The sequence below is a fragment of the Actinoplanes sp. CA-142083 genome (assembly GCF_050942195.1).
Lineage (GTDB): Bacteria > Actinomycetota > Actinomycetes > Mycobacteriales > Micromonosporaceae > Actinoplanes.
Genome location: NZ_CP192076.1, coordinates 9,021,736 through 9,076,113, shown reverse-complemented (window position 1 = coordinate 9,076,113; position 54,378 = coordinate 9,021,736). Strand labels below are relative to the sequence as shown.

Genomic DNA, 54,378 nt, shown 5'->3' with positions numbered 1-54,378 from the left:
CGCGCTGGGTGCGCCCGGTGCCGATCGAGCTGATCGGCCTGGCCGGCCAGCACCGCATGGTCGTCACCCTGGAGGACGGCATCCGGGCCGGCGGCGTCGGCGACGCGGTGGCCAGCGCGCTGCGCGACTCGGCGGTCGACGTGCCGCTGCGCGACTTCGGCGTGCCCACCGGCTTCCACCCGCACGGCAGTCGCGCCGAGATCCTCACCGCGCTGGGCCTGACCGCGCAGGACATCGCCCGCGACGTCACCGAGTGGGTCTCGCGGCTCGAGGACGCGACCGAGCCGCAGCGCGCGCTGTAGAACTCGGATTCCGGTCCAAACCGGCTGGAACGGGACCGTCCCACGGCGGTTCCGTTATCTAGTCGTTATTTTTGGGCCATGAGCGACACCAGCGGCACGGTCTTCATCGATCTTGGTTACGAGCGTGGCGAGCCACCCACGTACGACCGCCCGGGCCGACCGACCACGCCGCTCTGGTTCCCGGCGGCGATGCTGGCGGCGCTCGTGCTGCTGCTGACCGCGGGCTCGATCGCGCCCGCGAAGTCGCCGCTCTCCACGGTCTTCCGGCTGCAGGTCGGCCCGGCCGACACGTACGCGATGACCGACGACGGCCAGTTGCTGGCGCAGACCTTCGGGCTGCTCACGTCGTACAACCTCAGCGACGGGCGGCTGCGCTGGCAGGCCGGGCAGTCGACGCCCGCCTACCGGCTGCGGCTCACCGACGACATCGTGCTGATGCGGCCGTGGACCACCGGCGCCACCGAGCCCGGCACCACGGCCGTCTCCACGTTCACCGGTGGCACCATGTGGGAGCGGCCCGGCAACGTCGTCAACATCGCCGGTTCGTCGATGCTGCTTGCCGTCTCGTCGGTGCGCAGCCTCAGCGGGTCCGGCCGCCGGGTGCAGGGCCCCATCGACGCGGTCGACCCGGCCACCGGGCGCACCCTGTGGACCGTGCACGTGCCCTCGACCGCGGTGCTGCTCGGCGTGCCCGGCGTCGGCGACGACGAATCGCGGATGCTGCTCGTCCACGACGACCGCACGCTCGCGATCCACGACCTCTCCACCGGCAAGGTCCTGGTCAGCCGCAAGGTGCCGGCCGCCGACTACAACCCGTCCAACCCGGTCGTGGCCGGCGGGCGGATCCTGCTGCGGCACCCCGGCATCGTCGGCCCCGAGATCTCCGCGTTCGACCCGGTCACCCTCAAGCAGCTCTGGACCGAGCCGGCCGGCGACTCGTACCAGATCCAGCCCTGCGGCATCAACGCCTGCCTGAGCGGTGCGGACGGCGTGCGTGCGATCGACCCGTTCAACGGCGACACGCTCTGGAAGCAGCCCGGCTGGCACAGCGTCACCCAGTACGGCGAGATGTTCATCGCCTACGGCGACCCGGACAACGCCTTGCCGATCGGCGTGATCGACCCGGAAAACGGCGCCCTGCAGGTCAGGCTGGACGGCTGGCGTCCGGTCGGCGGCGCCGGCGACGATGGCGGGCTGCTGCTGACCCGGTCCACCGACGGCGGAAGTCGTACCATGGTCGCCGTCGCCCGGCCGGGCGACACCAGTCCGCACGTGCTGGACGCGCTGCCGCAGGGCACCGGCGAGTGCCAGGCGGCGCCCGCCCGGCTCGTCTGCCGGACGATGTACGGCGAGCTGGTCGTCTGGGCGTACCGGGAGGGGTAGGAGCGTTGGCGCTGATCGAGCTGGACCTGGCCGCCCAGCCCGACCCGACGCTCGGATCGCTGCCACCCGCCCACCGCTACCGGATCTCCGGCCTGCTCCTCGCGGCCGTGCTGCTGCTGGCCCTCGGCGGCGCCTCGACCGGCGCGCCCACCCTCTGGCGGCACCTCGGCGCGATGCCACCACCCGTCGGCGCCGAAACCCAGTCCCGGCTGCTCGGCGACCGTGTCTACACGATCGCCTCGGCCGGCGGCGAGATGGCCACGACGGCCTGGCAGCTCGACTCGCCGCCGCGGCGGTTGTGGACCGTGCGCTTCCCGGCCCGGGTGACCGGCCCCGACGACGTCGGCTTCCGCGGCGTGGAGGCCCGGCAGGCCGGCGACGTGGTGCTGCTCACCGACGGGCCGGCCGTCACCGTCGTCGACGCCGCCACCGGCACGGTCCGCTGGCGCTCCCCGGTCGGCGTCACCCCGCTGGCCGGCGGCCGGATCGGCATCACGCAGACCCAGGTGTTCCGCCCCGGCACCGTCTACGACCAGGCCTCGGGCGACCCCGGCCTGCTCTACTTCTCGTCCACCGGCGAGCCGCACATCGAGCCGCCGGTGCGCACCGAGATCCGCGGCGTCGACCTGCGCACCGGCGCCACGGTCTGGACCGACGCGGCCGGCGGCGCGGTCAACGTCTTCAAAGCGCCCGGCGATGCCGCGGCCGTGCTCGTGCTCGCCTCCGACCGGCTCGAGCGCATCGACGGCGACACCGGCGCGGTCGCCACCAGCCGCCGGCTTCCCAAGATCGGCGACAGCGGCCCGGCCGGCGGCTCGATCGCCGACGGCCTGCTGCTGGTCCGCTACGGCGACTACGCCTTCGACGGGCAGGAGGTCGCCTACGACCCCGGCACGCTCGCCAAGCGCTGGCAGCGGTCCGTCCCCGAGGTGCTGCTCGACCCGCCCAACTGCGACTACCTGCTCTGCGCCGGGCCGCGCACCGCGCTCGACGTGCTCGACCCCGCCACCGGCCGGGCCGCCTGGCGGGCGCCGGCCGAGGCCGACCTCGGCGAGCACGGCGGGTACGTGCTGGAGACGGACCCCGACGTCGGCGCGCCGCGGCGCCTGGTCGACCGGGCCACCGGCGCGACCCGGGTCGACCTGGCCGGCTGGGACGGCGCCCTGACCACCGACCCGGACCTGCCTCTGGTGCTGCGCCGCAGCCTCGGCGCCGGGAAGAGCGCCTTCGGTGTCGTGCTCGCCGGCAAGGACAGGGTGCAGATGCTCGGCGCGAGCACCGGCCCGGTCAGCGCCTGCACCTCCGACCGGCACTACGTGATGTGCCGGGGCAACGAGGGCCTCGAGGTCTGGGCCTACAGCAGCTGATCCCGGCACAATGGGTGCACCGTGAGTCACACCATGATCGATCTTGGCGAGGTGCCGGAACACCTCGCGACGCCGGTCGGCCGCCCGCCGGTGCCCTACCGCGCGCTGCTCGGCGCCCTCTCGATCGTGATGCTCGCGCTGCTCGCCGCCGCGGCCCACCCGGCGGCGCGGCAGGAGCCCACGGTGATCCCGGCGCGGCTCGGCGACACCTTCACCCTCGACGGCGACCTGATGTACGTGATCGGCACCGGCGGGGTCGACAGCTTCGACGAGGTGCGCGACCGGGTCATCACCACCTACCGGCTGCCGTCGGTGCGAGTGGTCAGCCGCACGACCGTCCCGGTTCCCGGCACGGTCGTGAACGTCAAGCAGGCCGGCGGCGTCGTGATCGTGGGCTACCAGCTCGACGCCAGCGGCGGCCAGGCGACGGTGGCCTACCCGGCCGGCGGCGGACCGCTGCTCTGGAAGCAGACCGCCCGCTTCGTCGCCGTCTCCCCGGCCGACGGCATCGCCCTGCTCAGCGGCGACAACGGCGACTTCGCGGTCGACCTGGCCACCGGGCGGGAGCGCTGGCGGGTCGGCCGTCCCACCCAGGGCTTCCTCGCCGAGTCGGGCGCCGGAGACGGCTACCCCGACTGGCTGGTGTCGTTCTCCGACGCCCGCCTGCAGACGTGGGACGCGCACACCGGCCGGCAGATCGCCGCGACCACCGTGCCCAGCGACCACCTCGACGGGATGATCTGGCCGGTCAGCTCGCTGCTGCTGATCAACGCGGGCGCCCGCGGCTTCGACGGATACCGCCTGCCCGAGCTGCGGCGGCTCTGGCACACGCCGGTCGACCTCACGCAGAGCTGGATGCAGACCGACTGCGGCACGGTGATCTGCACATTCCGCCAGCAGCGCGGCATGAGCGTGCTCGACCCGGCCGACGGCCACCTGCTCTGGGACTCCGGCCAATGGGCGTACGCGGAGCCACTCGGCCCCTACCTCCTCGCGACCGCCGACTCGGCGCTGTCGGTGCTCGACCCGCAAAGCGGGCGGGTACTAGGGGATTTCGGCGCCTGGCAGGGCCTCGGCCTGGCCGGCGACACCGGCCTGATCTGGGGCCAGCGCGCCGTCCCCGGCACCTATCAGGTCTTCTACGGCCTGCTCGACCCGGCCGACCGGTCGATCGAGGTGCTCGGCCGCGCCGACCGCGTCTCCGGCGGCTGCGCGACCAGCGACGGCGTGATGGTCTGCCGGCTGGTCGACGCTTCCGTCGCGGTGTGGCGCCTTCGGTAGCCTTCTCTTACGGCCTCTTCACATCAGGTCGGGGAGGCTGATGCCCTGCGGTGGCGATGGAGGCTGTGCGGTGCGCGTGCTGGTGGTGGAAGACGAGCGAAACCTGTGCGACGCGATCGCCCGAGGGCTGCGTCGCAAGGGCATGGCGGTCGACGTGGCGTACGACGGACTCCAGGGCCACGAGATGGCGTACGTGACCCGCTACGACGTTGTTGTCCTCGACCGTGACCTGCCCGGCAAGCACGGCGACGAGATCTGCGCCGACCTGGTCGCCTCCGGCGCGCTGACCCGGGTGCTGATGCTCACCGCGAGCGGCACGGTCGCCGACCGGGTCGAGGGACTGCAGCTCGGCGCCGACGACTACCTGGCCAAGCCGTTCGCCTTCGAGGAGCTGGTGGCCCGGGTGCAGGCGCTCGGCCGGCGCGCCACGCCCGCCGCCCCGCCGGTGCTGACGGTCGGCAACCTCATCCTCGACCAGACCCGCCGGGTGGTCACCCGCGGCGGGGCGCCCATCGAGCTCACCAACAAGGAGTTCGGAGTGCTCGAAGAGCTGCTCAAGGCCCGCGGCGGCGTGGTGTCCAGCGAGGAGCTGCTGGAACGCGTCTGGGACGCGAACACCGACCCGTTCACCACCACGGTGCGGGTCACCGTGATGACCTTGCGCAAGAAGGTCGGCGACCCGCCGCTGATCGAGACCGTGGTCGGCGCCGGATACCGCGTGCCCGAACCGGTCGGCCTCTCATGACCGTCTACCTCGGGCGCAGCACGCGAAAGCTGGAGCTCAGCCTCCGGCCCACGCTGCGGCTTCGGCTCACCCTGCTCAACGGGATCCTGCTGGTCGGCGCGGGCGCGATCCTGGTGCTGCTCGCCTGGCTGCTGGTCGGCGACGCCATGCACCCGGTGGACGCCCTCAAGCAGGGCTCGACGGTCACGCTCGCCGACGGCACGACCCGCGACGCGATCGCCTGGCAGACCACCGTGGTCGACAGGGCCTCCCGCGAGGTGCTGGTCAAGGGCCTGGTGGCGCTGCTCGCCATCGGCATCATCGGCATCGCCGGGGCGTACGCGGTGGCCGGGCGCGCGCTGCGGCCGCTGCACGCGGTCACCCAGACCGCCCAGCGCCTCGGCGAGGAGACCCTCGACCAGCGCATCCGCTACTCGGGCGCGGACGACGAGGTGGCCGAGCTGGCCCGCACCTTCGACGCGATGCTGGACCGGCTGGCTGGGGCGTTCGAGTCGCAGAAGAGATTCGTGGCGAACGCGTCGCACGAACTACGCACCCCGCTCGCCGTCATGCGCACCGAGATCGACGTGACCCTCAGCGACGACGAGGCCGACGTGGCCGAGTACCGCAGGATGGCCAAGGTGGTGCGCAACGCCTCCGAGCGGGCCAACGGTCTGGTGGACGCGCTGCTGGTGCTCGCCCGGTCGGAGGCGCAGTCCGGCCGCCGCCTGGTCCGCAAGGTGCCGGCCGACCTGGCCACGAGTGTGTACAACGCGCTGTCGGCGGTGAAGGCCGAGGCCGAGCGGCTCAAGCTGGACGTCACGACGGATCTGCAGCCCGCGCCGGTGGTGGGCGACCCGAGCCTGCTCGACCGGCTCGCCGGCAACCTGATCGAGAACGCGATCCGCTACAACCACCTGCTCGGCAAGCTGTGGCTGCGCACCGAGATGGTCAATGGGCAGGCCCGCCTGATCGTCGGCAACACGGGGTACGAGGTCGAGCCGGCCGACGTGCCCGGATTGTTCGAGCCTTTCCGCCGAGGTGGCTGGGAGCGCACCGGCTCGCGCGGCTCCGGTCTGGGGCTGTCGATCGTGCGGGCGGTCTGCGACGCCCACGGCGGGACGGTGTCGGCGGTCGCCCAGCAGGGTGGCGGGCTCGAGGTGACGGTGTCGCTGCCGACGGCGGACGCCACACCGGTGGTCGCGGCCACCGCCTCGGTGCCGCGCGGCAAGAACGTCGGCCTCGCGACCTGACCGGTCTCAGGCCGCCAGCGTGTCGGCCTCGCGGCGGACCGTGCGCCAGCGGGAGGCGCTGATGCCCAGCTCGGCGGCGATCTCGGCCTCGGTGAGGGACGGGCGCTCGGCCTTGATGCGGTTGGCCAGAGCGACCGTCTCGGCGGGGGAGCGGCGTTCCTTCTTGGCGGCGGGGACCGCTCGGCTCGTGGCTGCCCGGGAGGCGGCGGTGCTGCGCTGGGCGGGGACGGCCCGGCCGGCGGTGGCGGGCTGGCGCGGCTGACGTGCCGGGGGCGGGGTGAAGGCGGGCATCTCGCCGGTGCTGTGGGAGAGGGCGGCGGCGATCTCGGTGCGGGCGCGGGGATCCATCGCGGCGCGGCTCCGCTGGCCCGCGCCCACCGGAATCGGCGTGGCCATGGGCGGGGCGGGGATCAGGCTCGGGATGGGCTCGGCGATGGCGTCAGGCCCCGCCTCAGGCCCGGCGGCGACCGAGGCCACGGGCCAAGCTACGGCTGAGGGCCGCGCCGAGGCCGTGGCGGGCTGAGGTGCGAGCGTGGCGCCCTGAGCCGCACTGGAGGCGGCCGGCTGCCCCGCGACTGCCGGTGAGGTGGTCTCGCTTTCCAGGGTCGAGATGCGGCCGCCCAGCTCGACCAGGCAGATGCTGGCCACGACGATCAGGCCGTCCACCGACAAGGGCAGCAAGTAGGGCGAGGCGCCGGTCTCGCCGTAGCGGGCGGCCACCCCGGCCATGTGCCAGTAGGAGACCCAGGCGGCGATGCCCGCGATCGTGGCGGTGGCCAGCAGGCGGGTCGCGGCGAGCCAGCGGCGGTGGACCGGGACCCGGGAGATCAGCTCGACGGTCAGGAGCAGGGCCAGCGGCGGCCAGGCGGCGATGGCCTGGCTGATCGGGTTGTCCAGCGCGTGCAGGACGTTGGCGACCACCGAGGCGGCCACCCCGAGGAACAGGGTGGCGCGTACCGCCCACCGGACGCGACGCAGGTGCTGCAGGACCACCACCGGAACAACTCCCGTCGAAAAAGTCAGTCGAAAAGACCGACCCATCCTGACCGGTGCTGGTTACACGAACGCTCCCGGCGCGGAACCGTGTCCGGTCCGTGCCGGGAGCGTTGCGATCATGTGATCGTGTCCCGCGGCGTGTCGGCTTGACTGCCTCAGCTCTTCTTTTCGATCTGGGCCCGGAGCTTGGGGAACTCGGCCTTGGCCTTGGCGACCGACTTGTCGTACCAGATCAGCATGCCGACGCTGCCGTCGTCGGCCCAGCTGCAGATCGCCATGTCGGAGCCGCCGGCCTCGGAGGAGCCGCACTTCGCGGCGCCGCCCAGCGTGCCGGTGGACGCCGACGAGATGCTGTTGACCTTGAGGCCGCCGATGCCGAGGCTCGAGATCATCTGGTCGAGGGTCTCGCCCGGGTTGTCGACCGGGGCCTGGGCCGCGGCGACGATCACGATGTCCGACTTGGCCGGCGTGCCGTAGAGCGCGCCGATCGAGCCGGTCGCGCCGGGGAACTGGCCCAGCGCCGACTCGAGCGAGTTGGCCATGCCGGCGAACTGCTCGTCGTCGAGCTTGGGGCGGCCGCCCAGCGTCTTCGGGGCCGCGATCGTGGTCTTCGTGGCCTTCTGCGGCGCCTCGGTGGTCGGCTCGTTCGTGGGATCGGCCGTGTCGGTCGTCGGCGCGGTCGTGGTGACCCCGCCGGCGTTGTCCTTGTCGTTGTTGTTCTTCGCGATCAGCGCGATCGCCGTGCCACCGCCGACGCAGAGGACCAGCACGATGCCGACGATCGTGAGGATGATCGGCAGCGTCTTCGACTTCTTCGGCGGGGTCGGCGGCGGGAAGCCCGGCTGGCCGAAGCCCTGCTGCGCGTAGTCGGTCTGCCCGTACGGCGGCGGCTGCTGCCCGTACTCGGGCTGGCCGTATTGAGGCTGCTGCTGGCCGTACTCGGGCTGGCCGTACTGGGGCTGCCCGTACTCCGGCTGGCCGTACTGCGGCTGCTGGCCGTAGGCGGGCTGGCCGGACGACGGGTACGCCTGCGTGGGCGGCACATCCGGGTTGGGCTGGGCGGGATACTGCTGGCCCTGATACGGCTGGCCCCCGTAGGGCTGGCCGGAGGAAGGCTGACCGTTGTAAGGCGGGCCGGAGTACGGCGGCTGCGACATCAGGGCTCCATCGATCGGCTATACCACCTCAGGAGCCTATCTGTCCCCGCCAAACGGGTTCGCCCCCCTCTCCGGGTGGCGCCGCATGGGCCGACCGGACAAACCCCCCTGGAGTGCGACAACGCCCCGCACCGGGCGGGCGCGGGGCGTCGTCGATCCGACTACGTTGCGAAGATCACTCCGGCAGGCTGCCGACGCCCTTCGGAAGGAACCGCTTGCCGGTCACCTTCTCGGCGATGCCGCTGCGGTCGAGGTACGGCGTCACGCCGCCCAGATGCATCGGCCAGCCGGCGCCGAGCACCATGCACAGGTCGATGTCCTGCGCCTCGGCGACCACGCCCTCGTCCAGCATGATCCGGATCTCTTCGGCGAGGGCGGCCAGCGCGCGCTCGCGTACGTCATCGGCGGTCAACGGCGCGGAACCGCCCGACGCGAGCTTGACCACCTCGGGGTTGATCTCGTCGTCGTCCATCAGCGGCAGCCCGGCGTCGACGATCCGCTTGAGGGTGGGGCTGTCGGCGAAGCGTGACGGGAACGCCTCGTGCAGCGTCTCGCCCACGTGGTAGGCGACCGCCGGGCCGACCAGCTGGAGCAGCGCGATCGGGCGCATCGGCAGGCCCAGCGGGTCGAACGCGGTGTCGACCACCTCCAGCGGGGTGCCGGCGTCGACGGCCTTGAAGACCTCGCTGGTGAAGCGGGTGAGCACCCGGTTGACCACGAACGCCGGGGCGTCCTTGACCAGCACCGACGACTTCTTCAGCTCCTTGCCGACCGCGAACGCCGTGGCCAGCGTGGCGTCGTCGGTCTTCTCGCCCTTGATGATCTCGAGGAGCGGAAGGACGGCGACCGGGTTGAAGAAGTGGAATCCGACCACGCGCGACGGGTGCTCGAGGTCGGCGGCCATCTCGGTCACCGACAGCGAGCTGGTGTTGGTCGCCAGGATCGCCTCGGGGGAGACGATCTTCTCCAGCTCGGCCCAGATCTGCTTCTTGAGGTCGAGGTTCTCGAAGACGGCCTCGATCACGAAGTCGGCGTCGGCGAAGACGGACTTGTCGACCGAGCCGCTGACCAGGCCGCGGAGCTTGGCCGCGGTGCCCTCGTCCATCCGGCCCTTGCTGACGGTCTTGTCGATCTGATCGCGCACGTAGGCGACGCCCTTGTCGACCCGGGTCTGGTCGAGGTCGGTCATCACGACCGGCACCTGCAGGCGGCGGGCGAACAGCAGCGCGAGCTGGGACGCCATCAGGCCGGCGCCGACGATGCCGACCTTGGTGACCTTGCGGGCGAGCGACTGGTCGGGCACGCCGACCGGCCGCTTGGCCCGGCGCTGCACCAGATCGAACGCGTACAGCGAGGCGCGCGACTCGTCGCCCATGATCAGGTCGGCGAGCGCCTGGGTCTCGGCCGCGGTGCCGTCCTCGAAGGACGCCTCCTTGGCGAGGGCGAGCAGCTCGAGGGCCTTGTTGGCGGACGGGACGGCGCCGTGCAGCTTGGCGTCGAGCTGCTGCTTGGCGAAGAACAGCACCCCGTCCCACATGTCCTTGTCGACCTCGGGCCGCTCGACGGTCACGTCACCGCTCACCACGCCCGCGGCCCACTCCAGCGACCGCTCGAGGAAGTCGGCCGGCTCGAACAGCACGTCGGCGACGCCCATCTCCGCGGCCTGCTTGGGACGCAGAACCTTCTGGGTGAGCGGGTTCTGCAGGATGACCTGGGCCGCGCCGGGCACGCCGATCAGGTTGGGCAGCAGCTGCGAGCCGCCCCAGCCCGGGACCAGGCCGATCGCGACCTCGGGCAGGCCGAGGGCCGCCGCGCCGCCGGAGACCGTGCGGTAGTGGCAGTGCAGCGCCACCTCGAGCCCACCACCGAGGGCCGCGCCGTTGATAAAGGCGAAGGTCGGAATTGTCGAGTTCTTCAGGCGCGCGAAGACGCGGTGCCCGAGCTCGCCCAGCTCGAGAGCCTGCGCCTTATCCGTAATATACGGAATGCCGGTGATGTCGGCGCCGACGCAGAAGATGTACGGCTTGCCGGTCAGCGCGATGAAGGCCGGGTCCTCGGCGGTGGCCGCGGTGATCGCCGCGTCCAGCGAGGCGAGCCCGCCCGGCCCGAAGCTGTTCGGCTTCTTGTAGTCCAGCCCGTTGTCCAGCGTGATCAGCGCGGCCTGCTTCGCCAGCCCCGGGACGCGGACGAACCGGACGAGAGCCTCGGTTACTACCTCATTCGGGTGCTGGATCACTTCGACTCCCAGTTCGGGTTCTCCCAGATCACGGTGCCGCCCATGCCGATGCCGATGCACATGGCGGTGAGGCCGTAGCGGACCTCGGGGTGCTCGGCGAAGTGCCGGGCCAGCTGGGTCATCAGCCGCACACCCGAGGAGGCGAGCGGGTGACCGATGGCGATCGCGCCGCCCCACGGGTTGACCCGCGGGTCGTCCTCGGCGATGCCGTAGTGATCGAGGAAGGCGAGCACCTGCACGGCGAACGCCTCGTTCAGCTCGAAGAGCCCGATGTCGTCGATCGTGAGGCCGGCCTTCTTCAGCGCCTTCTCCGTCGACGGGATAGGCCCGTATCCCATAATTTCCGGCTCGACACCGACAAATCCGTAGGAAACCAGCCGCATCGCGACCGGCAGCCCCAGCGCGCGGGCCGAGGCCTCGTCGGCCAGCAGCGCGGCGGTAGCGCCGTCGTTGAGGCCCGCGGCGTTACCGGCGGTGACCCGGCCATGCGGGCGGAACGGCGTCTTCAGCGTCGCGAGCTTCTCCATGGAGGTCTCGCGCGGCGCCTCGTCCACCGTCGCCAGGCCCCAGCCTTCTGCGGCGCTGCGGATCGCGACCGGGACCAGATCGGGCTGGAGCTTGCCATCGGCGTACGCCTTGGCGGTCTTGATCTGGGAATTGAGGCCGTAGCGGTCGACGCGCTCCTTGGTGATCTCCGGCAGGCGGTCGTGCAGGTTCTCCGCCGTCGAGCCCATCACCAGCGCCGACGGGTCGACCAGCTTCTCGGCCAGGATGCGCGGGTTGGGGTCGACGCCCTCGCCCATCGGGTGGCGGCCCATGTGCTCGACGCCGCCCGCGATCGCGAAGTCGTAGGCGCCCATCGCGATGCCGCCGGCCACGTTGGTCACGGCCGTCATCGCGCCCGCGCACATGCGGTCGATCGCGTAGCCCGGCACCGTCTTGGGCAGGCCCGACAGCAGCGCCGCCGTGCGCCCGATGGTGAGGCCCTGGTCGCCGATCTGGGTGGTGGCCGCGATCGCGACCTCGTCCACCCGCTCCGGCGGGAGCTGAGGATTGCGCCGCATCAGCTCGCGAATGCAGCGGATGACCAGATCGTCGGCGCGGGTCTCGGCATACATACCGCCCGCCTTGCCGAACGGTGTGCGGACGCCGTCGACGAAGACGACCTCACGTACTTCACGGGGCACAAGAGCCTCCTCGAGCGCGGTTTCGGAGAATGCTACTCGTCAGTAACTAATGTGTGCCAGCGGGTCGCCAGAAATGTCACAGAGGCACGAAACCAAGATCAAGAGCAGGATGTCGTGCCTGGGTGGTGGGTACGGACCGTCGCTCACGCCGAGGCCGGGCGGGGCCCAGCTGCGCCGGCCCTGCCCTTCGTTCTGCGTGAGCGGTCACCCTCAAACCTCAAACCCCTGGATCGGGCAGAACCTCCGCAAGCTGAACCGCGAGAAGTGACACCTGCCAGTTGCGAGCGCCGAAGCCGCGCAGAGTGTCGGAAACCGTCTGCGCCGACACCTCATCGGGCGGCGACCACGCCAGGCGGCGAATGTAATCCGGACTTATCAGGTTTTCCGGGGGCAGCCGGTTGGCTTCGGCCGTAGCGACCACGACCCCGCGGCAGCGGGCCAGGCGCGCGGCCGCGATCGGGTCGCGCTCGGCCCAGCGGTGCGGTGGCGGCGGGCCGTCCATCGGCTGGTTGACCGGCAGCGCGTCGTCGGGCAGCGCGCGAGCCTCGTCGAGGGCGTCCAGCCAGACCCGGGCCAGGCGGCGGACCGAACGGCCGCCGAAGCCGGGGATGCCGAGCAGCGTGCGCTCGTCCTTGGGATCCGACTCGGCGGCCGCGATGATCGCCGAATCGGGCAGCACGCGTCCCGGCGCCGAGTCGCGCCGGGCCGCCACGCCGTCACGGGCGTGCCAGAGTGCTCGCACCCGGGACTGAGCGCGCGCGCCACGTACGCGATGAATGCCGGACGTGCGACGCCAGGGATCGGGCCGCACCCGGGGCGGCCGGTCGGCCGAAGCCACCAGCGCCGCGAACTCCTCCGCGGCCCAGGCCGACTTCCCTTGCCGGTCCAGCTCGGCGGCCAGGTGATCGCGCAGATCGGTCAGCAGCTCCACATCGAGCGCCGCATAGGTCAGCCACGACTCCGGCAGCGGCCTGGTCGACCAGTCGGCGGCGGAGTGGTGCTTCTCCAGCGAAAAGCCCAGCAGTTGCTCGGTGAGCGCGGCGAGCCCGACCCGCTCGAACCCGGCCAGGCGCGCGGCCAGCTCGGTGTCGAACAGGCGACGCGGCTTCATGCCCAGCTCGGCCAGACAGGCGAGATCCTGGCTGGCCGCGTGCAGCACCCACTCGCTCTCGGCCAGGGCCGCGTCCAGCGTGCGCAGATCGTCGAGGGGGAGCGGGTCGATCAGAACCGTTCCGGCGCCGGCGCGGCGCAGCTGTACAAGGTAAGCCCGCTGGGTGTATCGGTAGCCGGAGGCGCGTTCCGCGTCCACGGCGACGGGGCCGGTGCCGGTGGCCATCTTGGCCACGATCTCGGCCAGCTCGGTCGCGGACTCGACCGGGCGGGGGGTGCCCTCTCGGGGGGCGGTCAGCGGGACGGCGGCGGGCAGGGGGTCGGGACCGCCAGACGTCGGGTCGGGCGGCTCGGGGAGCGGTCGTCCGTCCCCTGCCGGCTCTGGCTCGTCCCGACGGCGCAGGGGTGCTTCGTCGGTCACTCCGTAACCGTACGGGTGCACCACCCCCGCATGATGCAGCCGGGTACCGGCGCGTCGGTACTCGAAGAGAAAGCCGACTCATCCGAAACGCCTTCCAGTCCGTATAACCACTCGCAGCGCCGAGACCCGGGAGGCCGTGCCGGATGACCACCACGTACGACCCGTTCATCCCTGCCGACGGCACCGACCAGCGCCGATACGACGGTCGGCGGCGCGCCGAGGAGCGGGCGTGGGAGCCGCAGTACGCCGATCCCGCTCCGCAATACGCGGAGCCGGCCCCCCAATGGCAATCGGATCAGCGACAATCCGAGCACTGGCAGTCGGATCAGCGCTGGGAGCCGGAGCCTCCGCAACATCCGCGCGCCTGGCAGAGCAGCGGGCTGACCGGCACGTTCCCGGTGGCAGAGCCCGAGCCCGAGCCGGTCCGCGTCGGCCGGGGCCGGGTGAAGCCCGTGCTGGCCGGGCTGGTGGCGGTGCTGGTCGCGGTGGCGGGCTGGCAGGCGTACCGGATCGAGAGCATGCACAGCGACAACGCCACGCTGCACTCGACCCTCGCGGCGGAGAAGAACCGCACCGACCGGCTGGAGAAGCAGCTGGCCGGGGTCTTCGACCCCGAGGCGGTGTCGTCCAAGGTGCTGCCGAGCGTGTTCCGGGTACGCGCCGGCGAGTTCACCGGCACCGCGTGGTCGGTCGGCACGAAGGCGGCGGACGGCCAGTCGAACCTGTTGACGAACTACCACGTCGTCGCCGACGTGTGGACCGACGGCGGCAAGTCGGTGACCCTCGAGCGCGGCAGCACGAAGATCAACGCCACCATCGTGAAGGTCAGCAAGGGCAAGGACCTGGCGCTGCTGCGCGCCAACCAGGAGATCGCCGGCCTGGCCACCGCGACCGGGCAGGTCAAGCCCGGCCAGCAGGTGGTCGTGGTGGGCGCGCCGCTCGGCCTCGACGACACGGTCACCACCGGCGTGATCAGCGCCTACCGCCCCGACGACCCCGACGGGCCGACGATCCAGTTCGACGCGCCGATCAACCCGGGCAACTCCGGCGGCCCGGTGGTCAACGCGAACAACCAGGTGGTGGGGGTCGCGACCGCGAAGGCGAAGGACGCCGAGGGCATCGGCCTGGCGATCCCGGTGAAGACGGCCTGCCAGACCTTCGCCGTCTGCTGAGTCGCGGCCGGCGTCACGTGGCTGACCCGATTCTTGGCCGGCGCGGTTAGCCGACGCGGTGGCGGTCGTTGAGGGCCGTCACCCCGGGTGGCGGCAGGCCGGCCGTCGAGGCGAGCATCGCGCACCAGCCCAGCAGGTGGGCGGCGGTGTCGGTGGAGGTCGGCGTCCAGGAGGCACGGACCTCCAGATCGGCCGTGGGCGCCGGACCGGCCAGCTCCCCGAAACGGGTCGAAGCGGTCTGCGTGATGGTGCCGCCGATCGCCGTGTACTCCGCCGTGTGCTGCTCGAGCGCGTCGGTCAGCCAGGTCCACGCCACCGCGGGCAGCAGCGGGTCGCCGGCCATGTCCGGCTCCAGCTCGGCGGTGACCAGCGTGACCAGCCGCAGGTCGCCGTGCCAGGCCTCGTGACCCGCCGGGTCGTGCAGCAGGATCAGCCGGCCGCTGGCCACTTCGTCGCCGGCGCGCAGCACGGTGGCGCTCAGCGCGAACGAGAACGGCGCGAGCCGCTGCGGCGCCGGAATCTCCTCGAGCAGGATCTCGGGTCTCGGCGCGGCCGCCCGCAGCCCGTCCACCGCGCGAGCGAACGCGTCAGGGGCAGCGGAGGGGGTCGCCATGTTCGAGAGCCTATGCCGCCCGCCGTGCCACGCAGTCGATCGCCGCGCCGTGTTTGCTGGCTTCGCTTCGCCCCACCGGCGGCGATCGCGAAAGTATGGGCGTGGGACGATCTGACCGTGACTCTCGACGATTCGCCCTTTGTGCGGGCGTGCCGCGGCCAGGACGTGCCGTACACCCCGGTCTGGTTCATGCGGCAGGCCGGGCGCTCGCTGCCCGAGTACCGCAAGATCCGCGAGGGCATCGCCATGCTGGATTCCTGCCGGCGACCGGATCTGGTCACCGAGATCACGCTGCAGCCGGTCCGCCGGCACAACGTGGACGCCGCGGTCCTGTACAGCGACATCGTGGTGCCGATCGCCGCGGCCGGCGTCGACCTCGACATCGTGCCCGGCACCGGCCCGGTGGTCGCCGACCCGATCCGCACCTCGGACGACCTGCGCCGGCTGCGGCCGATCACCACGGACGACGTCTCCTACGTGGCCGAGTCGGTGCGGCTGCTCGTCGGCGAGCTCGGCAAGACGCCCCTCATCGGGTTCGCGGGAGCGCCGTTCACGCTGGCCAGCTACCTGATCGAGGGCGGTCCGTCGAGGACATACACCAGGACCAAGGCCATGATGTACGGCGATCCGGGCCTCTGGCACGCCCTGATGACCCGCCTCTCCGGCATCACGCTGGCGTTCCTCCGCACGCAGATCGAGGCCGGGGTCAGCGCGGTCCAGCTGTTCGACTCGTGGGCCGGCGCGCTCTCCGAGGCCGACTACCGCGAGTTCGTGATGCCGCATTCGCGCGAGGTGCTGGCCGGCCTTGCGAACGAGGGTGTGCCACGGATCCACTTCGGCGTGGGCACCGCGGTGCTGCTGCGCGCGATGGGCGAGGCCGGCGCCGACGTGGTCGGTGTCGACTGGCGTACGCCGCTGGACAGCGCCACCAAGATCATCGGGCCGGATCGCGCGGTGCAGGGCAACCTCGACCCCGCGGTGCTGTTCGCGCCCTGGGAGATCGTCGAGCGGGAGGCCCGCCGGGTGCTCGACGAGGGCCGCGCCGCCCCCGGTCACGTCTTCAACCTGGGCCACGGCGTGCTGCCGGAGACCGAGCCCGAAGTGCTGACCCGCTTGGTCGAGCTGGTGCACACAGCCTCGTCCCGCTGACTGACCGACCCCGGTGGTGGCTCGGGGTGGTGGCCTGGAATGGTGGATGACGTGCGGAAGCGGGTTGCGGTCATCGGCGGCGGCATCGCCGGCCTCGCCGCCGCGGTGCGGCTGAGAGATCTCACGCCCCCGGGGACCGACATCATCGTGTACGAGCAGGGCGGCGTTCTCGGCGGAAAGCTGCGCACCGGCGAGCTGGGCGGCCTGCCGGTCGAGCGCGGGGCCGAGTCGTTCCTGACCTCCGCGCCGGACGGCGGCGAGTCGGCGGCCGTCGCGCTCGCGAAACGCCTCGACCTCGGGTCGTCCCTGGTGCATCCGGCCAAGGTCCCGGCCGCGCTGTCGATCGGCGGCCATCTCACGCCGATCCCGGCCGGCACGCTGATGGGCGTCCCGGCCGATCCGTCGTCGCTGGGTGGCGTCGCGCACGCGTCCGGCCACGACGTCGACGACGGCCATCCGCTGCTGGCCGAGGGCGCCGACATCGCGGTGGGCGCCCTGGTCCGCTCGCGCTACGGCGCCGAGATCGTGGACCGCCTCGTCGATCCCCTGCTCGGCGGCGTCTACGCGGGCCGGGCCGACGGCCTGTCGCTGGAGGTGACCGCGCCGCAGCTGGCCGACGCCGCCCGGGTCGAGCACACCTTGGGCGCGGCGGTGCGGGCCGCTCAGCGGGCGCGGGCGGCGACCGCGGTACGACCGGTCTTCACCGCGGTCGAGGGCGGCATGACCCGGCTGGTGGCCGCGGCGGCCACGGCGAGCGGGGCGCGAATCAGCCTCGGTCTCCCGGTGCGCGACATCTCGCGCACGGCGCACGGCTGGCGGCTGCTGCTCGGCCCGGTTTCGACGCCGCCCGGTCCCGGCTTCTCCGCGTCGTCCACGGCCGGCAGCCGGGTGCCCACGCCGCAGACCGACGACGTCGACGCGGTGGTGCTCGCGGTGCCGGCCCGGCCCGCCTCGCGGCTGCTCAGCGGGGTCTCCGCCGAGGTCGCCGAGGCGATCGCCGTGCTCGACTACGCGAGCGTGGCGCTGGTCGGCCTGGCGCTGCCCCCGGGGACGCCGTTGCCCGATCTGTCCGGCTTCCTGGTGCCGCCGAGCGAGGGGACGCTGGTCAAGGCGGCGACGTTCTTCACCCGCAAGTGGCCTCACCTCACCGCCGCCCGCCCGGCCGCAGGGCGAGACGCCGCCGCGGCCGGCGGCTGGGGTGCCGCCTCGGCCGGTGGCCGGGATGCCGCCTCGGCCGGTGGCCGGGATGCCGCCTCGGCCCGGGGCTGGGATGCGGGCAACGGCCCGGTGATCGTGCGGGCCTCGCTGGGGCGGGCCGGCGAGCAGGAGAGGCTGCAGTTCGGCGACGACGTGCTGCTCGAGCGGGCCCGGCGCGAGCTGGGTGAGCTGATCGGCGGCGAGTTGCCGCCGCCGGCCGCGTCCTGGATCCAGCGGTGGGGCGGCGGCCTGCCGCAGTACTCGCCGGGGCACCGGGCCCGGGTGGCGTTCGCGCGGCGGGAGCTCCCGCCGGGGCTGGCGCTGGCCGGTGCGGCCTTCGACGGCGTGGGCATCCCGGCGTGCATCGCGAGCGGCGAGCGCGCGGCCGAAGACGTGAGCAAGGCGTTGGCCGCATGACCGGCTCAGCGCGGACCTTGGAGGGTTGATGAGCGAGCAGACGAACGCGGCCAGGATCAACGAGCTGAACGCGAGCATCCGGTACACGATGTGGTCGGTCTTCCGGGCCGAGACGCCGCTGCCGCCGCTGCGCGACGAGCTGGCCGGCGAGGTCGACGGCCTGTTCGAGCAGCTGTCCGGCAAGGACGTGACGATCCGCGGGACGTACGACGTGGCCGGGCTGCGTGCCGACGCCGACGTGATGATCTGGTGGCACTCCGGGTCGTCGGACGCGCTGCAGGACGCGTACGGGCTGTTCCGGCGCACCGCGCTCGGCCGGCACCTCGCGCCGGTCTGGTCGCAGATGGCGCTGCACCGGCCGGCCGAGTTCAACAAGAGCCATCTCCCGGCGTTCCTGGCCGGCGAGGAGCCGCGGTCCTACCTGTGCGTCTACCCGTTCGTCCGCTCCTACGAGTGGTACCTGCTGCCCGACGAGGACCGCCGGTTCATGCTGGCCGAGCACGGCAAGATGGCCCGCGGCTATCCGGATGTCCGGGCGAACACGGTGGCGTCGTTCGCGCTCGGCGACTACGAGTGGATGCTCGCCTTCGAGGCCGACGAGCTGCACCGGATCGTCGACCTGATGCGTGACCTGCGGGCGGCCACGGCGCGGCGGCACGTACGCGAGGAGGTCCCGTTCTACACGGGACGCCGGCGCTCGGTCAGCGAACTGGTGGCGGCGCTTCCCTGAGCATCGGAATGTGCGGAATGCCGTCCTCGATGTATTCCGGGCCGGTCTGTTCGTAGCCGAACTTGGCGTAAAAATTCTTGAGGTGCGCCTGGGCGTGCAGCACGCTCGGGCGATCACCGATGACCTTCAGCGCCTCGGTCACCAGCGTGCCGGCCAGCCCGCCGCCGCGGGCGTCCGGCGCGGTGACCACGCGGCCGATCCGGGGCACGTCGCCGTCGTCCAGAATGCGAAGGTACGCCCGGATCGCCCCGGCCCGTTCGATCCAGAGATGCCGGGTTCCTGGCTCGGCGTCCCGTCCGTCCGGATCGAGGTAGACGCAGTCCTGCTCGACCACGAAGACCTCGCTGCGCAGCCGGAGAATCGCGTACAGCGTGGCGGCGTCGAGATCGGCGAAGGACGCGAGGCACAGGTCGTATCGGGCTTCCGCAGACATGTGGCAGATCGTATTGCGGCGCGGCGTCACCCGTATCGGGGCCGCCCGTTGTACGGATGGAAGCCCGAGCTGTGGAGGTCTTCATGATCAAGAAGAGCCGGCTGTTCGGCAACAAGACCCGGGTGACCTTCTGCCTGCCCGCCGACGTCCCGCCGGGACAGGTCAGCGTGGTGGGCACGTTCAACGGCTGGAAGCCCGGCCAGCACGAGCTCAAGCTGCGCCGCGACGGGACGCGGACGGTCAGCGTGCCGCTGCCGCCCGGCCACCACGCGTTCCGGTACCTGGCCAGCGACGGCGTGTGGCTCGACGACGAGCACGCCGACGTTGTGGGGCCGCACGGGAGCGAGCTTCGGCTGTAGCCCCTCTCTCGGGCTTATCAGTGAAAAGCTCTCATTTATGGTTAATCATGGTGACATGACCATGTACGAGACCTCGGACCTGCACAAACGTGTCGCGCGGTACGAGGCGGCCGTGGATGAGCTGCGGGCGGCGCACCAGGACATCAGGACCGTTCTGCTCGACCAGGTGCTCTACGAGCGGTGGCAGCAGATCGGAGCCGAGCTCGGCTTCGTCGTGGCCGGGGGATCCGCTCAGGCCGGCGCGCAGCAGCAGGATCTCGGGGCGATGAATCAGCAGATTCCGCAGATGTCGGAAGCCTGGGCCGGATAAAGACCCTCCGTCGTGCGTCACCTCCGCTGCCACCGGGGTGACGCCGGCGGAGCCGCGGCGGCTAGGTTTGCTCGCATGGCTGTCGACACCCAGTACGAGGACCTGCTGCGACGGGTCCTTACCACCGGAGCTCCGAAGACCGACCGCACCGGCACCGGCACGGTGAGCCTGTTCGGCGAGCGGCTTCGCTACGACCTTTCCGAGACGTTTCCGCTGGTCACGACCAAGCGAGTGCACTTCAAGTCGATCGCGGTGGAGCTGCTGTGGTTCCTGCGCGGCGACAGCAACGTGAGCTGGCTGCGCGATCAGGGCGTCACCATCTGGGATGAGTGGGCCGACTCCGCCGGCGAGCTCGGGCCGGTCTACGGGGTGCAGTGGCGGTCGTGGCCCACCCCCGACGGCGGGCATGTCGATCAGATCACCGGGGTGCTCGAGACCCTGCGGAAGGATCCGGACTCGCGGCGGATGATCGTCTCCGCGTGGAACGTCGCGGAGCTGCCGTCGATGGCGCTGGCGCCGTGCCACGCGATGTTCCAGTTCTACGTGGCCGACGGGAAGCTGTCCTGCCAGCTCTACCAGCGCTCGGCCGACCTCTTCCTGGGAGTGCCGTTCAACATCGCCTCCTACGCGCTGCTGACCCGCATGGTGGCGCAGCAGGTGGGGCTGGCGCCGGGCGACTTCATCTGGGTGGGCGGCGACTGCCACATCTACAACAACCACGTCGCGCAGGTGACGGAGCAGCTGACCCGCCCGGCGTTCGAGTTTCCGAAATTGGAGATCGCGCCGGCTTCGTCGCTCTTCGACTACTCGTACGAGGACTTCACGCTGGTCGACTACCAGCACCACCCGGCTCTGAAGGCGCCGGTGGCGGTGTGACCGTGCACATGATCTGGGCCGAGGCCCGCGATCGGGTGATCGGCGCCGAGGGTTACATCCCGTGGAAGGTGCCGGGCGAGCAGGCCATGTTCAAGGAACTGACCATGGGCGCGACCGTGGTCATGGGCCGGGCCACCTGGGATTCGCTGCCGGCCGCCGTGCGCCCTCTGCCGGGGCGGCGCAACGTGGTGCTGACCCGCGATCCCGCGTTCGAGGCGCCGGGTGCGGTCGTCGTGCACGCGCTCGACGAGGTTCCGCTCTCCGGCGAGATCTGGGTGATGGGCGGGGCGGCGATCTACGAGGCGCTTTTGCCGAAAGCGCAGCACATTGTCCGTACGCGAATAGATCTTGAAGTTGCCGGTGACACGCATGCGCCGGTGCTGGACGACTCGTGGGTCGTTACGGCCTCTTCGGGGTGGCAGACGGCGCCGAACGGGCTGAAGTACGTCACGGAGGACTTGGCTCGAGCCTGAGATGCTGTCGGCGCCGTCATTGCCGCATGGCGCCTTTACTGGGCCTTCGGCTCCAGGCGGATCGAGAGGCTGTTCACGCAGTGGCGGGTGTTCTTGTCGGTGAAGTGCTCGCCGCGGAACACGTGACCCAGGTGCGAGTCGCACCGTGCGCAGCGGATCTCGACCCGGACCATGCCGAGCGTGCGGTCCTCGATCTCCTTGACCGCCCCGGGGATGGCGTCGTCGAAGGACGGCCAGCCGCAGTGCGAGTCGAACTTGTAGTCACTGGGGTAGAGCGCGGCGCCACAGGCGCGACACTCGTACATCCCCTCGGTCTTGGTGTCGACGTACTCGCCGGACCAGGGTGCCTCGGTCCCGGCCTGGCGCAGAACCCGGAACTCGTCCGGGCTGAGGCGGACCCGCCACTCGTCCTCGGTGGTGGGCAGGGTGGTGTCGTTTGTTGCCATGCTCCAAAGGTACGTCGATGGGTGCCGACGCACGCCGAGTGCGGCCGTTGCCGTCGCCACACCCGTTGGCCTGGGCATGGAAGATGCATCGCCCGCGACTTTCCACCCCACCTGCCGGCAGGCCCTCGGCCGCGGCCTCTACCTCGGCGCGGTGGTCGCCGTGGTCGCCGTGGCCGCAGCCGCGGTCGTGGCGCCGCCGGGCTGGGTCTGGCCGATGCTGGCCTTCGGGCCACCGGCGGCCGGGGCGCTGCTGGGCCTGGTGATCGGGCGGCGCACCGGCACCGAGATCAGCGCGGGCGGCATCCGTACGCTGTCGATCTTCGCCGACGACGTGGCGCCGTGGCATCGGGTGGTGGACCTGCGGGCCGAGCGGCGGGGCGGCCGGACGGTGGTGTCGGTCTATCTCGACTCCGGCGCGAGCGTCCAGCTCCAGGCCCCGTACGACGGTGGTTTGTTCGCCGCCGACCCCCGCTTCGAGCTAAAGATGTTCGCTTTGTCCCATATATGGCGAAGTAACCGTTTCGGTGGTCTTCCGGGATGATGACCCGCCGAGGGGCGTTAGCGGGTAAATCGGGCAATTGCCGCTAAGCTCCCGTTCGGACCTGGAAATACCGCAACAGAACGGGATAACTCCTCATGAGTGCAACTCGCCGAATTCTGGCCGCCGGACTGCCCGCGGCCGCTGCCCTCGTCTTCGCCGCATCGCCGGCGTTGGCGATGGGTGACCACGCTGCCCGCCCGGCCGCCACCGCCTCGGCGTGCCCCGCAGGCGGACGCGACAACTGTGACTACGGCGCCACCGGGGCCGGCGGGTACGGCAACGCCGGCGCGGAAACCCCGGGCAGCGAGACGCCGGGTGGCGCGGCTCCCGCGGCGTCGCCGACCCACACCCGTGGCCAGAGCGGCTACAACACACCGACGACGCCGGCCACGGTCGTGCCGACCAGCCCGTCCGCGCACGTCGACACGGTGCCGCCGACCACCGGCCCGAGCACGACGGTCCAGGCCGCCACGCCGACCCCGACCCAGAGCACGGGCGGCGGGGTCAGCGCGGGACACGCCCTGCCGGTGACCGGCGCGCCGATGGGCGCGATCATCTCGCTGGGCGGACTGATGGTGGCCGCCGGCGTGGCCTCGGTCTGGTATACGCGACGCCGTCGCGACGCCTGATCTTCTTTTCTTACAGGCCGTCCGGCAGGTTGCCGGACGGCCTGTTCTGTCGAACGACCTTGGCGGCATAGGGTCGGGTGCATGCCGAAAGCCGCAGCGGAAGAGCACGAGATCGCCGGCCACACCGTCCGGCTGAGCAGTCCCGACAAGGTCGTCTTTCCCGGCCGGGGCTTCACCAAGCGCGACGTCTTCGAGTACTACCTGGCCGTCGGCGACGGCATCCTGCGGGCCCTGCGGGACCGGCCCACCACGCTTCAGCGCTTCCCCGACGGCATCGAGGGCGAGGCGTTCTACCAGAAGCGCATCCCGACCCGCGGCGTGCCGCCCTGGATCCAGACCGCCAAGATCACCTTCCCGAGCGGCCGGGGCGCCGACGAGCTCTGCCCGGCCGACCTCGCGCACGTCGCCTGGGCCGCGCAGATGGGCACGATCGTCTTCCACCCGTGGCCGGTGCGGGCCGCCGCCCCCGACAACCCCGACGAGCTGCGCATCGACCTCGACCCGCACGAGGGGACGGGCTTCGCCGAGGTGGTCGCGACCGCCGGGGTGATCCGCGAGGTGCTCGCCGACCTGGGCTGGGTCGGCTATCCCAAGACCTCCGGCGGCCGGGGCGTGCACGTCTACATCCGGATCGCGCCGCAGTGGTCGTTCGTGCAGGTGCGGCGGGCGGCGATCGCGCTGGCCCGGGAGGTCGAGCGGCGTGCCCCCGACCGGATCACCACCGCTTGGTGGAAGGAGGAACGCGGCGAGAAGGTCTTCCTCGACTTCAACCAGATGGCCCGCGACCGCACGATCACCTGCGCGTACTCGCTGCGGGCCAACGGCCGGGCCACCGCGTCGGCCCCGGTTACCTGGGACGAGCTGCCCTCCGTCGAGCCGGACGACTTCGATCTCCGGACCCTCCCGGCGCGGTTCGCCAAGATCGGCGACCCGCACGCGGCGATCGACGACGTCGCGCACGACATCACGCCGCTGCTGGAATGGTCGGCCCGCGACGAGAGCAACGGGCTGGGCGACATGCCCTACCCGCCCGACCACCCGAAGATGCCGGGCGAGCCGCCGCGCGTGCAGCCGAGCAAGATGAACAAGGCGAACTGGGGAAACGTTAGTTGACCTTGCGAAGGTACGCGAAACTTCTCTTGGCACAGAGTTAGCTCGCCCGATACCCTGCCGAAATGGCGGACGTCCCGATCTCAGACCTGGCAGCATCGTTCCGGCGTGACCTCCGGGCCGCGCGCAAGGCCCCGCGAACCCAGATCCTCTACGGACAGTCCATCCGTTTCTTCTGTGACTGGCTCACCGAGCAGAACAGGCCCGCGACGCTCGATCAGCTCACCCGGCACGCCCTCTCCGCCTGGCTGGCCGAGCTGGGCGACCGTGTCGAGGCCGAGACGGTGCGCACCCGGTTTCGTGGCATGCGGCGGTTCTGCCGGTGGCTCGTCGCCGAAGGGGAGATCGACCGGGCACCGACGGACGGCTTGGAGATCCCGGCGCCGGCTACCAAGGATGTCCGCGTCTTCAACGACGACGAGATCAAGAAGCTGCTCAAAACGTGCGCTGTGACGCGTGGACGGCAGGGGTCCTTCGACAGGCGAGTGTTCGACGGACGCCGCGACGAAGTGATCCTGCGCATGCTGCTTGACTGCGGATTACGCGTCGCCGAGCTTGCCGGTGCCGAACTCGAGCACCTTGACCTCGACCAGGAGGTCGTCTACGTCATGGGCAAGGGCAGCAGGCCCCGGGCCGTACCGTTCGGCGCCCGCACGGCTCAGGCCGTGGATCGCTACCTCCGGATCCGCAGCGGCCACCCGAAGGCGCGTCTGACGCCGAGCCTGCTGCTCAGCGAGCGTGGGAAAATGTCCACCGACGGCATCCGCTGGCGCCTCGAATTGATCGGAGAGGAATCAGGTGTGGCGGACGTGCACCCGCACGCCTTCCGGCACACCTTCGCGCACCGCTGGCTCGCGGCCGGCGGGCAGGAGCGGGACCTCATGCGTCTGGCCGGCTGGCGGTCGGAATCCATGCTCGCCGTCTACGCGCGGACCACCGCCGACGCCCGGGCACATGCAGCACACCGCCGGATGAGCCTGGGCGACTTGGTCTAGGAACGGGATCGGTCCCGCTTCGGCTGCGAGATCGCCGAATCGCCTACCTGCTCGCGCTCCGCCTCGGCCTGCTCCCGCAGTTGCAGAACCTTGCGGATGGCATCGAGTTTTTGAGTGGCCGTCATCGTGGATCGATAGATCAGGTCGATCTCGTCGGCCACGACAACGCTAGGAGAGAATGCCTTCCCCGTGCCCTCGGCGACACCCGCGTGAACCCGAACCACAGCTCCCGGCTTCTGTGCCTGAGCGAGCATCTCGAGCCCCTCGGCGGCGTCGTCACGCCCGGCATCCCGCAGCTGCTGCGGCGTGACGCCGACGACAAGCGCCATGCGAGCCAATGTCGGCGCCGGCGCCACCACCGGTGTGGACACACCGCTGACGTGCATGAGCCCCTTGACGACCTGGCGCCACCGCGCGTCACTCATCCCGGCCTCGGTGGCCACCTGCCGGATCGAGCGGCCCGAACGCTGCTGAGCTTCATGGATCAATGCGCCCTCCGGGCGTTGCGGCGGCAGGTCAACCGTCATACCGGGCATCCTCCCACGCGAAATATCGCGAAGTCTACGTCATGATCGCGAACACTTGCGAAGGATCGCGAGACTTCGCGTAGTTCCTTCGCGTATTGAAGCACATCGACACGTCGATCAAGCGCCCGTTCGGCGCGAAGTTTCTCACCGAACGGGCTTGCTATTTCGCGAAACTTCGCAGTAGCGTGAGCCCATGCCAGACACCCGACAGCCGAGGCGCAAGACCCCGGTTGACCACGATCCCCGAGCCCTCCGGGAGGCGCGGATCCGTGCGGGACTGCGGCAGGGAGACCTCGCTCGCGAGCTGAACATCTCACAGAGCCTGCTCAGTGAAGCGGAGACCGGAACGCGAGGCATCAACCCCGCGTTGCGCGTCCGGCTCGCGAAGTTTCTCGGCTGCGACCCGATCAGCTTCGCACCTCTGCAGGTGCGGGCATGAAATCCGAGTCTCCCACCGAGCGTTCCCTGCGAGCCCGCGCTGCCGCGTTCACGCGATGGGCGAAAATCGACGACCGCCCGGCCGCAACGGCCGCCGCCAGGACGGCCGCCCGGAATCGGTTCGAAAAGCAAGTGGACCCCGATGGCGTCCTCACCGAGGGCGAACGCACCCGGCGCGCCGAGATGGCCCGGCGGGCGTTCTACGCCGACATGGCTCGCAAGTCAGTCGCCGCGCGGCGGCGCCGGAAGAAAGCGGCCTAGACCTCGCCCCCGGGTCAGCCGGCCACAGCGTCCGGCGAGTCCCTAGCTCCCCGGCAAGACCCGGCAGGCCCGGGGGCGACGCCCAATCACAGAACGGCCCTCAGCACGACGACCAAGCCAGCGCTGAGGGCACGAACCGATCGGAGTATCCCATGACCAACCGCGACCCGGACCTGCGAGACCGCGAGGCGTACACCCGCGCCCAGGTGTTGCAGTTCGTCGCCGACCAGGTCGCCGGCGGCCTTCCCGCCCCGTCCAGCATCAGCTTCGGAAACGGCGAGGTCAGCATCGACCTCGACAGCATCCCCGATCGGCTCGCCTGGCAGTCGGCGTTCGGCATGACGGACACGGCTGAGCAGGGCCAACCGCACCCGATCGACGTGCCGCCCGCCCAATTCAGGACCTGGCTCACCCACGTATCGAAGTACTGGCACGACCGGCCGGACTGGTTCGTGAGCCTCGGCGCCGACGTGCCGATCACCGACGAGCACCGTCGCCAATGGATCGAATCGGGCGCTGCCGCACGGCGCGCCGAGTACGTGGCGGAGCGGGACGCCCTGGGTGAAGACCGTGGCTGAGCCCCGCTTCCAGATCCGGCCGCTCGGCCTGTGGGACCGCCCGGTTACCGATCCGCGCGCCAGCTCGGCTCGCTTCCGGGCACCCTGGTCCGAAACGATCAAGCTGCTGCTCGGTGAGGTTGAACTGCTCGACGGCGGCCTGGTCGTCATCCAGGTCGACGCCGACCCGGGCGACATCCGCCAGGACGGCATGCTGCGTGCGCGAGCCCAAGTCGGCTTCCCCGGCGTGAAAATCTCCTTCGAGTCCAAGCACGGGCCGCTCACGTACGCCACCGACGCGTACGAGCAACAGTGGCAGGGCAGCCTGCCCAGCTGGCAAGCCAACGTCCGTGCCATCGCCCTCGGCCTGGGCGCGTTGCGAGCCGTCGACCGGTACGGCATCACCCGGACCGGCGAGCAGTACCGCGGCTGGTCGGCGCTCACCGCAGCGCCGGCCGAGAAGACCCTGTCCGTCGAGGAAGCCAAGCGGGTGCTGCGCGACGCGGGTCGCGTTCCGGACGACATGCCGCTGCGCACGGTCATCGCCGTCACCGCGGCGTTCCGCCGGGCCGCGCGGACCGCGCACCCGGACGCCGGCGGCAACCCGGACGCGTTCCGGCTGATCACCGCCGCCCGTGACGTGCTGCTGCGCGAGTTCGGGGGTGCGCGATGACCGCGCCGGCCTGGCTCTCGCCGCTCACTGACCGCGAGATGCAGATCCTGCGCATGCTCGCCGATGGGTACGAGCGGACCGAGATCGCCCGTCGGCTCGGCACCGTACGCGGCACGTCTCTCGGCACCGTCAAGGCCGACATGGTCAAGCTGTACGGCCGGCTGGGCGCCCGCAACGCGGCCCACGCCGTCGCCCTCGGCCACCAGTACGGGCTGCTCGGCGCCGACGCACTCGCTGGCGGTGCGCGATGACTGCCGTCGACTACGGGCAGCCCCGCACCTGGCGGCGCCGGCTCAACGCCCTCTGGCGCCAGCGCCTCACCGAGCCCGCCGCGCCGGTCCAGGCCGCGGCCGCCGCCCCGCCCCCGGGAGCCGACGTGGAACAACACATCTACACCTCCCAGCAGACCGAACACGGCCAGACCACCACGGCCCTCGGCAGGCACACCGCCGAACAGGCCCTCGTCGCGCCCACCGACATCCCCGGCGACCGCACGCAGGTCATCCGGGTACCGAAGCCGCCCGGGCCGGACCTCGCGCACATCGCCGAGGCGGTGGCCCGGGCGCGCAACGAGCTCGGCCAGCTGCCGGACATGCCGATCGCCGCCGACGACGGCGAGCCGCCGATCTACCTCGCAACCCAGGCCGCGATCGAGCGCCTCAACGCGCTCCCGCCGACGCCGTGCGCGAGCTGCGGGCTGAAGAGGTGGGACGCCCAGGATCTGCAGCCGGGTGACGAGGTGTGCACCTGCGACAAGCCGTTCGACGACGAGCCCGCGAAGGAGGGCGAAGACCAATGACACCCCGCCAGGCCGCGGCCCACCGCCGCACCATCGACGCCGCCCGGGCCGTCGAGCGCGCCAGCCAGTACGGCATCGACGCCCGGTCGGCCGTGCACGACTTCGAGGAAGCCCGCGCCCGCCTGCGCACCGAGCAGCGGAGGGCCGTGTCGTGACCCCGCAGCTGTGGTTCCTCACCATCGTCGGCTCGATCGTGATCGGGCTGACCGTGCTGGTCATCACCCTGGTGCTGGCGCTGGACCAGCGGGACGCCCGGATCAGCCTGCTGCGCCGCGAGGTGGTCCTCGCCGAGGACGAGACCCGGCGGGCCCGCGCCGATTTGGTCGCCGCGTACGGGCAGCTGCAGGCGGTCAGCGACGAGCGCACACTCCTCGCCCAAGTCATCGACAAGGGCCTCGACGACCTGCTCGAGGAGCCATCATGACGCGCGGCGGCCCGATGCATCTGCATGGCCGGCGCCTGCTCGGCGTCGAAGCGCTGCAGCCATATGTGCCGATGGACCGGCCAGAGTTCTACACCGACAGCCGACGGCCGTGCGCGCCCGTCAACGGCAAGAGCGCGCTGTGGACGTCCAGCGAGACCACCGACCTGAACGTCGCCGCGGAGCTGTGCCGGCGCCGCTGCCCGTTCGTCCGGGAGTGCCTTGTGTGGGCGCTCGAGCAGGGCGAGCGGCATCACGTCTGGGGCGGGCTGATCCTCTCGCGATCAGCTGACCGGACGAAGGCGGAACGGCTGGTCGAGGCACGACAGCAGGTCGCGGCATGAAGATCGTCGACCTGTGCCCGGGATGCCTGACCGAGCTGCCCGAGGACTACCCGTATGACCACGTCGAGATCGATCGTGCCCTGGCTGATCGGCCGGGCCTGTTCACCGCGATGGATCGCGGACAGCGCGCCGAGACCGTGCTTGCGGGTCTGGCGCGTGGAATGAGCATCAGCCGGATCGCCGTGCACGTGCGGTGGAACTACGCCGAGATTCAGGCGCTCCTGCCCGAAGGTCACCCGCTGTCGGCGAGCCAGGCGCGCCGGCGGTCGGAGCAGCAGATCCGCGAGTTGTGGGCGCAGGACCTGTCCGACTCGGCGATCGGCCTCCGGATCGGGCAGCTCCCCGGCACCGTCGGGAAGGTGCGCAAGCGGATCGGCCTGCCGTCGAAGTTCGGGCCGGGCGGACGCCGCCGTAAGCAGGTGCCGGCATGAGCGCTGTAGACCTGACACTGTCCGACCTGGTCGGCACCGCAATGTCCAGCGAGACATCGCCGGCCGATCCCCGTTCGGCCGACATGACATTCGCGCCCCAGCAGCAGGAAGCCATCAACAAGATCGTCGACTGGTACACGGACGACGACCGGCAGGTGTTCCGCCTTTTCGGGTACGCCGGCACCGGCAAAACCACCCTCGCCCGGCACATCGTCGACCAGCTCGGTGTGCGGGCCCTGTTCGCCGCGTTCACCGGCAAGGCCGCCTACGTACTGCGGACGAAGGGCTGCGAGGGCGCCCGCACCATCCACTCTCTGATCTATCAGCCGGTGGAGAAGGTCCGGGCGAAGCTCAACGCGCTCGAGCGGAAACTCGACACCGAAACCGACCCGGTCGAGCGGAGCCTGCTTGAGCGCGCGATCGCGGTCGAGGTGGAGAAGTTGCACACGCCGGACTTCATCCTGCGCGAGGACTCCGAGCTCGACGGGGCGCCGCTGCTGGTCCTCGACGAGGTGTCGATGGTGGGGGAGCGGATCGCCGCCGACCTGCTCTCCTTCGGCGTCAAGATCCTCTGCCTCGGGGATCCGGCGCAGCTGCCCCCGGTCGAGGGCGGCGGCTACTTCATCAACGCCCAGCCCGACCACCTGCTCACCGAGATCCACCGGTCCGCGCTCGACTCCCCGGTCACCCGGCTGGCCACCTCGGTGCGGCAGTCGATGCCCGGCGACCGAACTTTGGGCATGGGCGGCATGGACGGGCACTCCGGGCGCAAGCTCGCCGTCAGCCGCGCTGAGGTCGCCGGCTTCGACCAGGTCCTGGTGGGCACGAACAAGGTTCGCTGGCAGGCGATCCACCTGCTGCGCGGCCTGCGCGGGCTCACCGGCGACGTGCCGCAGCCCGGCGACCGGGTCATCGGCCTCGCCAATTCGGCGGAGGCGGACATCTTCAACGGTCAGCAGTTCACCGTGGTCGCGGTCGCAGGGGCGACCTCCGACCGGGTGTCCATGACCGTGGTCGACGACGCCGGCAACGAACGGCAGATCACCGCCTGGCTGGCCGGGTTCACCGGGCAGGAAGGCGAGAAGCTCGCCAAGCGGGAAGGCCGCGGGTCGGTCGCGGCGATGACGTTCGCGCAGGCCATCACCTGCCACAAGTCGCAGGGCTCGCAGTGGGATCGAGTGCTCGTCGTCGACGAGTCGTGGATCTTCGCGCGGGCAGCCGCCTCCGACGCCATGCGCGCCGGATCGCCTGCAGAAGCCGCGGCCGCGGCCGGTCACCTCAACGGTCAGCGCTGGCTCTACACGGCGATCACCCGGGCGGCTCAGCAAGTCGTTGTCATCGCCTCACCGCGAGGACTTCCATCATGAGCATGACTAGTAGGCATAGGACTAGCATGTCGGGCAGCCTGGAAGGACTTCCCTCATGACCGCCGACCTGAAGCGTGACGAGCGGGTCTTCCTGTACCCGAAGACCAAGACCGCGCCGACGATCTGCTACCTGCAGCCGCAGGCCACCGTGCTCGCCAAACCCGATCTCGCATCGCACGTCCAGGTACTCGTCGACGGCGAGGACGCCCCGCGCCGGATCCACGCCGACAACGTCGTACGCACGCTGCCCAACCATGACTCGGCCAAGGCGCAGACGCCGCGGCGGCGGCCGGCATTGCCTGACGGAATGCAGGAGGCACAGCTGTGGTGACCTACGCAGAGTTCCTCACACATCGCACCCAGCTCGACGGCGACCACGGATTCGCGCCGCGGTGGATGCCCGACTTCCTCTTCAGTTTCCAGACCCACCTGGTCACCTGGGCGCTGAGGAAGGGGCGGCCTGCGATCTTTGCCGACTGTGGTCTCGGCAAGACCGCGATGCAGCTGGTCTGGGCCTGGAACGTGTACCTGCACACCGGCCGGCCGGTCCTCATCGTGACTCCGCTCGCCGTGGCCACGCAGACGGAGATCGAGGCCCGCAAGTTCGGCATCGAGGCCGCTGTGTCCCGCAACGGCAAGGCCGCCGGACCGATCACGGTGACGAACTACGACCGGCTGCACCTGTTCACCAGCGAGGATTACGCCGGCGTCGTCTGCGACGAGTCGTCAGCCATCAAGGCATTCGACGGTGCCCGGCGCGCCCTGGTCACCGAGTTCCTCCGGAAGCTTCCCTACCGGCTGCTGTGCACCGCCACCGCGGCACCGAACGACTACATCGAGCTGGGAACCTCCAGCGAAGCACTCGGCGAGCTGGGCTATATGGACATGCTCAATCGGTTCTTCACCAACGACCGCAACTCGAGCGCCACCGGTCGCGGCTACCTCGGCGAAGCCGCGAACTGGCGATTCAAGGGCCACGCCGAACAAGCATTCTGGCGGTGGGTGTCGTCGTGGGCACGGGCCATCCGCCGGCCCTCCGATCTCGGCTACAGCGACGACGGCTTCGCACTCCCCGAACTGATCCACCGGCAGCATGTCGTAAAGACCGAGCACGTCGCGGAAGGTGTGCTGTTCAACCTGCCCGCGACCGGACTCCGCGAAGAGCGTGAGGAAGCGCGGCGCACCATCGGCGAGCGCTGCGCGGCCGCCGCGGAGCGGCTAACGGACGCCCGACACGGAATCGCCTGGTGCCAGCTCAACCCTGAGGGTGACCTACTGACCCGGGAGATCGATGGCGCCGCACAGGTCAAAGGATCGGACCACGTCGACGCCAAGGAAGAGATCCTCACGGCGTTCAGCCGCGGCGAGATCCGCGTGCTGGTCACCAAGCCGTCCATCGCCGGGTGGGGCCTGAACTGGCAACACTGCAATCGGATGACGTTCTTCCCGTCGCACTCCTACGAGCAGTACTACCAGGCAGTTCGCCGATGCTGGCGGTTCGGTCAGCAGCACCCGGTCACGGTCGACATCGTCACCACCGAGGGCGCCGCCCGCGCGCTGGCCAGCCTCGAACGCAAAGCCAAACAAGCCGACCGGATGTTCGACAGCCTCGTCGCGCACATGCGCGGAGCCGTCTCGATCCGCCGGTCCCTCAGCTACGACACCCCCGTGGAGGTGCCCTCGTGGGCGTCCTAGAGCAAAGGATCACTGACCGGTACGCCGCTTACCTCGGCGACTGCATGGACGTCATGCCGGCCCTCCCGACCGAATCGGTACACCTGTCCATCTACTCGCCGCCGTTCGCCGGCCTCTACACCTACTCGTCGAGCGAGCGAGACCTGTCCAACTGCCGCGACTACGACGAGTTTCTCGAGCACTACGAGTTCGTCGTCCGGGAGATCCACCGGTTGACTATGCCGGGCCGGATGTCCGCGGTGCATTGCATGGACGTACCTCGATCAAACAGTGGCCGCGGCGATGCGCTGATGGACTTTCCTGGCGACATTATCCGGCTGCACGAGCGGGTCGGCTTCCGCTACGCGGCCCGCTATCACGTGTGGAAAGAGCCCCTCACCGTCCGGAACCGGACCATGACTAAGGCGCTCGCGCACAAGACGATCGTCGACGACTCCGCCCGCTGCGGCGTCGCCTCCGCCGACTACCTTCTGCTCTTCCGCCGCGAGGGCGACAACCCGGTCCCGATCGCTCACCCGACCGGCCTGCTCGAGTACGCCGGCGAGCGGCTGCCCCCGGCCGACGTCCTCAAATACCGCGGATGGACCGGCAACCAGATCGAGAACCGTTACTCGCACTGGATCTGGCGGCAGTACGCGTCGTCGTTCTGGGACGACATCCGCCTCGACCGGGTGCTTCCTCACCGCGAAGCCCGCGACGGCAACGACGAGAAGCATGTTCACCCGCTCCAGCTGGACGTCATCGACCGCTGTCTCACTCTTTGGAGCAATCCGGGCGAGCGTGTGCTTACCCCGTTCATGGGCGTCGGCTCTGAGGTCTACAGCGCCGTCCGTGCCGGTCGCATCGGCATTGGCGCTGAGCTGAAGCCCAGCTATTACCGGCAAGCGATCAAAAACCTTGCGGCGGCCGAAACTGAACCAGACGACCAGCCCTCCCTGTTTGACATAACCGGCCAGGTGGCCTGATGACCACCCAGGGCATCTCCGACGCCGAGCTTGCGCTGCTCATCGCCGGCCTGCAGCCCGAACCAGTCGCTGCAACGCCGGCACCGCGGTGCGAGCTCACCGACCTGCTCACGGACCAGTGCGCGCACTGCCAAGGCGTTCCAGACGCCGAGCCGGTCGCCGAGTCGCAGCTCGGCCCGTGGTTCGCCTGCCAGCAACCCGGCCGTTGCTCCGGATGCAGCTCCAGGTTCGCCGAATTCGACTTCATCCGCGCCGACGGCGAAGGCGGCTGGCTCGCCCAATGCTGTAGCGAGATGCGCCAGGATGCCGGCGGGGGCATCGTCGCCGCGCCGAAGCCGGCCGGGCCGCCGCCGTCCACCGTGCGTGAGCTCCGCCAGGTCCTCATTGACTTCGAAGCCAACCGGCCCCGGTCGATGCAGACCGCGCTCGGCCCGTCCGAGCTCGGCACCGCCTGCCAGCAGCAGATCGGCCGGAAACTCGCCGGGGCGCCCCGCCGCCCGATCACCGAGCCGACGTGGGCACCATTCCAGGGGACCGCCGTGCACGCCTCCATGGCCGACGAGGTCGTGCCGTTCTGGAACAAGCAGCTGGGCCGCGAACGCTGGCTCGCCGAGGACCGGCTCGCCGCCATGGAAGCCCTGCCCGGTGTCGACGGCGGCCCGGCCGAATACCCGGCCGTCGAGGGCAACGGCGACGCCTACGACCAAGACCACGACATGGTCGTCGACTGGAAACACGTGGGCACCACCGCCCTCGACAAACTGCGCGCCGGCAAGCGCCGCGGCATGCACCCGGCCGAGCAGGTCAGCCCCGAATACCGGGTCCAGGGCCACATCTACGGCCTCGGCCACGCCGCCAAGGGCCGCAAGGTCCGCTGGGTGCGGCTCGTGCTGCTCGCCCGCTCGTGGAAGTACGACGATTCGGAGGAGTGGACCGAGGAGTACCGCGAGGACATCGCCATGAAAGCGATCACCCGGTACTGGGACATCGTCGACCTCGTCCACGCCCTCGGCGGGGCCGAGGCCGGCGATCTCATCACCACCGTCCCCGCCGCCCCCGGCAAGGACACCTGCAAATGGTGCCCGTTCTACCGCCCCGGCGTGACCTCCGACTGGAACGGCTGCGCCGGCGACCGGCCACCCGCCGCCCACGTCGCTCGGGCCACCGCCGGGCTCATCGAAGACTCCGGCCCGCAGCCCGCGGCGCCGGCCATCGGGGCCTAACCCCTTCACACCCAGCACAAGGAGAACTCCCGTGACCCAGCCCCAGGACGCCAACGACATCTTGATGGGATCCGGCGCGCCCGGCCTCAAATTCGAGACCGTCGGCACCAGCTACACCGGAACCGTCGCCGCCGAGCCCACCGCCAGCCAGCAGACCGACTTCCGCACCAAGGTCCCGGAGACCTGGCCGGACGGCTCCCCGAAGATGCAGGTTCTCGTGCAGGTGTCCACCAGCCTGCGCGACCCGCAAAAGCCCGAGGACGACGGCACCCGCACCCTCTACATCAAAGGCAAGGAGCTGACCAACGCGATCCGGGCCGCCGTGCGCGCCTCCGGAGCGAACGGCATCCACACCGGCGGCATCCTCACCGTCGCTTACGTCGGTGACGGCCAGGCTCAGCCGGGCATGAACGCGCCGAAGCTGTACGCCGCCCAATACCAGGCGCCGGCCGTCTCCTTCGCCGGCGTCACCGCCCCCACAGCGCCCGCGCAGAACGCGCCGATCCAGTCGCAGCAGCCGATCACCGCGGCGACCATCGCCGCGCCTATCGCCGCGCAGCCCTGCCCGCCGGGCGTCGAACCGGCCATGTGGGTGCGACTCACGCCCGCACAGCAGCAGGCCGTTGCGTCCGCCCAGGCCGCGCAAGCCCAGCCACAGCCCGCCTTCTAAGCCTTCCTCCCCGCCCCAGCCGCGGCCCCCGCTCGACCTCGCCCCGGTCAGCGGGGGCCGCGGCCCGCTTCACCCAAGACATCGACATAGATCACGATCTTCGAGGAGTCCGCCTTGACCGGCACCGGGTTCGACGCCACCACCGCCCGCCGGTGGCTCGGCGTCCTGCACGGGGACTCCCCCGGGCACATCCTCATCTGCTCCACCGGCGACTGGGCTGGACGCGCCTTCACCGCCGGCCAGCTCGACCCGGCCGTCGCGTACGCCGCGAGCCTCGACGCGGCCGGACGCGAAGGCATCTACGTACAGGTCACCAGCGCCCGCACCGTCCCCGAACGCGGCAAACGGGGCACAGCTGCCGACGTGGCCGCCCTGCCCGCGCTATGGGCCGACCTCGACCTCGCCGGGCCTGGCCACGCCGAAAAGGACCTACCGCCCGACGAAGCCGCCGGCCGGGCCGTCATCGCCGCCACCGGCCTGCCCGAACCAACCATCTGGGTGCACTCGGGTGGCGGCCTCTACCCGATCTGGCTGCTCACCGAGCCCCACCAGATTACCGCGGAGAACCTCGACGACGCGAAACGGCTCGCGAAGGACTGGCAGCGGGTCATCGAGCACGCGGCCGCGTCGCTCGGCTGGCGCTACGGCCGCGGCGTCGGCGACCTCGCCCGCGTCCTGCGCATCCCCGGCACCATCAACCGCAAGGAAGGCGGCGCCCGCCCATGCCGCTTCCTCAGCGCCTCCGGACACCGCTACACCTACCGTCACCTCGTCGACGCCCTCGACACCGCGATCGGCGGCATCGCACCGCCGCCGAGCACGTCAGCCCCCACGCTGCCCGCCCCGCAACTGCCCGGCGTCGACCGGCCGGTCAACACAATCAGCCCGCTCGACGATTACGCGGCCCGCACCGACTGGGCGGACATCCTTATCCCCGCCGGCTGGCGCGAGCACTACCGGCAGGACGACGTCTCTTACTGGACCCGGCCCGGCAAGCCCACCGGTACCAGCGCCTCCACCAACGCGCTCGGCACCGACCGCCTCCACGTCTTCACCACCGCGGCGCCGCCGCTCGAAGGCGGCGACTCTTACAGCAAGGGCGGCGCATATGCGGCCCTCTACCACGGCGGCGACCACTCGGCGGCCGCCAGAGAGCTCGCAGCAGCCGGATACGGCACACCCCTACCCGAACCCAGCACCGCCCATCGCGAGGCGCTCACCGACATCCTCGGCGCCCCGCCACCCGCCCCGGCCGGGCCGACCCGCGTGTGGCGCGCCGAAATCGACGCGACCAACCCGGCCATCGCCGCCGACTGGCTCCGCGACGAAGCCGGCCGGGGCAAGCTCGCCGGACTGTTCCGGCGCGCCGGCACCGTCGTGCACACGCCCCGCGAAGGCGAAGGCGGCTACCTGGCGCTGACCGACAACGAGGACGACGAGGACGGACCGGCCCAGGTCCACCCCGTCAACGACTCCACCCTCGCCTCCCGCATCACCTACACCTACGGCGTCTACCGCATGGTCAAAAAGGGCGAGGACTACGAGCCGGCCCCAGCCCTGTTCCCCCGGTCGGCAGCCCGGACCGCGCTCGACGTCCCCGACATGCTGCCCAACCTGCGCGTGCTCCGCGGCGTCATCCACTCCCCCGTGCTCCGCCCGGACGGCACGCTCATACGCGACCCCGGCTACGACCCGGCCACCGGGCTGCTCCACCTCCCCGAGCCCGGCCTCGTCGTGCCACGGGTGCCCGACGAGCCCACCGCCAGCGACGTCACCGAGGCGGTCAAGCTGCTCCTCGAGATGGTCGACGGATTCCCGTTCAAGACCGAGCACTACCGCGCCAACTTCCTCGGCATGCTGCTCACCCCGCTGCTGCGCGCCATGACGCCCCCGCCCTACAAGCTGCACGCCATCGAGGCCCACCAGCCCGGCTCCGGGAAAACGCTGCTCGCCAACGTGTCCCGCCACATCCACGGCGGCGTCTTCCGCGCCGAGATGCCCGGCGACGACACTGAACTTCGCAAGCAGGTCACCACGATCCTGTCCGTGACCACTGGGCCCGTGGTCGTCATCGACAACGTCTCCGGCGCCCTCAAATCGCCCGCCCTGGCCGGCCTGCTCACGTCCGACCAATGGGACGACCGGCTCCTCGGCGGCAACGAATGGGTCAACGCCCGCAACGACCGGCTCTGGACCATCACCGGCAACAACCTCAGCATCGGTGGCGACCTGCCACGCCGCACCATCCGCACCGTCATCGACCCCGGCGTCCCCAACCCCGAACTGCGCACCGGCTTCGCCATCACCGACCTCGAGCGCTGGGTCAAAGACCACCGCGGCGAGCTCCTGCACGCACTGCTGGTCATCGTCCGCGCCTGGGTCGCCGCCGGCCGCCCCCTGTCCGCCGAGCGGGCCAGCGACGGCTACGCCCGCTGGGTCCGCACCGTCGACGGCATCCTCACCCACGCAGGCCTCGACGGTCGGTTCGACGACCCCTCCACCCAGATCGAGGTCGGCTCCGACGACGACGAGTGGGCGCACTTCCTCGCCGCCGTCCATAAGGCCTACGGCGACCGCACCTGGACCGCCAAAGAGCTCCTCGCCGACATCGATCAGGGCGGCATCATCTCCACCGGCCCGATCGCAAGCGATGCGCTCCCTGGCGACCTCGCCGAGAAGGCACTGCGGCATCCGCAAGGCCCGACGGGAGTCGCGCGGAGCCTCGGCATGTGGCTGAACAACCGAGACGGCCGATGGGCTGGCGGCTTCGTCGTCCGATGCATCGGCAAAGACCGACATGACATCAAAGAGTGGCGAATCACCGCAATGCCGACTGGCCTCACGCGATGACTGCCGGGACTGCCGGGACTGCCGGGACTTCTCAACCCATCCCGCGCGGGCGCGTGAACGGAGTGATTACGCACCGTGTTCAAGCGGTGGAGAGGCCAAAAACCTCTAAGGACAGAAGTCCCCGCAGTCCCGGCAGTCCCGGCAAGGAGATCAACATGCATGCCAGCGCATGGTCCGGACATCGGGGCCGGCCGTGAGCCGCTACATCCCCACCACGACGAAACACTTCGTCTCCACCGAGGCGAAGTTGGCAATCTGCCCCCGATGCACCCGGCCAGTTCTCCGCGCGCACGACGAGGGCATCCCCGCGTGCGTCGACCTGGTCCCGCTGCCCAACCTCGGCGCCGAGATCGCCGCCATCGCCCGCGGCCTGTGGACGTACACCCGCCTCCGCAACGGCTATCTGGCCTACCGCGACACGACTCGCCTCGCCGACCCCGCCATGGCCGGCCAAGTCCACGCCGAACACGCCTGCAAAGGAGCGTCCGCATGAGCGCCAGCAAGAAGCGCGGAACCGCCTGGGAAACCGCCATCTGTCGCTACCTCGCCGAGGAGGGATTCCCGCACGTCGAGCGCCGCGCCCTCACCGGCAACCGCGACCGCGGTGACATCGCAGGCATCCCCGGCGTCGTCATCGAGGCCAAGAACACCCAGCGCGACCAGCTCGCGGCGTGGGTCGATGAGGCCGCCATCGAGCAGGCCAACGACAACGCGGACTACGCCGCCGTCTGGCATCACCGCCGCGGCAAGGCCTCCGCCGCCGAGGGCTTCGTCACCATGACCGGCGCCGCCTTCGTCCGCCTCCTCCGCGCCGCCGGCTACGGCACCCAACCCACCACACCACTCGACGACGAGTAGCCCCCGTGAGCCGCTCCTGGAAGGGAGGCAGTGACACCCGATGGCGCCGATTCAGGGAGAGCATCCTCAAACGAGACCGCTTCCTCTGCAGGGTGAACCTGCCAGGCTGCACCACAGCCGCGCCCCTGCAGGGAGGCCACGTGGACCACATCATCCCGTTGGCCATGGGCGGCGACAAATACGACCCGAACAACGCGAGAGCGTCCTGCGAGCACTGCAACACCAGCAGAGGCGTGGGCACACCACAGCCCGAGCCCGAGCCTCGGCGTGTCTCGACCTGGTAGCAGCAGCCCTACCCGCCCTGCTTTTCCTCGCAGCCATCGACTACGTGGCCTACCTGTGGTGGTGGATCTGAGACCATGGCCAGCATGAGCGAGCAGTGGCCCACCGCAGATCATTGGGAACGCACAGCTCAGCCAGCTGTCGAGGGAGAGACACACATCGAGGTTGTCGTGCTAGATCCTGAGCTTGGCACGTTGGCCTGCGCACGAAGGGACGGACAGGTGATCGCCGTCGGAGTAGATGCGCCACGCCGTGAGTATTACCTAGCGTAGTCAGCGATCGAAGGGCCCGACCGTCGCTCAGAGTTCTAGTTACAGAGAGTGATGGCAAGTCGATTACTCTGCGTGAAAGTTTGGAGGCCTGGCCGGGCCGGAACAGCGCCGCCCTGTTTTTGTGTGTGGCGCGCCTGAGCGCATCTTGCCAGGTCACGGCTTTCTCGCTCCCCTTGCTCAGGACGCCCTTTGGCAATTCCTACCTGGCTCCGGGAATTGCCAGGCACGATGAGTAATGTACCTACCTTGCAGATCGTGACGCGCCCTCCGCAAGGCGGACGGCATCACTCCGCGTTACGCTACCGTGAGTGGCGGAGGCGCGGGCGGCAAGGTGCGCGCGAGGTGGATGGCGCCGGCCGCGGCGTACGTGCCGTCGATGGGTGCCGACCCGCGCCGAACGAAGATCCACTGGTCGCCGCGGGTGAGCTTCTGGGTCTGCTTGACATGCTGGTTGAGCATCTCGTCGCGGGGGTGCTGAACCTCGCCGGCCATCACGGCGTCGGCCATGCCCATGCAGATCGCGGGCACCTCGGTGCGCAGCTCCTCGACGAGCACCCGCCGCGGTGGCCATTGGCCGCGTTTCTCGGCGAGCGCCGCGGCGACGGCGGCGGCCGGGCCACCCGGGTACCAGCCCAGCGCGCGCGGGCGGAGCTTCGCGACCAGCGCGGGCAGGTCGGCGCGCAGGGCTTTCGTGCAGCCGAATCCCTGCCAGCGCTTCACGACCTCGACGTGCGTCACGCCGTCGACCACGGCGGCCGCGACGAGAGTGGCGTGGCTGCCGTCGAGAGCGACGTCGAAGCACAGCGCTACAGATCGGCGGTGTTCGGCCAGGTCGAGGGGCTCGTCGGTGCCGGCGGTCTGCCAGCTGGCGGGGTCGATCGCGGGATCGAGCTGGTCGATGCGCATGCACATCATCTCGATCTTGAATTCGGCCAGCGTCCGGCCGCCGGCGCGTTTGGCCTTGCGGGCTTCGCCGAGCAGGGCTCGCTCGGTCAGGCCGGTGCCGTTGGGCCGTGGCCGGTTGAGACTGGGGTTGGCGCATGCCAGGGCTTCGAGGTCTTCGGGGTCGGCCCCGGCCGGCGCGGACCACGCGGCGAGGAACGTGTCCGTCTCCGGGTCGCCGGTTTCGGCGGCCTCCAGGGCGGCGTCGTACTCCTCGTGCAGGACGATGCTCGTCTCGTCGCCCTCGTTGGTGATGCAGACGGCCAGGGCCCCGGGGAGGGCATTCATGCCGGGGATGAGCGCGTTCCAGCAGTCGCGATTCTTGTGCTCGAGCAGCTCGTCGATGAGAGCGCGGTGGGTCGTCTTGCCGCGGCCGGCCTTGCGGTTGGGTGCCGAGAACCCGTAGTGCGAGTCGTAGGCGGTCCAGAAGTCCTCCTCGCTGATCTGCAGGCGGACGTGGTCGGCTGGCAGCGCGGCGGCGAGCAGCGGCTGTTTCTCGGCTATTTCGATGGCCTCGCGCCAGCTCTTCTTTGCCTCGCCGCGGTCCTTGTGCGTGCCGTGGATATACGGCACGCGCTCGACGAACAGCCAGTACAGGATCAGCAGCCGGGCGAAGACCGTCTTCCCGTTCTGCCGGGCGACCAGGATGATCGCCTTCCGGTAGCGCGGCGACCCGTCGGGGAACAGCTCGCCGAGGTGGATCGCGAGCCATTGCTGCCACAGGTCGAGCGGCCAGCCGATCAGCGCGCAGAACGCGATGAAGGCGTACCCCCAGGATGACCCGGGGTCGTCGAGGTCACGGAGCGGTGGCGTCCACAGCCTGGGGACGACCGAGCCGAACACGCGCGGCTGCAAGTTCGTCGAGAGGGTTACCGGAAGGCTGACCATTGGCCTTGCCTCCCTTCTCACCGGCGGCCCGCGACCGCGGGGTGAGCAGAAGGGCGTCCAGCGCGGCGAGCAGCTTCGGGCCCAGGTCGGACGCAACGGTGTGCTCGGCGAGGGCGACGGTGATGCGGGTCCAGGCGTCGCGTGCCTTGTCGTTCTCTTCGGGGATGTGGGCTTCCAGCACGTCGATTGCCTTTGCCAGAACGGCGCTGGGCGCTGCCTCGTCGATGAGGCCCGCGTAGCTGAGCGCCAGCTGGGCGGTGGCTTCGTCGCGCGGGGAAGGCGGCGACTCTGCTAGGGACGCCTCTACAGCCGAACGAACAGACATGCCCGCATAGTAGCGTCGTGCTGTAGGAACAATGAGCTATGCTCGCGGCCATGATCTGGCCGTGGTCGCGGAAGCGAGAGCCGAAAGCTCTCGTCTCCATCAGCGACCCGGCCGCCGCCGGCTACTTCATCCCGGGCGGCCTCGTCGACTTCGCCGGCGTCGCCGTCGGCGAGCGATCTGCGCTGGGCCTGTCCGCGTTCTACCGGGCCGGATCGCTGATCTCCGGCACGCTCGCATCGCTGCCGCTGCGTTCGCTGCGTGAGGATGCCGACGGCACTCCGCAGAAGGTGGCGTCGATCTTCGACGACCCGGACGGCCCGGACGGCCAGACCGTTTTCGAGTGGCTCGAAACGCTGTTCCTGCACCTGTTCGTGCACGGCCGCAGCTACGCGATCAAGGTCCGCACCCAGGCCGGCGCGCTCGTCAGGCTCCCGCTGGTGCACCCGCTGTGCGTGGTCCCGGAGGAGCCGACTCTCGACGACTACCGGACCGGGAATCTGCCGCTGGGCGGGAAGTGGTTCAACCTCACTCTCGACAACGGGGACCTGGTCCGCTGGGACGCCAACGACATCTGGGAGATCCCGGGCCAGACCACCGACGGCTTCAGCTGCTTCTCGCTGGTCAACCTGGCCCGCAACTCACTGGGCACCGCGATCGCCGGCGACCGGGCGGCCGCCGTGATGTTCGGACAGGGCGCGCTCATCTCCGGTCTCGTCACGCCGGAAGACGACCTCGAGCCGGACGAGGTCAAGAAGCTCCGCCGGGAACTGGATACGTCGGTGTCCGGCTACGAGAACGCGGGCAAGCTCGCGATCGTCAACCGCCGGCTCAACTTCACCCCCTGGACGATGACGGCGGTCGACGCCCAGTTCCTGCAGAGCCGCCAGTTCCAGATCGAGGAGATCTCCCGCTGGACCGGCGTGCCGCCGCATCTGCTGATGCAGACGGAGAAGCAGACGTCGTGGGGCACCGGCGTGGAGGAGCAGAACCGGGCGCTCGGCCGGACCGTGCTCAACCCGTACGGCACCCGCTTCGAGCAGCGCGCCTCCCGGCTGCTCGCGCGGCCGCGGTGGGTGGAATTCGACTTCGCCGGCCTGGAGCGGCCCTCCCCGGACCGGGAGATCGAGCTGCTCATCGCCCAGGTCGACGCGAAGATCCTCACCGTCAACGAGGCCAGGGCGATCCGGAACCTGCCCCCGCTACCCGAACCTGAGCCAGCGCCTGCGGCGCCGCCAGTTGCTGTACCTGAGCCCGAGCCGGCGCCGGCCGGGGACGACGACCCGGAGGGCGACGATGAGTAACGGGCTGGCGCTGCTGCGCGTCATTAACCTGGACCGGCTGACCAACCGCGCCGCGGCTCTCTACGCGATGGGCTTCGAGCCGCGCAACGAGCCGTGTTTCCGGGTGGAGAACGCGGACGCCGATCGGGCGCGGGTCTACGTGTACGAGGTCATCGGCGGTTGGTACCTGGACACCGCCGAGTTCGTGAAGGCCGTGCACGACATCAAGTCATCGGCGATCGATCTGCACGTCAACTCCCCGGGCGGCCTGGTCTTCGACGCGGTGTCGATGTACGAGGCGCTGCGCTCGCACCCGGCGGAGGTCACCACCCACATCGACGGCCTCGCCGCCAGCGCCGCGTCTTTCATTTCGCTGGCCGGCGACACCGTGGAGATCGCCAAGGCCGGCCGCGTGATGATCCACGACGCCCAGGGCGTCGGCATCGGCAACGCCGAGGACCTGCGCCAGTACGCCGACCTGCTCGACGACATCAGCGTCGACATCTCCGGCTTCTACGCCGACAAGGCCGGAGGTAGCCCGGCCGCCTGGCGCGCCGCGATGCAGGCCAACGCCGGCGACGGCACGTGGTACTCCGCGCAGCAGGCCGTCGACGCGGGCCTGGCCGACCGGATCGCCGGCTCGGACGATGCGGACAACTCCGCTCGGAACACCACCAACGCGGCGGCCGACATGCGGTCGCAGCTCATCCGGGCGCGAGCCCGCGTTGCCCTGGGAGGGGTGAAGTAGTGCGCACCATCGAGGAGATCACCGCCGCGATGACCGCGCTCGTCGACGGGGCCGCGGGTCGCAGCCTCACCGACGAGGAAGTCACGCAGTACGAGGAGTTCGAAAACGAGCTCAAGGCTGTCCAGCGCACCGACCAGATCCGGGCCCGCAACGCCGCCTACAACACGGTGGTGATTCCGGCGGGCGTGCCCCGCCCGCCGTCGGACGGCCGCCCGGAGGACACCTACGCCGCGGCGTTCGACAACTACATGCGGACCGGCAAGGAGAACGCCGACCTAATCCGCGGCCCGGTCAACGTCCAGTCCGAGGGCGTGCCGACCGAGGGCGGCTACCTGGTGCCCGACGAGTTCCGCGTGAAGCTCATCGAGCGACTCAAGGCGTTCGGCGGCATCGCCGCGGTGGCCGAGCGGTACACCACCGGCACCGGGGCCCCGGTCGAGTGGCCGACCCTCGACGACACCGGCAACACCGGTGAGATCGTCCAGGAGGGCAACACGTTCTCGGCGGGCGCCGATCTGGTGTTTGGCACGAACTCGCTCACCTCCTACAGCTACATGTCGGGCGGCGCCAACGGCAACGGCATCAAGCTGTCCCGCGAGCTGGTCCAGGACGCCGCCTTCGACCTGACGGGCAAGCTGACCAACCTGCTCGGCACCCGCATCGGCCGGATCCAGGCCGTGCACTGGGCCACCGGCAGCGGCGTCAGCCAGCCGCTCGGCCTGTTCACCGGCCGGACCCCCGTCCAGAACGCGGCCAACACCGGCATCACCTACGAGGACCTGGTCTCGGCCATCCATTCCGTGGACCCGGCCTACCGCAAGAACGCACGGTGGGTGATGAACGACCTCACCCTGTCGGCCGTCGAGAAGATCAAGGACGGCTCCGGGTCGTACATTTTCCGCGGCCGCGACGCGGCCATGGCCCTCGGCCTCAACGAGGAGACCCTGCTCGGCTACCCGCTGACCATCGACCAGGCCTGCGCCACCGTCGTCAACAACTCGCCCACCGTGCAGTGGGGCGCGTTCGGCGACATCACCCAGGGCTACGTCATTCGCGACATCAAGTCGGTCGAATTGCTGGTCAACCCGTACAGCAACATGAACAAGCGCCAGGTCGAGTACACCGCCTGGGCGCGAGCCGACGCCACCCAGCAGGACACCAACGCCTACGTGACGCTGTCGGGCCACAGCTGATGCCGCCCACTCGCAGAGTCCCCACCGCCGACCCGGCCGACGTCGCCCCGGCGGCACCGGCCGCCCCGGTCGAGCCGGACACCCAGGTCGAGGCCACCGCGGTCGCGGCACAGCTCGAGCAGGCGCAAAAGGGCCTGCTCGACGTCATCATCGACGCCGTCAACCCCGGCACGGCCCACGGCATCGACATCAATCTCGCCCGCCAGGCGGCCGAGGTCCACCAGATCCTGTTCGGAGAGAGCCGATGACCTCCCGGGAACTCGTCGCCCCCCGCGTACTCGCGGTGGGTACCGCGTCCATCGCCACCGCCACCACCGTCAACGTCGACTTTGGCACCCCCGACGACGTCCTGGTCGCGGTCGGCGCCAACTTCAAGCAGGGTGACCGGCTGGTCTGCGTGATCACCGCCAGCACGGCCGGCACCACCGACTCGACGTCCTTCTCGATCCAGGACGCGCCGGACTCGGCCGGCTCGATCGGCACCCCGGCCACCGCGGTCACCACGACGCTCCCGGCGGCCGCGACGGGCAACCAGTATGTGGTCGCGGGCATCCAGCTGCAGCCGGGCCGGCCGTGGATCCGGGTCCGGGCCACCCGGGCGTCGGGCACCACTGACACCCTGGTCGTCCGCGCCGTCCTGCTCGCGATCCCGCACAACCTCTGAGCCGGGGGGCGAAACGGTCGTGACCTGGGCACCGAACTACGCCACCGTGGCGGAGCTCCGCGATTACCTGCGGATCGGCGACAACGCCGACAACGGGTTCCTCGCTGTCTGGGTTGCGACCGTCTCCCGCAACGTCGACGACCACTGCGGCCGCCAGTTCGGCAAGGCCGACACCCCGGTCACCCGCTACTACACGCCGCGGTACGACCGGCACGAGGGCGCCTGGTTCGCCGACATCGACGACCTGCAGGACACCACCGGCCTCGCCTTCACCGCGGAGGACGGCAGCACGGTCACCGGCTACACGCTGTTGCCCCGCAACGCGGCCGCCGACGGCAAGCCGTACGAGCAGGTGAAGCTGACGGCGGCCACCGGTGAGCTGGCCGGGCTCGCACCGTGGGGCTGGAACACGCCGCCGGCCGCGGTCAGGACGGGCCTGTTCCTGCAGGGCGCCCGGCTCGCGGCTCGCCGTGACAGCCCGTTCGGGATCGCCGGGTCGCCGTCGGAGGGCTCGGAGATCCGGCTACTCGCGCAGCTGGACCCGGATTTCAAGACCTCGCTGAAGCCGTACGTCCGGAAGTGGTGGGCGGCATGAACCTGGACCTGGTCATGGACGAGGCGGCTGGTGTCCTGCAGCAGATCACCGGGCTGCGGGTGTTCGCGTATCCGGCGCCCACGCTGGTGCCGCCAGCCGGGTACGTGAGCTACCCGCGATCGATCGACTTCGACGAGGAGTACCAGCGAGGCGGGGACCAGTTCACCGACCTGCCGATGGTGCTGCTGGCCGGCAAGGCCGACGACAAGTCGGCCCGGGACACCGTGGCCGCCTGGGCGGCCGGCTCAGGCCCGAAGTCGGTGAAGGCGCGCATGGAGGCCCACGCCTGGACCACCTGTGACGACCTCACCGTCACCAGCTGCGAGTTCGACATCGAGCGGATCGGTTCCGTGCCGTACCTCGCCGCCATGTTCAAAGCCACCGTCGTCGGCCCCGGAGAGGACTGACCATGACCCTGACCACCGTGATCGACGCCAACGTGGCAGCCAGCTTGGCCAGCGCGCTGGACCTGGTGACCGCCAGCGCGCCGCTCGAGCTCAACACCCGGATCACCATGCCGTCCGGCACGACGTCCGGGAAGGCGGACCTCTGCTGGTCCGACACCCGCACCGTCGCGGCGTCGAGCACCGACGCGCTCGACCTGGCAGGCACGCTCGCCGGCGTCCTCGGCGGCACGCTCACGATCGTGAAGCTCAAGGCGGTACTCGTGCGGGCCGCGGCCGCGAACGTCAACAACGTGCGCGTCAATCGGCCGGCGAGCAACGGCGTGCCGCTGTTCCTGGCCGCCTCCGACGGCATCGACGTCCTCCCCGGCGGCCTGTTCCTGTGGGTCGCGCCCGGCGCCGGCGTGACCGTCACCGCGGCCACCGGCGACCTGCTCAACATCGACAACTCGGGGGCGGGCACGTCGGTCACCTACGACGTCGTCCTCGTCGGCACGAGCGCCTAGGAGAGCGTGAGATGGCCCGCAAGCACAGCAAGTACACCGTGATCATCATCGATAGTCACGACGTCTCGTCGGACTGCACGGACTCGTCGGTCGAGGAGTCCAGCGGCACCGAGGACAACACCACGTACGGCAAGGACAAGATCGTTAAGGACCCCACGCTGGGCACCGGCGCGTTCTCCTGCGGCGGCAAGTACAGCACCTCCGCGACCGGCCCCCGCGCTGTCCTCAAGCCCCTGGTCGGCACGAAGGTCAACGTCAAGTACCGGCCGGAAGGCACCGGATCCGGGCTGCCGCAGGACAGCTTCGACGCCGTCATCACCAAATACACCGAGACCGCCCCGGTCGCCGGCTACCGCCTCTGGACCCTCGAGACCGAGCCGTCCGACGCCTGGGACGACACCCCGCAGCCCTGAGGAACCCGAACATGACCGAGTACGCCAGCGAAGACGACCTGACCGCCGAGACCGCCGAGGACTGCGCCGAGGACTTCACCCTGACCTCCGGCAAGGTCGTGCGCCTGCGCGGCCTCACCCGCGCCGAGCACCTGTGGATCGGCAAGGGCACCGACGACGCCGCCGAGATCGAGGCCCGCATGGTCTCCAAGGCAATGCTCATCCCGGCCATGAGCATCTCCAAGGTCAAGAAGTGGCAGGAAACCGGCCGCAGCTCGGCCGTCTCGGAAATCAGCAACAAGGTCCGCGAGCTGTCCGGGTTCGGCGAGGGGGCCGACAAAAGCAACGTACGAGAGCTTCGAGACGAGTCCTGACCAGGAGTTCGACCACTTCCTGGTGGAGAAGCTCGGCTGGCGCTCGGTGGCCGAGATGCGGCGGGAAATGTCGGCCGCCGAGTGGCAGCGCTGGTCCATCTACTACGCGCGCAAGGCGCAACGACGCGAGCTCGAGCTGGCGAAAGCGAGGGGGTGACATGGTGGACTCGAAGATCCAGATCGAAGACCTCAACAAGATCGGCCGTGCCCTCCGTGCCGTCGACAAGGAGGCCCCGAAGGGCCTGCGGATCGCGCTGAACTCCGGCGCCGATCTGCTCGTCGAGCACACCCGGCCGAAGATCCCGTCCCGCAGCGGCGCCGCCCGGCGTTCCCTGGTCGCCCGGTCCACCCGCACCTCGGCCCGGGTCGCCGTCGGCGGCAAGAAGGCCCCCTGGTTCCCGTGGCTGGACTTCGGCGGTGAGGGCCGGATCAAGGGCCGCCCCGCCGCGCGGGAGTTCATCAAGGAAGGCCGCTACGTCTACCCGACCCTGGCCGAGATCCGCCCGAAGATCGAGACGCAGCTGCAGGGCGCGCTGTCCGCGGTCATCAGCAGCGCCGGCCTGGTGGAGGACTGATGCCCGGAAACACCGTCACCCTCGAATTCGCCGGCGACGCCACCAAGCTGAAGAAGGCTGGCAAGGAATCCTCCGACGTCCTCGACGGCGTCGGCAAGTCGGCCGGCGACGCCGGCGACCAGCTGACCAAGGCCGGGCAGGAATCGGCCAACTTCACGGACAAGATCGGCAAGCTCGGCGCCGGCGTGTCCGGCATGACTGACGCCGTCGACTCCGCCGGCGCCGCCGTGCAAGCTCTGTCCGACCTGCAGCAGGCCGGCCGCGAAAAGGCCATGCGCCTGGCCCGGGCCAACGCCGACGTCGAGCAGGCCATGATCGACGGCAAGCAGGCCGCCGTCGATCTGCGCCAGGCCCAGGAGGACCTGAACCAAAGCCAGCTCGATGGCAAGCAGGCCGCGATCGACCTCGAGCAGGCGGAGATCGACGCCCGGCAGGCCAAGCTCGACGCGACCACCATGCAGAAGGCCTATAACGACGCGATCAAGCAGTACGGGCCGGGCTCGGCCGAAGCCGCCCAGGCTGCGATTGACCTCACCCAGGCCCAGTCCGACCTGAACCAGGCCAACCTCGACGCAGAGCAGGCCGAGGCCGACGCCCGGCAGTCGAAGATCGACGGCACCCAGGCCACCGTGGACGCCACCCAGGCCGTCCGTGACGGCAAGGACGCCCAGCTCGACCTCAACGACGCCATGTCCGAGGCCAACCCCACCGGCCTGCAGCAGTGGGCGTCCAACATCGAGATGGTCACCCCGCTGCTGTCCGGCTTAGTCGGCGTCGTCGGCCTGGTCACCGCCGCGCAGTGGGCCTGGAACGCCGCCCAGTACGCCAACCCGGCCGTGTGGATCATCGCCGCGATCGTGGCGCTGGTCGCCGTCATCGTGCTGATTGCCACGAAAACGACGTGGTTCCAGGACCTGTGGAAGGCTGCCTGGGGATGGATCAAGGAAACGGCGTCCAACGTCGCCCTCTTCTTCAAAGAGATCATCTGGGGCAAATGGATCAAGGGCGCCTGGGAGGCGATCCTCAACAAGGCCGTCTCAGTGGTCACCTGGTTCCGGAAGATCCCCGGCATGCTGAAGGCGGCGTTCTCCGGCCTGGTCGACATCATCACCTGGCCCTACCGGACCGCGTTCAACCTCATCGCCACGGCCTGGAATGCCACGATCGGCAAGCTCCGCTGGACCGTGCCCGGCTGGGTGCCCGGCGTCGGCGGCAACACCATCGCCGCCCCGACCCTGCCGAAATTCCACGCGGGCGGCACCGTCCCCGGCATCCCCGGCCAAGAGGTGCCGATCATGGCCCTCGCCGGCGAGGAGGTCATCGCGCGCGGTGGCAGCGGCAGCGGCGGCGGCACGGTCTACGTGCGCGGCGATGGCCTGGTCGACGCGCTGATCGAGGCCATCGCCGGAGAGGTGCGCAAGCGTGGCGGCGACCCCGGCACGCTCGGCATCGGAGGCGCCGGTGCCTAAGCAGAACCTCGCGCTCGAGCTGTACTACGGCGGGTCGTGGCACGACATCGCCGCCGACGACAAGGTCTTCGCCGACGCCCCGGTCACGATCCGGCGCGGTCTGGGCGACGAGTCCGGCGGCTGGCCACGGCCAGGGACGATCACCGCTCGGCTCGACAACGCCGCCGACGAGTTCCGCACCTCCAACCCGATGTCACCGCTGTACGGACTGGCCGGCCGGAACACGCCGATGCGCGCCAGCGTCGACGGCACGGTTCGCGGCATCGTCGAGGCGTCCAGCTGGGCGACCGACCAGAGCCGTGACTTCCGGCAGACGCCGCGCCGCGGCCGCGCGTGGGCCGACGTCGCCGGTGGCGGACTGCTGCAACGCATCGGCCAGTGGACGCAGCCGCTGAGAAGCCCGTTCTACACCTACAACGCGAACATGAGCGGCCTGGCCGGCTACTTCTCGATGGAGGAGCCCCGGGGCGCAACCCGCGCCAGTTCGGCGGTGCCAGGCGCGACGAACGATTTCTTGTACGGGATTGCCTTCGATTCGCAGCAGCGGCCGCCCGGCTCGGCGCCGCTGGCCGACATCGACGCCGAGACGTCGGCGACAGCGCTGTTCAACTTCACCGGCGGCACCGCCGGCGACAACGTGGGCTGGCAGTTCGTCGTCTGCCAGTACATCAGCGCCCTCGACGCGCTGACGGCTCCGGTGAACGTGAAGCTCCGCAACGGCACGGTTGTCGGCTTCGTGCTGGTCGACTCGACCAACGAGGCCACCCTGATCGTCACCAACGCCAGCGGCGTCGACCTGATCAACACCACGGTCTCCTACGGGTCATATCAGTGGGAGGGCCGCTGGCTGATGATCGGGGTTGACTGCTCAGAATCGGGCGGCACGGTCACCGTGGAGGCGTTCTGGCGCGCCGTCGACGAGAATGTCTGGACCTTCTTCAACGGCACCTATTCGGGTTTCACGTCGTCGCCTGACAACTGCCGTGTCGGCGGCCGTCCCGGATGGACGATCGGGCACATCCTCGCCACCAACGGCCGCGCAGACAGCGTGAAGAGCAACGCCCGCTGGACCGCCTTCCTCGGCCACGCCGGCGAACGCGCCGCGACCCGGTTCGGGCGACTCATCGACCAGGAGCTCGGCGCCGGGCACTACTACGTCAGCGCCGGCTGGGCCAGCTCGATGCCGATGGGCCCGCAGCCGACAGCGAGCCTGCCCGACCTGATCAAGGAGTGCATCACCACCGAGGACGCCCTGGTCTTCGACCACGGCTCAGAGCTGCGGCTGCAGTTCCTCTGCCGGGTCGACCGCTACAACCAGACCCCCGCGCTCGAGCTGACGCCATCCGACCTGACCGTCCTGCCGAAGGAAGTCAACGACGACAAGCTCGCCGGGAACATCGTCACCGCCTCGCAGCGCAACGGCGGCGACTGGACCGTCAGCGACGACGCCGGCCCCCTCGGCACCCAGCCGCCCCCCGACGGCGCCGGCGAGGAAAAGCGCACCGTCGACGTCAACCTCGACGACCCCGACAAGGGCCTCCTGCAGGTTGCGAACTGGTGGCTTCGCCGAGGCACCGTCAACGTGCCGCGCTTTCCGCAGCTCACCGTCGACCTGGGCGCAAACCCCGCCCTGATCGCCGCCGTCGAAGCCATCAATCCCGGCAGCGTGATCACCCTGACCGGGTTCCGGGAGAACGTGATCCGCCTGTACGTGCTCGGCTGGACCGAGACCATCGGCACCCACAGCCGCGTCATCGTCTTCATCTGCGCGCCCGACCAGCAGTTCGTGGTCGGCGAATACGACGACACCAGCAAGCGGTACGACCTGCGCACCTGCACCCTCAACGGCGATCACACCTCGTCGGACCTGACGCTGGACCTGACGCTCACCGCCGACGAGGCCTGGTCAACGACCTCGGAACCGTACGACCTGTTCATCGCCGGTGAGCGCGTCACCGTCACCAGCATGGGCGCCCGCAGCGGCTCCGGCCCGTACGCCCAGACAGCGACCGTGAACCGGTCGATCAACGGCATCGTCAAGGACCTGCCCTCGGGCTCCGAGGTGCACATCGCGACTCCGGGAAGGTGGGCGCTGTGACCGTCAACGGCGGAGACATCATCTTCGCGAGCGACATCAACGACGTCATCGAGCTGCTGCCGCGCAGCGTCGTGAAGGCCGCGGACGAGGCTGCGCCGACCGGCTCGGCCGCCGTGCAGGACGACAACGAGCTATTCATGTCAGTCGCGGCGAGCGGCAACTACCTGGTGGAGGGCTGGTTCCGGTATACGGCCGCCAGCAACACGCCTGATCTGCGGCTCAACTACAGCTATCCGGCCGGCGCGAACTTCGCCCGCTCGGACTGGGGTGCCCCGGACACCTCCACCGCCTCCGCCGACACCATCAACACGGTCGTGCTGACGACGGCCGACAACACCCGCGGCGCCGGCACCGTGGAGCGAACGATCTACATGAAGGGATATCTGGCCGTAGGGGTTACCGCGGGCACGTTTCGGGTGAGGTTCGGCCAGGTCACCAGCAGCGCCGACGCCGTCACGATGAAGGCCGGTTCGCGCCTCACGCTCACCAAGTACTAGGAGCAGGGGGACAACGATGGCATTTCCTGCAGGCCTGACCCTGGTCAGCGTCCACATCAAGGTCGACCTCCCGCCCGACGGTGGCGCGGCCGGCAGCGTTCTGGTCGCCGCCCCATACCCCCTCATCGGCGGCGCCGACAACTCGATCGTGCCTTCCTTCGAGCGCACCGTCGCCCTCGACGACGCGACCGGCGAGGCCACGGTGGCCCTGCCCGCTTGCAACGATCCGCAATGGACACCGGTCGGATGGCCCTACCGGGTCGAGGTCTACGTCGGCGGCCAGGTCGTGCCCGGCACCATGCAACTCGATTACCAGACCACTGAGGTCGAGTTCGCCGACGTGTTTCAGGTCGACGGCGCCGCCACCCCGGGTGTCTCCTACATTCCGCTGTCGCAGCGCGGCGTCGCCGGCGGCGTGGCCGGCCTCGACGTCGACGGCGACGTGATCGACGCGTCCGGCGCGAAGATCACCGGGGGCGAGGGCGGCGGCGCCGCGCCGGGCACCACGGTCGTCTCAGAGACGTCGTACGGGCAGTCGGCCACCGCGGGTACCGGGACCTCTTATTCGCGGTCCACGCACTCGCACGGCACGCCTGCGCTGCCGTCGGCCGCCGACGTCGGCGCTGACGCAGCCGGTACCGCGGTCGCGGCGGTCGCGGCGCATGCGGCGGATACCACGGCGGTGCACGGCATCGCCGACACGTCCGCTCTGGTACTTACCGACGACGACCGCCTCACTGACGCCCGTACCCCGACCGCGCACGCTAGCTCGCACGCCGACGGCGGCTCCGACGAGCTCGCCCTGGACGGCTCGCAGATCACCACCGGTACGGTCGCGGTCGGCCGGATCCCGACGGGCACGTCGGGCACGACTGTCGCGGCCGGCAACGACAGCCGCATCACGGGCGCGGCGCAGAAGGCCTCGAATCTGTCGGACCTGGCCAACGCGGGCACGGCTCGGACGAATCTGGGTCTGGGTGGTGCGGCGACGTTGAGCGTGGGGACGTCGGCGGGCACCGTGGCGGCGGGCGACGACTCGCGGATCACCGGCGCGCAGCAGCGGAGCACGCTCACTACCAAGGGCGACTTGTACGTGGCGACCGCGTCGGCGACGATCGCCCGTCTTGGGGTCGGCAGTGACGACCAGGTTCTCACCGCCGACTCGTCCGCGCCCGGCGGCGTCGCGTGGGCCGACCCGCCTGGCGGCGGAGGCGGCTCGACGATCGTCACGAAACGCGGCTACGTCACCTCGGGCGACATCACCGTCCAGAACACCAGCAACGCCTGGCAGCTACTCACCGGCGGCCCGACGTTCTCGATAGCCGCGGCCGTCGGCGATGAGATCATCTTCAACTGGGCCGGGCTGCGTCAGCACGCCTCGAACCTCTTCTGGGATACCTGCGTCATCGTGTCGGGCGCCGCGGTCCGCTACTCCGCCACCGGCACGTCGACGCCGGCCATCGAGGGCGACCCGAGCATGTACCCGCCCACCGACACCAGCTTTCCCGGGCACTCGTCCGGCATGGGGTTCTCGTTCATCGCCGAGTCGGGTGACATCGCCGGCGGCAACGTCACGTTCGGGTTCGCCCTGCGCTCCGACGCGACCACGGGGAAGTTGTTTGCGGGCACGAACTACCCGCTGCGCTGGCACATCACGAACAACGGCCCGCAGAGCTAGGAGATCACATGGCTGACTGGGTGCTCATCCCCTGCCTGAAGGTGTTGTTCGCCGAGTTCGATCGGATCGCCCCGTCCCGCGATCGTGCGTCGGATGGCTCGATCGGCAACCGCGCGCACGAGCAAGAGGTCTCCGACCACAACCCGGACGAGACCGGCTCGGTGCCGATCCGCGACGCGGACCACATCAACGAGGTCCACGCGATCGACGTCGACAATAACCTGCGCGAGTCCGACCTGACCATGGAGAA

Annotated in this window: 66 protein-coding genes (2 of these 66 cut by a window edge); 55 read left to right on the top strand and 11 right to left on the bottom strand. The window is 70.3% G+C overall.

Annotated features, from left to right (window positions below; translation table 11 throughout):
* The 6 genes from dxs to ACQPZX_RS41685 all read left to right on the top strand — a co-directional run.
* On the top strand, positions 1 to 302 hold the end of the coding sequence (dxs, locus tag ACQPZX_RS41710) for a 1-deoxy-D-xylulose-5-phosphate synthase (RefSeq protein WP_433368520.1). The gene continues 1,621 nt to the left of window position 1, outside the view; only the last 302 of its 1,923 coding nucleotides appear in the window; its start codon lies off the left edge, out of view; it ends in the stop codon at positions 300 to 302.
* Positions 303 to 380: 78 nt separating this feature from the next.
* Positions 381 to 1,685 carry a PQQ-binding-like beta-propeller repeat protein gene (locus tag ACQPZX_RS41705; protein WP_433368517.1) on the top strand — a complete coding sequence of 435 codons (1,305 nt, stop codon included), beginning with the start codon at positions 381 to 383 and terminating at the stop codon, positions 1,683 to 1,685.
* Positions 1,686 to 1,690: 5 nt separating this feature from the next.
* The gene (locus ACQPZX_RS41700; RefSeq protein ID WP_433368515.1) at positions 1,691 to 3,052 is read left to right on the top strand and encodes a PQQ-binding-like beta-propeller repeat protein; all 1,362 of its coding nucleotides are present in this window, start codon (positions 1,691 to 1,693) and stop codon (positions 3,050 to 3,052) included.
* A gap of 21 nt (positions 3,053 to 3,073) precedes the next feature.
* A complete protein-coding gene (locus ACQPZX_RS41695) occupies positions 3,074 to 4,333 on the top strand; it encodes a hypothetical protein (protein ID WP_433368512.1) in 1,260 nt (419 codons plus the stop codon).
* 70 nt (positions 4,334 to 4,403) lie between these two features.
* The gene (locus ACQPZX_RS41690; RefSeq protein WP_433368509.1) at positions 4,404 to 5,078 is read left to right on the top strand and encodes a response regulator transcription factor; all 675 of its coding nucleotides are present in this window, start codon (positions 4,404 to 4,406) and stop codon (positions 5,076 to 5,078) included.
* Complete coding sequence (locus ACQPZX_RS41685) at positions 5,075 to 6,310, top strand: sensor histidine kinase (protein WP_433368506.1); 1,236 nt, start codon at positions 5,075 to 5,077, stop codon at positions 6,308 to 6,310. The genes ACQPZX_RS41690 and ACQPZX_RS41685 overlap by 4 nt, the downstream gene beginning before the upstream one ends.
* Positions 6,311 to 6,316: 6 nt before the next feature.
* Here the strand turns inward: ACQPZX_RS41685 and ACQPZX_RS41680 are convergent, their stop codons facing one another.
* From ACQPZX_RS41680 to ACQPZX_RS41660, 5 genes are all read right to left on the bottom strand, one after another.
* Positions 6,317 to 7,306: a DUF2637 domain-containing protein gene (locus ACQPZX_RS41680; protein ID WP_433368504.1), complete on the bottom strand. Its 990-nt coding sequence runs from the start codon at positions 7,304 to 7,306 to the stop codon at positions 6,317 to 6,319.
* A 155-nt stretch (positions 7,307 to 7,461) separates the two neighbouring features.
* Complete coding sequence (locus ACQPZX_RS41675) at positions 7,462 to 8,463, bottom strand: hypothetical protein (protein ID WP_433368501.1); 1,002 nt, start codon at positions 8,461 to 8,463, stop codon at positions 7,462 to 7,464.
* Positions 8,464 to 8,638: 175 nt separating this feature from the next.
* A complete protein-coding gene (locus ACQPZX_RS41670) occupies positions 8,639 to 10,699 on the bottom strand; it encodes a 3-hydroxyacyl-CoA dehydrogenase NAD-binding domain-containing protein (protein WP_433368498.1) in 2,061 nt (686 codons plus the stop codon).
* Complete coding sequence (locus ACQPZX_RS41665) at positions 10,696 to 11,886, bottom strand: thiolase family protein (protein WP_433368495.1); 1,191 nt, start codon at positions 11,884 to 11,886, stop codon at positions 10,696 to 10,698. The genes ACQPZX_RS41670 and ACQPZX_RS41665 overlap by 4 nt, the downstream gene beginning before the upstream one ends.
* 217 nt (positions 11,887 to 12,103) lie before the next feature.
* Positions 12,104 to 13,417 (bottom strand): ribonuclease D, encoded by a 1,314-nt coding sequence (locus ACQPZX_RS41660; protein WP_433368492.1) that lies wholly within the window; start codon positions 13,415 to 13,417, stop codon positions 12,104 to 12,106.
* Positions 13,418 to 13,560: 143 nt separating this feature from the next.
* On the opposite strand from ACQPZX_RS41660, the gene ACQPZX_RS41655 reads away from it, so the two are divergent.
* Entirely contained in the window at positions 13,561 to 14,589 is a 1,029-nt protein-coding gene (locus ACQPZX_RS41655; protein WP_433368489.1) for a S1C family serine protease, read from the top strand.
* 46 nt (positions 14,590 to 14,635) lie between these two features.
* Here the strand turns inward: ACQPZX_RS41655 and ACQPZX_RS41650 are convergent, their stop codons facing one another.
* Positions 14,636 to 15,202 carry a DUF3000 domain-containing protein gene (locus tag ACQPZX_RS41650; RefSeq protein WP_433368486.1) on the bottom strand — a complete coding sequence of 189 codons (567 nt, stop codon included), beginning with the start codon at positions 15,200 to 15,202 and terminating at the stop codon, positions 14,636 to 14,638.
* 117 nt (positions 15,203 to 15,319) lie between these two features.
* Here ACQPZX_RS41650 and hemE point away from each other — a divergent pair, with 117 nt between their 5' ends.
* From hemE to hemQ, 3 genes are read left to right on the top strand one after another with little or no spacing between them, the layout of a single operon-like run.
* A complete protein-coding gene (hemE, locus tag ACQPZX_RS41645; protein ID WP_433368483.1) occupies positions 15,320 to 16,351 on the top strand; it encodes a uroporphyrinogen decarboxylase in 1,032 nt (343 codons plus the stop codon).
* Between the two features lie 39 nt (positions 16,352 to 16,390).
* The gene (locus tag ACQPZX_RS41640; RefSeq protein WP_433368480.1) at positions 16,391 to 17,965 is read left to right on the top strand and encodes a protoporphyrinogen/coproporphyrinogen oxidase; all 1,575 of its coding nucleotides are present in this window, start codon (positions 16,391 to 16,393) and stop codon (positions 17,963 to 17,965) included.
* Positions 17,966 to 17,993: 28 nt separating this feature from the next.
* Positions 17,994 to 18,695, top strand: a complete 702-nt coding sequence (gene hemQ, locus ACQPZX_RS41635) for a hydrogen peroxide-dependent heme synthase (RefSeq protein WP_433368477.1) — start codon at positions 17,994 to 17,996, stop codon at positions 18,693 to 18,695.
* Here hemQ and ACQPZX_RS41630 read toward each other — a convergent pair.
* Positions 18,667 to 19,128 carry a GNAT family N-acetyltransferase gene (locus tag ACQPZX_RS41630; RefSeq protein WP_433368474.1) on the bottom strand — a complete coding sequence of 154 codons (462 nt, stop codon included), beginning with the start codon at positions 19,126 to 19,128 and terminating at the stop codon, positions 18,667 to 18,669. The genes hemQ and ACQPZX_RS41630 overlap by 29 nt on opposite strands.
* An 83-nt stretch (positions 19,129 to 19,211) precedes the next feature.
* On the opposite strand from ACQPZX_RS41630, the gene ACQPZX_RS41625 reads away from it, so the two are divergent.
* The 4 genes from ACQPZX_RS41625 to ACQPZX_RS41610 all read left to right on the top strand — a co-directional run bounded on the left by ACQPZX_RS41625 (position 19,212) and on the right by ACQPZX_RS41610 (position 21,146).
* Positions 19,212 to 19,487: an isoamylase early set domain-containing protein gene (locus ACQPZX_RS41625; RefSeq protein ID WP_433368471.1), complete on the top strand. Its 276-nt coding sequence runs from the start codon at positions 19,212 to 19,214 to the stop codon at positions 19,485 to 19,487.
* A 55-nt stretch (positions 19,488 to 19,542) separates the two neighbouring features.
* Positions 19,543 to 19,797, top strand: a complete 255-nt coding sequence (locus ACQPZX_RS41620; RefSeq protein WP_433368468.1) for a hypothetical protein — start codon at positions 19,543 to 19,545, stop codon at positions 19,795 to 19,797.
* 75 nt (positions 19,798 to 19,872) lie between these two features.
* Complete coding sequence (locus ACQPZX_RS41615; RefSeq protein WP_433368466.1) at positions 19,873 to 20,673, top strand: thymidylate synthase; 801 nt, start codon at positions 19,873 to 19,875, stop codon at positions 20,671 to 20,673.
* Entirely contained in the window at positions 20,670 to 21,146 is a 477-nt protein-coding gene (locus tag ACQPZX_RS41610) for a dihydrofolate reductase (RefSeq protein WP_433368463.1), read from the top strand. The genes ACQPZX_RS41615 and ACQPZX_RS41610 overlap by 4 nt, the downstream gene beginning before the upstream one ends.
* A gap of 35 nt (positions 21,147 to 21,181) precedes the next feature.
* Here the strand turns inward: ACQPZX_RS41610 and msrB are convergent, their stop codons facing one another.
* Positions 21,182 to 21,592: a peptide-methionine (R)-S-oxide reductase MsrB gene (msrB, locus tag ACQPZX_RS41605; RefSeq protein WP_433368460.1), complete on the bottom strand. Its 411-nt coding sequence runs from the start codon at positions 21,590 to 21,592 to the stop codon at positions 21,182 to 21,184.
* A gap of 76 nt (positions 21,593 to 21,668) precedes the next feature.
* On the opposite strand from msrB, the gene ACQPZX_RS41600 reads away from it, so the two are divergent.
* The 4 genes from ACQPZX_RS41600 (at position 21,669) to ACQPZX_RS41585 (ending at position 24,867) form a co-directional block, all read left to right on the top strand.
* On the top strand, positions 21,669 to 22,133 hold the full coding sequence (locus ACQPZX_RS41600; protein ID WP_433368457.1) for a hypothetical protein: 465 nt from the start codon (positions 21,669 to 21,671) through the stop codon (positions 22,131 to 22,133).
* Positions 22,134 to 22,228: 95 nt separating this feature from the next.
* A complete protein-coding gene (locus ACQPZX_RS41595) occupies positions 22,229 to 22,762 on the top strand; it encodes a hypothetical protein (protein WP_433368454.1) in 534 nt (177 codons plus the stop codon).
* A gap of 81 nt (positions 22,763 to 22,843) precedes the next feature.
* Positions 22,844 to 23,875, top strand: coding sequence for a non-homologous end-joining DNA ligase (ligD, locus tag ACQPZX_RS41590; RefSeq protein WP_433368451.1), 1,032 nt, complete (start codon positions 22,844 to 22,846; stop codon positions 23,873 to 23,875).
* Between the two features lie 62 nt (positions 23,876 to 23,937).
* Entirely contained in the window at positions 23,938 to 24,867 is a 930-nt protein-coding gene (locus ACQPZX_RS41585; protein ID WP_433368449.1) for a tyrosine-type recombinase/integrase, read from the top strand.
* Here the strand turns inward: ACQPZX_RS41585 and ACQPZX_RS41580 are convergent.
* Positions 24,864 to 25,394, bottom strand: a complete 531-nt coding sequence (locus tag ACQPZX_RS41580) for a hypothetical protein (protein WP_433368447.1) — start codon at positions 25,392 to 25,394, stop codon at positions 24,864 to 24,866. The genes ACQPZX_RS41585 and ACQPZX_RS41580 overlap by 4 nt on opposite strands.
* Before the next feature lie 193 nt (positions 25,395 to 25,587).
* On the opposite strand from ACQPZX_RS41580, the gene ACQPZX_RS41575 reads away from it, so the two are divergent.
* From ACQPZX_RS41575 to ACQPZX_RS41480, 20 genes are all read left to right on the top strand, one after another.
* A complete protein-coding gene (locus ACQPZX_RS41575; RefSeq protein ID WP_433368444.1) occupies positions 25,588 to 25,833 on the top strand; it encodes a helix-turn-helix domain-containing protein in 246 nt (81 codons plus the stop codon).
* A complete protein-coding gene (locus ACQPZX_RS41570; protein WP_433368441.1) occupies positions 25,830 to 26,093 on the top strand; it encodes a hypothetical protein in 264 nt (87 codons plus the stop codon). The genes ACQPZX_RS41575 and ACQPZX_RS41570 overlap by 4 nt, the downstream gene beginning before the upstream one ends.
* Positions 26,094 to 26,245: 152 nt before the next feature.
* Entirely contained in the window at positions 26,246 to 26,671 is a 426-nt protein-coding gene (locus ACQPZX_RS41565; protein WP_433368438.1) for a hypothetical protein, read from the top strand.
* Entirely contained in the window at positions 26,664 to 27,323 is a 660-nt protein-coding gene (locus tag ACQPZX_RS41560) for a hypothetical protein (protein ID WP_433368435.1), read from the top strand. The genes ACQPZX_RS41565 and ACQPZX_RS41560 overlap by 8 nt, the downstream gene beginning before the upstream one ends.
* Positions 27,320 to 27,574: a response regulator transcription factor gene (locus tag ACQPZX_RS41555; protein ID WP_433368433.1), complete on the top strand. Its 255-nt coding sequence runs from the start codon at positions 27,320 to 27,322 to the stop codon at positions 27,572 to 27,574. The genes ACQPZX_RS41560 and ACQPZX_RS41555 overlap by 4 nt, the downstream gene beginning before the upstream one ends.
* Positions 27,571 to 28,122, top strand: a complete 552-nt coding sequence (locus ACQPZX_RS41550) for a hypothetical protein (protein ID WP_433368430.1) — start codon at positions 27,571 to 27,573, stop codon at positions 28,120 to 28,122. The genes ACQPZX_RS41555 and ACQPZX_RS41550 overlap by 4 nt, the downstream gene beginning before the upstream one ends.
* Positions 28,119 to 28,277, top strand: a complete 159-nt coding sequence (locus ACQPZX_RS41545) for a hypothetical protein (RefSeq protein WP_433368427.1) — start codon at positions 28,119 to 28,121, stop codon at positions 28,275 to 28,277. Before ACQPZX_RS41550 ends, ACQPZX_RS41545 begins: the two co-directional genes overlap by 4 nt.
* Positions 28,274 to 28,546 (top strand): hypothetical protein, encoded by a 273-nt coding sequence (locus ACQPZX_RS41540; RefSeq protein WP_433368425.1) that lies wholly within the window; start codon positions 28,274 to 28,276, stop codon positions 28,544 to 28,546. Before ACQPZX_RS41545 ends, ACQPZX_RS41540 begins: the two co-directional genes overlap by 4 nt.
* On the top strand, positions 28,543 to 28,887 hold the full coding sequence (locus ACQPZX_RS41535) for a WhiB family transcriptional regulator (protein WP_433368422.1): 345 nt from the start codon (positions 28,543 to 28,545) through the stop codon (positions 28,885 to 28,887). The genes ACQPZX_RS41540 and ACQPZX_RS41535 overlap by 4 nt, the downstream gene beginning before the upstream one ends.
* A complete protein-coding gene (locus ACQPZX_RS41530; protein ID WP_433368420.1) occupies positions 28,884 to 29,318 on the top strand; it encodes a hypothetical protein in 435 nt (144 codons plus the stop codon). The genes ACQPZX_RS41535 and ACQPZX_RS41530 overlap by 4 nt, the downstream gene beginning before the upstream one ends.
* Positions 29,315 to 30,685: an ATP-dependent DNA helicase gene (locus ACQPZX_RS41525; protein ID WP_433368417.1), complete on the top strand. Its 1,371-nt coding sequence runs from the start codon at positions 29,315 to 29,317 to the stop codon at positions 30,683 to 30,685. Before ACQPZX_RS41530 ends, ACQPZX_RS41525 begins: the two co-directional genes overlap by 4 nt.
* A gap of 55 nt (positions 30,686 to 30,740) precedes the next feature.
* Positions 30,741 to 31,016, top strand: a complete 276-nt coding sequence (locus ACQPZX_RS41520) for a hypothetical protein (protein WP_433368415.1) — start codon at positions 30,741 to 30,743, stop codon at positions 31,014 to 31,016.
* Positions 31,017 to 31,081: 65 nt separating this feature from the next.
* Positions 31,082 to 32,380 (top strand): helicase-related protein, encoded by a 1,299-nt coding sequence (locus ACQPZX_RS41515; protein WP_433368413.1) that lies wholly within the window; start codon positions 31,082 to 31,084, stop codon positions 32,378 to 32,380.
* 53 nt (positions 32,381 to 32,433) lie between these two features.
* Positions 32,434 to 33,345 carry a DNA methyltransferase gene (locus tag ACQPZX_RS41510; RefSeq protein WP_433368411.1) on the top strand — a complete coding sequence of 304 codons (912 nt, stop codon included), beginning with the start codon at positions 32,434 to 32,436 and terminating at the stop codon, positions 33,343 to 33,345.
* Positions 33,345 to 34,568 (top strand): hypothetical protein, encoded by a 1,224-nt coding sequence (locus tag ACQPZX_RS41505; RefSeq protein WP_433368409.1) that lies wholly within the window; start codon positions 33,345 to 33,347, stop codon positions 34,566 to 34,568. Before ACQPZX_RS41510 ends, ACQPZX_RS41505 begins: the two co-directional genes overlap by 1 nt.
* A 31-nt stretch (positions 34,569 to 34,599) precedes the next feature.
* On the top strand, positions 34,600 to 35,238 hold the full coding sequence (locus ACQPZX_RS41500; RefSeq protein ID WP_433368406.1) for a hypothetical protein: 639 nt from the start codon (positions 34,600 to 34,602) through the stop codon (positions 35,236 to 35,238).
* A 114-nt stretch (positions 35,239 to 35,352) separates the two neighbouring features.
* On the top strand, positions 35,353 to 38,088 hold the full coding sequence (locus ACQPZX_RS41495) for a hypothetical protein (protein ID WP_433368403.1): 2,736 nt from the start codon (positions 35,353 to 35,355) through the stop codon (positions 38,086 to 38,088).
* A 169-nt stretch (positions 38,089 to 38,257) separates the two neighbouring features.
* Complete coding sequence (locus ACQPZX_RS41490; RefSeq protein WP_433368401.1) at positions 38,258 to 38,581, top strand: hypothetical protein; 324 nt, start codon at positions 38,258 to 38,260, stop codon at positions 38,579 to 38,581.
* Entirely contained in the window at positions 38,578 to 38,946 is a 369-nt protein-coding gene (locus ACQPZX_RS41485) for a hypothetical protein (protein WP_433368398.1), read from the top strand. Before ACQPZX_RS41490 ends, ACQPZX_RS41485 begins: the two co-directional genes overlap by 4 nt.
* A gap of 140 nt (positions 38,947 to 39,086) precedes the next feature.
* Positions 39,087 to 39,230, top strand: a complete 144-nt coding sequence (locus tag ACQPZX_RS41480) for an HNH endonuclease (RefSeq protein WP_433368396.1) — start codon at positions 39,087 to 39,089, stop codon at positions 39,228 to 39,230.
* A gap of 564 nt (positions 39,231 to 39,794) precedes the next feature.
* On the opposite strand, the gene ACQPZX_RS41475 is transcribed toward ACQPZX_RS41480, so the two are convergent.
* Both ACQPZX_RS41475 and ACQPZX_RS41470 read right to left on the bottom strand, forming a co-directional pair.
* Complete coding sequence (locus tag ACQPZX_RS41475) at positions 39,795 to 41,285, bottom strand: terminase (RefSeq protein ID WP_433368393.1); 1,491 nt, start codon at positions 41,283 to 41,285, stop codon at positions 39,795 to 39,797.
* A complete protein-coding gene (locus tag ACQPZX_RS41470) occupies positions 41,239 to 41,655 on the bottom strand; it encodes a terminase small subunit (RefSeq protein ID WP_433368390.1) in 417 nt (138 codons plus the stop codon). Before ACQPZX_RS41470 ends, ACQPZX_RS41475 begins: the two co-directional genes overlap by 47 nt.
* Positions 41,656 to 41,705: 50 nt before the next feature.
* Here ACQPZX_RS41470 and ACQPZX_RS41465 point away from each other — a divergent pair, with 50 nt between their 5' ends.
* The 17 genes in view from ACQPZX_RS41465 to ACQPZX_RS41385 are tightly spaced (at most 22 nt apart) and all read left to right on the top strand, a layout consistent with a single transcriptional unit that may run on beyond the window.
* Positions 41,706 to 42,956 (top strand): phage portal protein, encoded by a 1,251-nt coding sequence (locus tag ACQPZX_RS41465; protein ID WP_433368387.1) that lies wholly within the window; start codon positions 41,706 to 41,708, stop codon positions 42,954 to 42,956.
* Positions 42,949 to 43,683 (top strand): head maturation protease, ClpP-related, encoded by a 735-nt coding sequence (locus ACQPZX_RS41460; protein ID WP_433368384.1) that lies wholly within the window; start codon positions 42,949 to 42,951, stop codon positions 43,681 to 43,683. Before ACQPZX_RS41465 ends, ACQPZX_RS41460 begins: the two co-directional genes overlap by 8 nt.
* Complete coding sequence (locus ACQPZX_RS41455; RefSeq protein WP_433368382.1) at positions 43,683 to 44,876, top strand: phage major capsid protein; 1,194 nt, start codon at positions 43,683 to 43,685, stop codon at positions 44,874 to 44,876. The genes ACQPZX_RS41460 and ACQPZX_RS41455 overlap by 1 nt, the downstream gene beginning before the upstream one ends.
* Positions 44,876 to 45,124, top strand: a complete 249-nt coding sequence (locus ACQPZX_RS41450; RefSeq protein ID WP_433368379.1) for a hypothetical protein — start codon at positions 44,876 to 44,878, stop codon at positions 45,122 to 45,124. Before ACQPZX_RS41455 ends, ACQPZX_RS41450 begins: the two co-directional genes overlap by 1 nt.
* Positions 45,121 to 45,540 carry a hypothetical protein gene (locus ACQPZX_RS41445; RefSeq protein ID WP_433368376.1) on the top strand — a complete coding sequence of 140 codons (420 nt, stop codon included), beginning with the start codon at positions 45,121 to 45,123 and terminating at the stop codon, positions 45,538 to 45,540. The genes ACQPZX_RS41450 and ACQPZX_RS41445 overlap by 4 nt, the downstream gene beginning before the upstream one ends.
* Before the next feature lie 19 nt (positions 45,541 to 45,559).
* Positions 45,560 to 46,135, top strand: a complete 576-nt coding sequence (locus tag ACQPZX_RS41440; protein ID WP_433368375.1) for a hypothetical protein — start codon at positions 45,560 to 45,562, stop codon at positions 46,133 to 46,135.
* A complete protein-coding gene (locus ACQPZX_RS41435; protein WP_433368372.1) occupies positions 46,132 to 46,542 on the top strand; it encodes a hypothetical protein in 411 nt (136 codons plus the stop codon). Before ACQPZX_RS41440 ends, ACQPZX_RS41435 begins: the two co-directional genes overlap by 4 nt.
* A gap of 2 nt (positions 46,543 to 46,544) precedes the next feature.
* Complete coding sequence (locus ACQPZX_RS41430; RefSeq protein WP_433368369.1) at positions 46,545 to 47,045, top strand: hypothetical protein; 501 nt, start codon at positions 46,545 to 46,547, stop codon at positions 47,043 to 47,045.
* Positions 47,046 to 47,056: 11 nt separating this feature from the next.
* A complete protein-coding gene (locus ACQPZX_RS41425; protein WP_433368366.1) occupies positions 47,057 to 47,458 on the top strand; it encodes a hypothetical protein in 402 nt (133 codons plus the stop codon).
* Positions 47,459 to 47,469: 11 nt separating this feature from the next.
* The gene (locus ACQPZX_RS41420; protein ID WP_433368363.1) at positions 47,470 to 47,811 is read left to right on the top strand and encodes a hypothetical protein; all 342 of its coding nucleotides are present in this window, start codon (positions 47,470 to 47,472) and stop codon (positions 47,809 to 47,811) included.
* A 22-nt stretch (positions 47,812 to 47,833) separates the two neighbouring features.
* On the top strand, positions 47,834 to 47,968 hold the full coding sequence (locus ACQPZX_RS41415) for a hypothetical protein (RefSeq protein ID WP_433368362.1): 135 nt from the start codon (positions 47,834 to 47,836) through the stop codon (positions 47,966 to 47,968).
* A 1-nt stretch (position 47,969) separates the two neighbouring features.
* Positions 47,970 to 48,386 (top strand): HK97 gp10 family phage protein, encoded by a 417-nt coding sequence (locus ACQPZX_RS41410; protein WP_433368360.1) that lies wholly within the window; start codon positions 47,970 to 47,972, stop codon positions 48,384 to 48,386.
* Positions 48,386 to 49,855, top strand: coding sequence for a hypothetical protein (locus tag ACQPZX_RS41405; RefSeq protein ID WP_433368357.1), 1,470 nt, complete (start codon positions 48,386 to 48,388; stop codon positions 49,853 to 49,855). Before ACQPZX_RS41410 ends, ACQPZX_RS41405 begins: the two co-directional genes overlap by 1 nt.
* On the top strand, positions 49,848 to 51,953 hold the full coding sequence (locus tag ACQPZX_RS41400; RefSeq protein ID WP_433368354.1) for a hypothetical protein: 2,106 nt from the start codon (positions 49,848 to 49,850) through the stop codon (positions 51,951 to 51,953). The genes ACQPZX_RS41405 and ACQPZX_RS41400 overlap by 8 nt, the downstream gene beginning before the upstream one ends.
* The gene (locus ACQPZX_RS41395) at positions 51,950 to 52,450 is read left to right on the top strand and encodes a hypothetical protein (RefSeq protein ID WP_433368351.1); all 501 of its coding nucleotides are present in this window, start codon (positions 51,950 to 51,952) and stop codon (positions 52,448 to 52,450) included. The genes ACQPZX_RS41400 and ACQPZX_RS41395 overlap by 4 nt, the downstream gene beginning before the upstream one ends.
* 16 nt (positions 52,451 to 52,466) lie before the next feature.
* Entirely contained in the window at positions 52,467 to 54,128 is a 1,662-nt protein-coding gene (locus ACQPZX_RS41390) for a hypothetical protein (protein WP_433368349.1), read from the top strand.
* Positions 54,129 to 54,136: 8 nt separating this feature from the next.
* On the top strand, positions 54,137 to 54,378 hold the 5' end (the start) of the coding sequence (locus ACQPZX_RS41385) for a hypothetical protein (protein WP_433368348.1). 436 nt of this gene lie beyond the right edge of the window; 242 of the gene's 678 nt are visible here — the first part of the coding sequence; the start codon lies at positions 54,137 to 54,139; its stop codon lies beyond the right edge, outside the window.

Coding starts and splice junctions, on each gene's coding strand:
- ACQPZX_RS41705 (WP_433368517.1), top strand. CDS start 381: ATGAGCGACACCAGCGGCACGGTCTTCATCGATCTTGGTTACGAGCGT.
- ACQPZX_RS41685 (WP_433368506.1), top strand. CDS start 5,075: ATGACCGTCTACCTCGGGCGCAGCACGCGAAAGCTGGAGCTCAGCCTC.
- ACQPZX_RS41675 (WP_433368501.1), bottom strand. CDS start 8,463: ATGTCGCAGCCGCCGTACTCCGGCCCGCCTTACAACGGTCAGCCTTCC.
- ACQPZX_RS41655 (WP_433368489.1), top strand. CDS start 13,561: ATGACCACCACGTACGACCCGTTCATCCCTGCCGACGGCACCGACCAG.
- ACQPZX_RS41650 (WP_433368486.1), bottom strand. CDS start 15,202: ATGGCGACCCCCTCCGCTGCCCCTGACGCGTTCGCTCGCGCGGTGGAC.
- ACQPZX_RS41640 (WP_433368480.1), top strand. CDS start 16,391: ATGGTGGATGACGTGCGGAAGCGGGTTGCGGTCATCGGCGGCGGCATC.
- hemQ (WP_433368477.1), top strand. CDS start 17,994: ATGAGCGAGCAGACGAACGCGGCCAGGATCAACGAGCTGAACGCGAGC.
- ACQPZX_RS41630 (WP_433368474.1), bottom strand. CDS start 19,128: ATGTCTGCGGAAGCCCGATACGACCTGTGCCTCGCGTCCTTCGCCGAT.
- ACQPZX_RS41625 (WP_433368471.1), top strand. CDS start 19,212: ATGATCAAGAAGAGCCGGCTGTTCGGCAACAAGACCCGGGTGACCTTC.
- ACQPZX_RS41620 (WP_433368468.1), top strand. CDS start 19,543: ATGACCATGTACGAGACCTCGGACCTGCACAAACGTGTCGCGCGGTAC.
- ACQPZX_RS41615 (WP_433368466.1), top strand. CDS start 19,873: ATGGCTGTCGACACCCAGTACGAGGACCTGCTGCGACGGGTCCTTACC.
- msrB (WP_433368460.1), bottom strand. CDS start 21,592: ATGGCAACAAACGACACCACCCTGCCCACCACCGAGGACGAGTGGCGG.
- ACQPZX_RS41600 (WP_433368457.1), top strand. CDS start 21,669: ATGGAAGATGCATCGCCCGCGACTTTCCACCCCACCTGCCGGCAGGCC.
- ACQPZX_RS41595 (WP_433368454.1), top strand. CDS start 22,229: ATGAGTGCAACTCGCCGAATTCTGGCCGCCGGACTGCCCGCGGCCGCT.
- ligD (WP_433368451.1), top strand. CDS start 22,844: ATGCCGAAAGCCGCAGCGGAAGAGCACGAGATCGCCGGCCACACCGTC.
- ACQPZX_RS41585 (WP_433368449.1), top strand. CDS start 23,938: ATGGCGGACGTCCCGATCTCAGACCTGGCAGCATCGTTCCGGCGTGAC.
- ACQPZX_RS41580 (WP_433368447.1), bottom strand. CDS start 25,394: ATGACGGTTGACCTGCCGCCGCAACGCCCGGAGGGCGCATTGATCCAT.
- ACQPZX_RS41575 (WP_433368444.1), top strand. CDS start 25,588: ATGCCAGACACCCGACAGCCGAGGCGCAAGACCCCGGTTGACCACGAT.
- ACQPZX_RS41570 (WP_433368441.1), top strand. CDS start 25,830: ATGAAATCCGAGTCTCCCACCGAGCGTTCCCTGCGAGCCCGCGCTGCC.
- ACQPZX_RS41565 (WP_433368438.1), top strand. CDS start 26,246: ATGACCAACCGCGACCCGGACCTGCGAGACCGCGAGGCGTACACCCGC.
- ACQPZX_RS41555 (WP_433368433.1), top strand. CDS start 27,320: ATGACCGCGCCGGCCTGGCTCTCGCCGCTCACTGACCGCGAGATGCAG.
- ACQPZX_RS41550 (WP_433368430.1), top strand. CDS start 27,571: ATGACTGCCGTCGACTACGGGCAGCCCCGCACCTGGCGGCGCCGGCTC.
- ACQPZX_RS41545 (WP_433368427.1), top strand. CDS start 28,119: ATGACACCCCGCCAGGCCGCGGCCCACCGCCGCACCATCGACGCCGCC.
- ACQPZX_RS41535 (WP_433368422.1), top strand. CDS start 28,543: ATGACGCGCGGCGGCCCGATGCATCTGCATGGCCGGCGCCTGCTCGGC.
- ACQPZX_RS41530 (WP_433368420.1), top strand. CDS start 28,884: ATGAAGATCGTCGACCTGTGCCCGGGATGCCTGACCGAGCTGCCCGAG.
- ACQPZX_RS41525 (WP_433368417.1), top strand. CDS start 29,315: ATGAGCGCTGTAGACCTGACACTGTCCGACCTGGTCGGCACCGCAATG.
- ACQPZX_RS41520 (WP_433368415.1), top strand. CDS start 30,741: ATGACCGCCGACCTGAAGCGTGACGAGCGGGTCTTCCTGTACCCGAAG.
- ACQPZX_RS41515 (WP_433368413.1), top strand. CDS start 31,082: ATGCCCGACTTCCTCTTCAGTTTCCAGACCCACCTGGTCACCTGGGCG.
- ACQPZX_RS41510 (WP_433368411.1), top strand. CDS start 32,434: ATGCCGGCCCTCCCGACCGAATCGGTACACCTGTCCATCTACTCGCCG.
- ACQPZX_RS41505 (WP_433368409.1), top strand. CDS start 33,345: ATGACCACCCAGGGCATCTCCGACGCCGAGCTTGCGCTGCTCATCGCC.
- ACQPZX_RS41490 (WP_433368401.1), top strand. CDS start 38,258: ATGGTCCGGACATCGGGGCCGGCCGTGAGCCGCTACATCCCCACCACG.
- ACQPZX_RS41485 (WP_433368398.1), top strand. CDS start 38,578: ATGAGCGCCAGCAAGAAGCGCGGAACCGCCTGGGAAACCGCCATCTGT.
- ACQPZX_RS41470 (WP_433368390.1), bottom strand. CDS start 41,655: ATGTCTGTTCGTTCGGCTGTAGAGGCGTCCCTAGCAGAGTCGCCGCCT.
- ACQPZX_RS41465 (WP_433368387.1), top strand. CDS start 41,706: ATGATCTGGCCGTGGTCGCGGAAGCGAGAGCCGAAAGCTCTCGTCTCC.
- ACQPZX_RS41460 (WP_433368384.1), top strand. CDS start 42,949: ATGAGTAACGGGCTGGCGCTGCTGCGCGTCATTAACCTGGACCGGCTG.
- ACQPZX_RS41450 (WP_433368379.1), top strand. CDS start 44,876: ATGCCGCCCACTCGCAGAGTCCCCACCGCCGACCCGGCCGACGTCGCC.
- ACQPZX_RS41445 (WP_433368376.1), top strand. CDS start 45,121: ATGACCTCCCGGGAACTCGTCGCCCCCCGCGTACTCGCGGTGGGTACC.
- ACQPZX_RS41435 (WP_433368372.1), top strand. CDS start 46,132: ATGAACCTGGACCTGGTCATGGACGAGGCGGCTGGTGTCCTGCAGCAG.
- ACQPZX_RS41430 (WP_433368369.1), top strand. CDS start 46,545: ATGACCCTGACCACCGTGATCGACGCCAACGTGGCAGCCAGCTTGGCC.
- ACQPZX_RS41425 (WP_433368366.1), top strand. CDS start 47,057: ATGGCCCGCAAGCACAGCAAGTACACCGTGATCATCATCGATAGTCAC.
- ACQPZX_RS41420 (WP_433368363.1), top strand. CDS start 47,470: ATGACCGAGTACGCCAGCGAAGACGACCTGACCGCCGAGACCGCCGAG.
- ACQPZX_RS41410 (WP_433368360.1), top strand. CDS start 47,970: ATGGTGGACTCGAAGATCCAGATCGAAGACCTCAACAAGATCGGCCGT.
- ACQPZX_RS41405 (WP_433368357.1), top strand. CDS start 48,386: ATGCCCGGAAACACCGTCACCCTCGAATTCGCCGGCGACGCCACCAAG.
- ACQPZX_RS41390 (WP_433368349.1), top strand. CDS start 52,467: ATGGCATTTCCTGCAGGCCTGACCCTGGTCAGCGTCCACATCAAGGTC.